Source organism: Ruoffia halotolerans (assembly GCF_014049385.1).
GTDB lineage: Bacteria > Bacillota > Bacilli > Lactobacillales > Aerococcaceae > Ruoffia > Ruoffia halotolerans.
Genome location: NZ_JACAOA010000009.1, coordinates 1 through 57,671, shown reverse-complemented (window position 1 = coordinate 57,671; position 57,671 = coordinate 1). Strand labels below are relative to the sequence as shown.

Below are 57,671 nucleotides of genomic sequence, written 5' to 3'. Positions count from 1 at the left end.
TATTATGGAAGGGAATAAATGATAAGCAACGACGGCCATAATCGCTAAACCTTTTAAGCCATCAAAACTTTGCACTCTCTTCTTTTGTCGCATTATATTACCTCCTCATTAAGAATGACCTCAATAAATTATTATATAGGAAGCATTATTATTATAAAAGGCTAAATCTACTTTTATCTTAATTAATTCAAATTTTCTCTAATGAGTAAATTTGAATTAAAAAGTTTAAAATATAAAAAAGAACAAAACACTTCAGACTATCAAGTAGTCAAAAGTATTTTGTCCTAATTTTAATTATTTTCGTTTAAAGAAAGTCGCTTTAAGTTCCATAACTATATCTCTTAAATCAGCTGCCGCTTCAAAGTTTAAATCTTTAGCGTATTGACGCATCTCCATCTCAAGTCGCTCAAGCTCTTCTTCACGTTGAAGACGAGACAGTTGTTTGAATTGAGCTAAGATATTCTCTTCTTGTTCTTCACCTTCAACTTCATGCGTAATTCGAATAAGATCACGAACTTCTTTCTTAATCGTTTTTGGCGTGATGCCATGTTCTTTGTTATAAGCAATTTGAATTTTACGACGACGCTCAGTTTCTTCAATGGCTTTTGTCATTGAGTCCGTCATTTTATCTGCATACATAATCACTTGACCATTCTCGTTACGAGCCGCACGTCCAATCGTTTGGATTAATGCACGCTCACCGCGTAAGAACCCTTCCTTATCCGCATCTAAGATGGCAACAAGCGACACTTCTGGTACGTCAATCCCCTCTCTTAGTAAATTAATACCAATAAGGACATCAAAGATACCTAACCTTAGATCACGAATAATTTCCGTTCTTTCTAAAGTTTTAATATCACTATGTAAGTATTTGACTTTAATATCGACTTCTTTAAGGTAGTCCGTTAAGTCTTCAGACATTTTCTTCGTCAAGGTCGTAATAAATACACGCTCATCACGTTCAATTCGTTTCGTAATTTCTTGAATTAAATCATCAATCTGACCTTTAATTGGTCGGACCTCAACCACTGGGTCTAATAAACCAGTTGGGCGAATAATTTGCTCAACATATTCGTCATCAGTATGTTCTAATTCATATGGACCTGGTGTAGCTGAAATATAGATGATTTGGTTGACATGCTTTTCAAACTCTTCTAACTTTAGTGGTCTATTGTCTAGAGCACTAGGTAATCTGAAACCATAATCAATTAATTGTTGCTTCCGAGCACGGTCCCCATTATACATCCCTCGAATTTGTGGCATCGTCATATGTGACTCGTCTACTACGATCAAGAAATCATCTGGGAAGAAATCAATTAACGTATAAGGCTGCTCTCCAGGCGCTCGCCCATCCATATGTCTTGAATAGTTCTCAATCCCATTACAATACCCCATCTCAAGGAGCATTTCTAAATCATAGGTCGTCCGTTGTTCTAAACGTTGTGCTTCTAAGAGTTTATTCTCAGAACGCAATTCTTCTAATCTCTCTTCTAACTCCGCTTTAATCGTATTAACAGCTTGTAATGTTTGTTCTTGGTCAGCCACAAAGTGAGTTGCGGGATAGATAGGGTAATGATCGACGTCATTTTTAATCTCGCCTGTCATTACATCTACTTCGCGAATTCTATCAATTTCGTCACCGAAAAATTCAATTCGAATCACTTCACTATCACGCGAAGCTAAGAACACTTCAACCACATCTCCACGGACTCTAAAAGTTCCCCGCTGAAAGTCAATGTCATTTCTAACAAACTGCATGTCAATTAACTGCCGCAATACTTCCTCGCGCGATACTTCTTGCCCTTTTCTAATTGATAAAACTTGGTTACGATACATCTCTGGATCCACTAACCCGTAAATACAAGAAACTGATGCGACAACAATAACATCTCGCCGCTCCAATAATGCGGATGAAGCGGAATGTCGTAGCTTATCAATTTCATCATTGACCATTGCTTCTTTTTCAATATATGAATCCGATGATGGAACATAAGCCTCAGGTTGATAGTAATCATAGTAAGACACAAAGTATTCGATTGAATTCTCTGGGAAAAACTCTAATAATTCACTATACAGTTGACCTGCTAAAGTTTTATTGTGTGCTAAAACTAAAGTAGGTTTATTTACTTCTTTAATTACATTGGCAATCGTAAACGTCTTTCCTGTTCCAGTTGCGCCTAATAGAACTTGTTCTTTTTCACCATTATTTAATCCATTAACTAACTCTTTAATTGCTTGAGGTTGATCACCGTTTGGCTCATACTGAGAAATTAATTTAAACTTATCCATTTTCTGCCTCCTCATTAACCGAACATTTATTCGCTTAATCCATAATACTCTATAATAATATAAAATTCTACTTCTTTGTTTCAATATGTTTATATATGTGTTTAAGCAATCTTCTCTTATTATCTCATTTAAAACAAACAAAAAAAGATTGCATCACTCTTCTATTTTATTGTATAATAATGTTTGTTGACTAAGTTAGCAAATGCTTATATACTAGACAAATGAAATCAGTAAGAAAGAGGTGACACCAATGGCAAACTCTAAATCAGCTATTAAACGTGCTCGTCAATCAAGTGTAAAAGAACAACGTAATACTGCACAAGTTTCGAAAATGCGTTCATTAATTAAAGATTTTCGTAATGCAGTAGAAACTGGTGAAGGTGACGTGAATGAATTATTCGCAAAAGCTTCTAAACAAATTGACCGTACTGCAGGCAAAGGATTAATCCACGCAAATAAAGCAGCACGTAACAAATCTACATTAGCAAACTTAATGAATAAATAATTAAGATACTTTATCTTGATTACAAAAAAACGAAAATGAACTTTAAAAAGTTCATTTTCGTTTTTTTTTATAAAGAAGTTAATTTTGATAATAAGATATAAAAGTGAGTCTCTTTATCCCCGACACCTGTCTTCATTCTAAAATCTACTTCTGCCATCTCAACATAAAAATTAAGTAATTCTGATAATTGCAAGGATCTTCCTGATGTTAGTGCAAGCTTCACACGATATGGATGAATGCCTAACTGTTTCGCAATGTCGGCTTGATTCATTCCTTGTCTACCTAATATCATTGACTGGACAATCACTCTAAATTGAGAAACCATTAACGCGTGTAAAGCAATCGGTTCATGACGCATTAATAATAAGTCTTGATAAATTTGAATGGCTTGAGTAATATTTTTATTCGCTACGGCATTGGTTAATTGGAATACGTCTGATTCAAGCGTACGTGGAACAAGTGATTGGACAGAATCGAGTGTGATTCTACCTTCAGTTTGTCCAAATATTTCCAGTTTATTCACTTCTGTCATTGCATTAGTTAGTTGATAGTTTACCCTAATTAACAATTCCTCAACAGCCTCACGTGTAAATGAAATATCTAAATTATTTATATAAGATTGAACATACCGCCCTACTTGACCTTCATCGAGCTCTGATATATCGACCATTTTCGTTTGTTTATTAAAACTTTTAGTCAGTTTCTTTCGCTTATCTAAGGATGGATTTTCAACATTAAAAATTAGAATAGTTGCTTGGTTTGGATTTTCTAAATAACCCAGTAATCTTTTTTGTTCAGAATCACTTAATTTATTCTTACTTTGTGAATTTAAAAACATTGCATTCGACACAATGAGCACTCGATAATCAGAGAAAAAAGAAAACATCTCTGCTTCATCCAAAACGTCATTCATCGTCACTTCTTGTAAGTCAATTCGTGAGATATCTAAAACATCGATCCCGCCTAATTGTTGAAACAAGCCTTCCATAAACTCGTTTTTGAGGTAATTCTCAGATCCGACAACCGTATAGATTGGATCAATTTGTTTCTTATTGATTTGTTGCATGACTTGTTGGAACTCCATCTTTTCCCTCCTTCATATAAAATAAAACGAACATCACCAAAAATTAATACATCAAGGTAATATCCGTTTTATTATCATAATCTTTTACTTTTGAATTTTTACTACCCAGTTATTTGCTGTATCTGAAGAATTAAGTAAAGATGGTGTATCTTCTGCTTTCTCATTACGTTCAATAACTTTTCCTTGAATAGGTGATGGTATTTCAATCGCAGCTTTAGAAGCTTCAACATTAATAACTGTATCATCAACATCAATATTTCCTAATGAAGCGATATTTGCATATGAAATATCTCCTGCTTCATCTTGTAATTCAGGAGTTAAACCAATCGTTACAATATTATCATCTTCAGTCATCCATAAATTCTTATTTAATAATTCCATTATTAATCACCCTTCTGAATTTAATAACTAAAATCATCTTCCATACCAAACATATAGCTTCGGTGATGATATTTCATTGATAGAACTAAACCAATCCCAATCATATTCCCTAGTAAAGCCGAACCACCTTGAGAAACAAATGGCAGTGGAACCCCTGTGATTGGTAATAAACCAATCGCCATTCCGATATTCTCTAGAACGTGGAATAAAATCATTGAAATAACACCTGCAGCAATATATGAATAAAACTCATTACGTGTTTTAAAGCAGATTTGTACGATTTGATAAATTAAAATGAAATAAACAAAGAGTAAAACTGAGCTTCCTAAGAATCCGAAGTTTTCAGCGATAGTCGTAAAGATAAAGTCAGATTCACGAACCGGTACGGTAACTTGTGAAACCCCAAAGCCTTTACCACTCAATTGACCCGATCCAACAGCTTTAATACTTTGCGCTAACTGATACCCACTCCCTTGTGTATTTTCAAAGGGACGTAACCAGTCTAAGATACGGTTAATTTGATATTCTTGAACAAGATTATTATCTATTAGAAATTCCGGGAAATTCTCAACGACAATAATAATTCCTCCCGCAACAACAATAACGGTTGTCGCAATTGGCGCAAGAATTTTCCAACTGATTCCTGACATGAGAATAATTCCAGCAGTAATCGACATGATAACTAAGTTTGTTCCTAAGTCGTTTTGTAACTGAATTAAAATCATCGGTGGTGCAGCGAACATCAATATTTTTCCTAATTGCATAAAGTCTGTCTTTATCGTACGATTAGGGTATTTATTATTATGCTCAGTGACAACACGTGCCATAAATACTATATAAGCAGGTTTGAAAAGCTCTGAAGGTTGAACCGATAGCGAACCGATTCTTAACCAACTTCTTGCCCCTGTAACGGCTAATTCTCTATCATAGAAGAACAGTACTAATACTAATAGTAGTAAACCGAATCCGTATAAATAAGTGGAAAGCTTCCAATATTGTTCACTATCTAATTGCATCGCCGCAATAACAGCAATCGTACCTACCCCATACCATAAGGCGTGGAATAAAGTTGGAACGAGGTTACCCCCTTCTATGAGTGTTGTTGTTGAGTATACACTTAACAATCCGATGATTGCTAAGACCATAACATTTAAGATAATGCCGTAATCGATGCGGTTCTCATTATCTCGACGTATTTGTCTAATAGATGTCATTCATTTCACCTTTCTTTATTGCTTGTTTGTAAAATTCTTGTATATCTTATTGGTCAATTCAAACTGATTTAAATTTGCTTGTCTAAAGTTATCACTATATGAGACAAATGATTGATACTTACTAGTTTCTTCAACCAATTGCCGATAACTTTTCTCTTTAAAATCATGATAAAAGACATTGATGTAAGCTCCTATGGCAATAACCATCGCATTTAAATATAACCAAATGATTGCAACCATGAATACTCCAATCGTGCCCCCACCAACATTACCTCCAGCAAATCTCATATAAACATTGAATAACTGAGATACTAAGATAAAGCCTAGTAAGGCAAATACTGTACCAGGTATTGCATATTTGATTGGCCATTTAACATTTGGCATAAATTGGTATATTCCAATTAATAGAATAAAAATACCTAGCAAACCTAAAATCCAACCCTGATTCACAAAAAAATCCAATAAGAAAAATTGAATACCAAAGACTTCCTGAATATAGTCAATAATTGTCTCGCCGAATACAAGTGCGAATGTAAATGTAACTAACGCAATGACGATGAGTAAAGTAAATACATATGCAAATAATCGTGCAATAAAAAAGTTTTTTCTAGGTACAGTTTTATATATTGTATTTAGAACACGTTGCATTGTATTAAATACATTCGAAGCTGGCCATAATGAAATGATTAAACTTAGCGAGAACAAACCTGAACTTGTACCTGTTAAATAAGTCTCCAATAAGGGAATAATCGCTACCTCGACTTCATCTGGTAAGGCTAATTGAATTGTGTCAATAATTTGCGCTTCTGAAAAAGGAAGTATAGCAATAATATTTGATAATGCAAGCATTAACGGCACTAACGCCCAAATAACATAAAATGATAATTCAGCAGCATAACTTCCAAAAGCCAACTGTTGATTATTAATTTGGAATGTCTTCATTAGCTTATTAAATACCGAAGGTTGATCCATCTCTATCAGACCTTTCAATTCATTTTTATAACTACATAAGATTATCACATATTATATCATTTTGCACTTTAAGAATCTGTAATAATCTAGACTTTTTATATTTTCCTTTAATTTCTTAGACACAAGTGTTTTCTATAGTATAATGAATTTAGAACAATTAGGAGGTAAGGCATGAGTAAAGGAGTAACATTTTATTTTGTACGCCACGGTGAAACATATTTTAATTTTTATGGTCGCATGCAAGGATGGTCAAATGCATTATTAACCGAAGATGGAATTAAAAACGTTCACCGCAGTGGTAGAGGTCTAGCCGATATTGAATTTGATGCTGTATATACGAGTGATTTAAAACGAACAATTGATACAGCTTCAATTATCTTAGAAGAAAATCATAAAAATGAGCACTTAGAAATCGAACAAATGCCAGAATTTCGTGAAGTTCACTTTGGGTCTTTTGAAGGCCTTTCTGCTGCTGAAGTTTGGCCAGAAGTTGAGCAAAGGGTAAACATCAAACACGGGTTGCCTGAAGGAACAGAGAATCAAATTCAAGATATTATGAATATGTTCAAAGAAGCGGATCCATATCACTTTGCAGAAAACTATACTGAATTTTGGAATCGTGTTGAATCTGGTTTACTAAAATTACTAAACCGTCACGCTGGAACGGACCAAAACATTTTAGTTGTGTGTCACGGTATGACAATTCGTAATTTATTGCATGGTTTAGTTGCTGATTTCGATGAAACTGAACCATTACAAAATGCATCCGTATCAATTGTTAAATATCAAAACGGACATTTCGAGATGCTAGCATATAATCAAGTTGACCACTTTAAAGATGTTGCTGATGAAGCAGCAAATGATTAGTCAAACTATTGTAAACAATTAAAAGCGCAGGACTTGGGGGTTGATTCCCTTGTCCTGCGTTATTTTTATGCCATACTTCCTTGCATTTGATACATTTGCGTATATGTGCCTCCCAGATCAAGTAACTCTCTGTGAGTGCCTCTCTCTTGGATATGTCCGTTGTCCATGACGATGATTTGATCTGCATCTTTAATGGTCGAAAGTCGGTGCGCTACAATAAAGGTCGTACGTCCTTCTTTTACAACTTTCATCGCATGTTGAATAATTTCCTCAGTCTCAGTGTCAATATGTGACGTTGCTTCGTCAAGTATCAATATTTTTGGATTATTGGCTAAGGTACGAGCAAAGGATATCAATTGTCTCTCCCCTGAAGAAAAAGCTTGTCCTTTTTCCACAACTTCCGAATGAATCCCTTTTTCTAATTTATCAATTAATGGTTGTGCTCCAACTTTGATAAGTGCATCGAGCACCATTTCATCAGTTATCTCAGGATTATTCATACTGATATTTGTCGCAACCGTACCAGAAAATAAATACGGTTCTTGCAAGACAATCCCCATGTTTTCTCGGATGCTTTCTCGATTATATTCTTTAATATTTTGACCATCTATGATTATTTGGCCTTCTTGTGGATCGTAAAAGCGAAATAGTAAGTTAATAATCGAACTTTTACCGGACCCTGTGTGTCCGACTAAACCGATGGTCTCACCTGCATTAACATGGAAATTTAATTGATGCAATACATTATTGCCTTCTTGATATGCAAAGGTCACATCATTAAACTCAACATTTCCTTGAGTAACTATTAATTGTTTGTTGGAATCTTTCTCTACCGGAGTATCTATTAACTCGAACACTCGCATTCCTGCGGATAAAGCTTGTTGCAATATTGTAATCAAACGAACAATCATAGTAATAGGATCAAATAATCGTTCAACATAATTGATAACAATATACAAGGTTCCAATCGATATTGATAATATGCCATTTGTGAACTGCGTTCCTATATACAACATCACAAGTAAGGTAACAATACTCTTAAAGAGCCCAGACAAGTTCCAAGCAAAGAACGCTTCATACTTAAGGGATTCTTTTCTAGTATTAAGCCAGGTTTGATTAACTTGCTCAAATTCTTCAGCCATGTGCTCTTGTTGATTGAATACTTGAACAATTGACACACCTTGAACAATTTCGGCAATTTTACTATTCAATTCACTAACAGATTCTCTCCATAAAGTATTGATTGGTTGAATTTTTTTAGAGAAAGCCATTTGCCAAACGACGATAATTGGTATGAGCAGTAATAACCAACTCGCAATTGTTGGACTAACAGCAAACATACCAATATATACGCCTAGAATGGTCATTGTATTAATGAGTATTTGTGTTGTGAAATTTGCGAAAAAGTTCTCTCTTAAAACCTCAGTATCATTCACGATTCTAGCCGATATCTTACCCGCTGGAATATCATCAAAATAACTTACCGGTAACTTTTGCATATGTTCATGCGCCTCATCCCGAATGACTTTACTTAGCCGATTTGATCCATTCGCTAAGAGCAAATATCCTATATAACCAAGTATCGCTGAGATAAATGTAATAATAAGATAAAAGCTAAATTGTTTCGTAATAAAGGGTAGATTAACTGTCTCTACATTCGCAATAGATTGGGACACGTAATCAATCATTTTACTTGCGATAATTGGTGTGTAGATTGAAAGGCCCGTAGAGAAAATCAACAGAATGAAGCCTGATAACAAGAGTTTCCATTCAAATCGTAAGTAACCGAGTAGTCTAATGAATGTTTTCATTCTCAGCGCCCCCTTCTGATTTTTGTTTATTGAATTGTTCGTAATACCAACCTTCGTTAGCTAATAATTCTTTCGGTGACCCAGATTCAACGATGCGTCCATCGTCTACAACTATAATCATATCCGCTTGATTGACTGCAGAAAGCCTATGAGTGACAATAATATTTGTCTTGTCACCACGGATGCTTTGAATATTCGTAATGATGGCTCTTTCAGTCTTTGCATCAACCGCTGATAGTGAATCATCTAGTATTAAAAGCTCTGGTTCTTTAATTAGAGCTCTGGCAATTGATACCCTTTGCTTTTGTCCTCCGGATATCGACACACCTTTTTCACCAATTAATGTTTTAAGCCCTTCTGACATGCGTTCTAAATCTTTCGTAAAGGCCGCATTTTCAATCGCTTGAGGTAATTGTTCTTCTTCATTGGCTTCACTATTTCCAAAAAGAATATTATATTTTACTGTTTGAGAAAAAAGTATGTGTTCTTGTGGCACATAGCCAATCATCGCTTCTAAATTTTCCCGTTGATATTCATGAATATCTCGACCATTGAGGATGATAGTTCCAGTTCCACTAATCGGATACTGTCTTAATAGTTGTCGAATAATCGTCGTTTTCCCACTCCCGGTCTTACCGACAATTCCCAACGTTTCTCCTCGTTGAAGCGTAAAATTAAGATTTTTAATCGTCTCTTTATCATCCTCTTTATATTTAAAAGAATAATCTTGAAATTCAATGCTTTCAATCGAATCTAGCGTCAGATGACCGTCTGCTTCCATGAGATCATTTGCTTTGATTAAATTATTAAGTTTCTCAAATGAAACTTTACCTTGCTGATAAATAACAACTATTTCTGTCATTCCCCAAATTGTTCCATTTAACATAGCTAAATATAATTGAAAAGATACTAATTTACCCACTGATAATTGACCTAAATTCACTAAATAACTACAATACATGAGTCCAATGGCAATACTTAGCCCACCAAACGCTTTAGCAATTTGACCAAATAATCCGTTCACAATCGCCAAATGATTCGCTTTATCGACAACTTTTTGTGTCTTTTCTTGAAATCTTTTTTGTTCCAAATCTTTCCGTCCATATGCCCGCATCACACGAACACCATCAACCACTTCTAACACTTCATTACTCAATTCAGCAACAGAATCTCTAATCGCATCATAACGCTTATCTACTTCTTTACTTAGAAAATAAATAATAACTCCAAAGATTAATAAAGGAATTAAACTCACTAAAGTGACTTGCCAAGAAATCGTAAAAATCATAACTGCAAGGAAACTAAGTAATAACGCTCCGTCTCCCAATATAATCATTAATCCATAACCTAATAACATTCCTATTGTATCGATATCGGACGTCATTCGTGTCATCAAATCTCCAGACCGAAAAGTTTCATAAAAGGAAGCACGAAAGCCAAGTAAACTTTTAAAGCCCGTTTGTCTTAATTCTTTCTGAAATTGATATGACTCTCCAAATAAAATTCTCAACCAAGTCACATCCCCCGCATAAATTAATATCATTAATATAAATAAAAAGAATAAATAACGCCCTAAGACATCTTGAGTCAATCGACTCGTCACAATATCATCGATAAAGAGTTGAATAATATAATTTGGGAAAATATATAATATACTGGTAAAAACTGCTGTCATACCTCCAAATATATACTTCCCAGGGTGTTTCTTAATGTAATTCCACATTGACTGAAGCATAGTTTCCCAACTTTCCTATTAAAATTTGCACAAAAAAAAGATATTTTATCACCACAATTAAGGACTCATAAAATATCAGCTGTAGAATTACATACTTAGACATCATTGATCTAAGTGTCTAGATGAAAACTCTAATATTATGAACGATAAAAGGTGATGTCATTTTAAATAAATTTGAACTTACTTGAACTGCTTGTTTCATTTGACATCCTCCTTTCGTGTTTTCTAAAAATAAGATTACACGATGTTTAACTAAAAGTAAAGCGATTTCTAATCTGGATTTAATATTTTTTGGATATGTATGTGCTTGTGTCCTTGAGATTGTCTCGAGGACATGAAATCGTGAATAATGTCCCTGACATTGTCTCAAGGATATGAAAATCAAAATACAAAACGAAAAACTCAGCAATTATGGCAAATCTAGCCACAATCACTGAGTCGTCAGTTTTTAATTTCTCAAAATCCATAAAATGCTTAAAATATATCATTCATTGAATAAATACCAGGCTCGGCTTGATTAATTAAAAATTCTGCCCCTGCCATAGCCCCTCTGGCGAATAACTCTTTTGATCCAGCACGGTGAGTAATTTCAAGCGTTTCTTGATTATTTGCAAAAATAATCGTGTGTTCTCCTACAATATCGCCACCACGAATCGCATGTAAGCCAACTTCTTGGTGTTCTCTTGCTTCGCCAATACCTTCACGTCCATACACTTTTGTAGCACTTTCTGACATACCTTCTTCAACTGAATCTAGCAACATCTTAGCTGTACCACTTGGTGCATCTTTTTTGTAACGATGGTGTTTTTCAATAATTTCAATATCATAACCTAACGGATACAATACTTTACTTAGATGCTTACTCACTTCCTGCATCACATTGACACCAATACTAGTATTATGAGTATCTAAGATAGCAACAGATTTACTCGCCTCTTGAATTGCTTGCGCTTGTTCTTCATTTTGCCCTGTAGTTGCAAGCATAAGTGGAAGTTTTTGCGCCACTGCAAACGCCAGTAATTCTTCCGTTAATTGAGGAGTTGAAAAATCAATCATCACTTCTGGTTTAAGATCAAGTCCTTCAACCACTTGTGTTAAATCATCAAAATTTGTCGCGATTGGAAAAGATTGTTCTGTTTCTTCAGTTGATTGTAACCCTGCGATCACTTGATGACCGAACTCTTTCGAGATCTCAGTAACAACTTTTCCCATCGCCCCATCGGATCCAATTAGTATAATATTCACTTTATCAATCCTCTATTCTTTATATTGTGTATTTTTCAATTAAGCCTAAGTACGTATCTAATAATTCAGCACTTTCCTCACTTGGTGGTACCATAGGTAAACGATATGATAAAGCACAGCGGTTCATTTTGTGAACTAAGTATTTTACTGGGATTGGATTCACTTCATCAAATAAATTACGATTGATATCTTCAAGTTTATAATTTAATTGTTGAGCTTCTTCCGTTTGTCCATCTAAAGCAAGACGACATAAATCATGAACTTCTTTAGGGAGAATATTTGCAGTTACAGAGATAGCACCTTTACCACCTAAAGCGATAATATCGTAATTTAAATCGTCGTTCCCTGAATATACAGCGAAATCATCTGGCACAATATCAAGCACTGCACGTGTGTAATCTAAATTACCTACCGCATCTTTTAATGCCACAATATTTGGATGTTCAGCTAAAATACCTACCTGTTCTGGTGTTAACGATGTACCCGTTCTAGAAGGAACATCATAAAGAATAATTGGAATGTTAACTGAATCAGCAATCGCTCGGAAGTGAGCTAACATACCATTATAAGAAGCTTTATTGTAATATGGGGTGACGATAAGTAATGCATCTGCTCCCACATGCTCAGCTTGTTGACTTAATTTAATTGCGTGACGTGTATCGTTAATACCTGTTCCTGCAATGATTGGGAGTTTACCTTCGACGTGTTTCACGGCAAATTTAATCAATTTGATTTGCTCTTCATCAGATAAAGTAGAACTCTCACCGGTTGTTCCAGTAATGACTAATGCGTCTGTGCTATTCTCTAAATGAAAGTCTAATAGGCTTTCAAACGCGCGCCAATCAATTTCCTTTGTGTTCTCGATAAATGGGGTAATCAATGCAACTGCTGAACCTTCGTAAATACTCATTATAAATATCCTCCTATAAAATATTATTTGCTATGATATCTTCAAAAGACTGACGTTTGACTGTTAAGTAACTTTTTTCTCCATCAATATGCACCATAGCTGGAATTGGGATATGATTATAATTGCTTGCCATAGAATAATTATATGAACCCGTACCATTTACTAATAATAAATCGCCTGTTTCAACTTGAGGAAGATCAATATTATTAATAACAACATCCCCACTCTCACACGCTTTACCAGCTATGGTATACGTTTCTTTGACCGGTTCGTTAATTTTATTTGGTAGGGCTGCTTCATATTCAGCCTGATATAAAGCTGGACGGATATTATCTGTCATCCCGCCATCGATAAAGGCATATTTCTTACCACCTACTGTCTGCTTTATATCACCAATCGTGTACAAAGTACTACCAGAATTGTTAACTAATGATCTACCAGGTTCAATTGTAACCTTATCTAATTGTATCCCATATTCAGTAGACTTTTCATGAACATGCTCGATAAAATTCGGCAGAAATTCGGCAATGTCAAAAGGCTTATCCTCTTCAGTATAGTAAACACCAAAACCGCCACCGAAATTAATTTCACGAATCGGAATATTTAAGTTCGTTTGAATGCGTTGAGCAAAGTGTAACATTTCATCTGCCGCTTTAATAAAAGATTCTGAATCAAATATTTGACTACCAATATGACAATGTAAACCTGCTAAGTCAATATTATCATAGTTATAGATGCTTTCTATAATGTCTTCAATCTTCTCATCGAAGACACTCTCTCCAAATTTTGAATCTAAGTTAGCTGTTTTAATGTATTCATGAGTATGCGCCTCAACTCCAGGATTTAAGCGTAATAGTGCACGTTGCTTTTTCCCTTTTTGCTCTAAAATATTATTGAGTCTATCAGCTTCCATTCGGTTATCAATGACAATTGTTCCCACTTCTTGATCGACCGCAAAAGCTAATTCCTCATCTAATTTGTTATTTCCGTGAAAGTACATCTTCGATGGCTGAACGCCACCTTTCTTCCCAGTAAAAATCTCCCCAGCACTAACAACATCTTGTCCGATTCCATACTCTGAAATCAATTTTGCAATCGCAAGTGTCAAAACAGACTTGGATGCAAATAATAACTCTGTCTCAAAGTAAGGATTTTCTAAAGCATTTTTGAAATTATAAACGCGTTCTCTAAAACTTTCTTCATCGAATATATAAAGCGGCGTTCCATATTGCTGAGCTAAATCTGAATATTTATGTAGTGAATGAACCAGCTCGTTATTCACCTTCGTTTGATACGGTTCTAAATGCATTCTTCCACTCCTTAAATAAAATTAAACAAAAAGCGACTACGAACAAAAGGTTCGTGGTCGCTTTCACTAATCAGTCCAACTTGATTTGAGTTGACGTATCCTTTTGCCCGGTAATTGATTGCACCTTATTATCACTTTGGCTCTTTGATAATAACAGTGACCAACCTCTTAAAGTCAGTCCCCAACGAAAGTCGTTTCGGCGATATCCCCTTTCCACATGTGTGTACTTTTGTCAACCGCGCCTCGCACAATACCTCTTTAACTTAAATATACTATAACAATGGTAAATTACAATGTCAACTGGATTAAGATAGGATTAAAACTTTACTGACATTTATTAAATTTTATCACTTTTAACTTGACATTCAATGTGATAATGCTTAAGTTGAATAGGTATAAATTGAAAATTAAAAAGAATATTATCTTTTTAATAATTCAATTATAAATTAACACACAATATTGAAAGGAGCCAATTATGAGTAAAAAATATCATGTTGCCGTTGTAGGTGCATCGGGCGTAGTTGGTCGTAAAGTTATACAAGTATTAGAAGAACGTCAATTCCCAGTAAGTGAATTAAGTTTATTTGCTTCAAGTCGATCTGCAGGTCAAAAAATCCCCTTCAATGGCGAAGAGATTACCATTCAAGAACTGACAGAGGATGCTTTGACAGCGCCTATTCAAATCGCAATCTTCTCTGCAGGTGGAGAAACATCTAAACATTTTGCACCGATTGCTTCAAGTAATGGCATTACTGTCATCGATAATAGTTCAGCGTGGAGAATGGATAAACATATTCCATTAGTTGTCCCAGAGGTGAATGCTGGGGTCTTATCTAAAGATGATAAACTCATCGCAAACCCTAATTGTTCAACCATCCAATCTGTTGTTCCATTGAAACCACTACAAGAAAATTACGGTATCAAACGTGTAGTTTATAGTACATATCAAGCAGTATCCGGTGCCGGACGTAAAGGGATTGAAGATTTAGAACAAGGTACAACAAGTACTTTCCCTTACGAAATTAATAAAACAGTGATTCCACAAATCGATGTTTTCTTAGATAATGGTAATACAAAAGAAGAACAAAAAATGATTGATGAAACACGAAAAATCTTAGGTGTTGAGAATTTACCTGTCTCTGCAACAGCTGTACGTGTTCCTATCAAAACGTCTCACGGTGTATCAATCAATATTGAATTAGAAAAAGAATTTGATATCAAGAAAATTCGTGAAGAAATTGGAAATATCGACGGAGTTATTCTTGCCGATAATCCAGGAACTTTAGAATACCCATTACAATCTGTCGCAGAAGATACTGATAACGTATATGTTGGCCGTATTCGCCGTGACGAATCCGTAGAAAATGGCATAAACTTATTTGTTGTAGCTGATAACCTTCGTAAAGGTGCTGCTACAAACTCAGTACAAATTGCTGAGTCATTAATTGCTCGTGGTATCATCTAATTAAAGCAAATAGACGACAAGAGATCCAAATATGGATCTCTTGCCGTCTATTTTTATGTCTATAAATATTCAACTTTACTACTGAAGAAACTCAGTCAACTGATCTTCATATGTAATAAATAGATTTTTCATAGCTCTAGAACTTGCCGTATAAAGAATTCGCTTATCACGTTGCGAATGATAATGTGCGTTTGATGCATTATAAATTAAGACGTTATCAAATTCCAACCCTTTAGATAAACTAATTGGAATAATAGTTAGATTTAATCGTTCCAAAAGTTCTTGGCCTAGAGATTGTTCCAGTTCTTCAGCCTCAACCATTGTTTTAGTGATCAATGTTAATGCTTTTCCATCTAACTCTTGATTTACCACTTCTAATAGCTTCAAATAGTCAGTTCGATTATCAACTTTGACAATTTTCGGTTCATTTCCAGCTGGTCGAATCGGAACAATCTCCCACTCATCGTTATTCGTTGCGAGTCGATTAAATAAGCGAGTGATTGATCCACTTGACCGGTAACTATTCACTAATTGGTATAACTCAACATTCTCTGAGCGGGCTGAGAAATTATTGATAATATCTTGGAATTTGATATTCGCATTAAATATCGCTTGGTTCTCATCCCCTACCATGGTAAACGCTGATTTAGGGAATAAGCTCACTAATAATCGAATTTGTGCTTCTGTATAGTCTTGTACTTCGTCTACTAGAACAAATCGCATATTTGTTAGTGATAACTTTTCAATGAAACGATTATAAATATAAATAAATGCAACAGCTTCGTCTATACTTAATATACCCTCTGGATTGAATTGATAAACTTCTTGTGTGTATGCAAAATAAATCTTTTCAAAAATCCCTTGTAAATTAATCCAAGCTAAACCACGAACATCACGGGTTACTTGACTATATTGAATTTGGACATATCTTTTGGCATATTTACTAATCGTTTGGGGGGAATCATCCGTAATCAGTTCATTAAAGAACTTTTGTTGTAAGGATTCAGGTAATGACATCACTCGGTCAATCACTTTAGATTTTTGAGCTAATTTAGTCATTCGTCTCTCCCAATTACTTGATAATAATTGTCGCGTTGCTTGAATACGAGCAATTAAGGGAGAACTATCAGGTGTCTGTTCAAAAGCTTTGATGATTTTTTCAGTCGAAACAATTTCTTTGTCTTTACGTAATACCGGATTAAAGAAATCCATATGATGTAAAATCAGCTCTTCTGAATCATTAATAAAATCAATAAATGAAGCACTTCGAATAATCTCTGTTTGTTTTGGAACGTCTTGGCTACTTATTCGATTAAAATACGTTTGTTCATCTTCTAACTCCATTGATAAGTGTCTTCCTACAAATTGTAAAAGAGTCATATTCAATGGCGTTTTCTCACCAAGTGACGGGAGCACATTAGATATATACGATACAAAATGCTCATTCGGAGATAATATTAAAATATTATCTGAGGTGATCTCTTTACGGTATGAATAGAGTAAATACGCAATTCTTTGCATAATCGTAGAAGTTTTTCCACTCCCAGCTACTCCATTGACTAAAATAATCGGATGTTTCGTATCTCGAATAATCACATTCTGCTCACTTTGAATGGTAGATGTAATATCTTGCATTAAACTCGAGCTATCTTGTTCTAGGGCTTCTAGTAAGACATCATCTTGAATCGAGACCGATGTGTCGAAAAACTTCACTAAAGTATCTTTGTCGATAACGAATTGTCTACGTTTATCAATTTCCACATCAATTGTAATACCATTCACTTCATAAGCAGATTCTCCTGTTGTATTATTGTAGAATAACTCTGCGATTGGAGAACGCCAGTCATAGACAAACTTTGCGTAATTATCATCATCAAAACTATTAATGCCTATATAGAAAGATTCTGCTTCTTCATCATCTAGAAAATCAACGTCCACTTTACCAAAATAGGGAGCATCTAATGATCGTTTGACTTTTTCTAATAATTTTTCTGCTGAGATAATGCGTGAATTCATTTGGTCAATCTCGCGGTTCTTCATCTCAATTGTTGAAAAAGTGTCCATATTATCAGAAAAACTACTAAAATCTACCCGAACATCTTCGGACATCTTTTGTACAAAAGTAAGCCCCTCTTCACGAGCTTCTTTAACAAATGCATCGAGACTATCTCTACTTTGTAACATTTTCTTATATACAAAGTCCAGATATTCCGCTTCTTTAGCAAATTCTTTCTCGTAATCATGCGAATTGTTCTGAGTCATCAACTGCATCCCCCTTTTCTTTACTGCATCTTGTTGAAAAAATTGCCGAATAGCTATCTTATACCGACTAGACGTATTATGCAACAACAAAATAGCTACCATTAGCAATTTTTTGCTAACGATAGCTATAAATTTTATTTAATAGTTTGGACCTAGTTTAAATCCACACCGTCTTTACGGTAAATATATTTTGGTTCATTCAATTCATCATTAAAAGAAACAACTAAGTCATGCTCTTTAAAGAACCACTCATCGTCTTTCTCAATAAAGAATAATAAGCCATTCTCAGAAGTAAATGTAACAATTGGTGAATGCGGCTCTGTAGGTTCAACTTGTAAAGCGAATGAATCTTGTACTGGGCTACTTCCGTAGATCATTGTTTTAAAGCGAATTCCTGCACCTTCAGCTCTTCCAACTTCTTCTTCAAACCATTTGACTGCTTTATCTTCAACAATTAATTCCATATATATGTGCGTGGCATAAATAGCCACTTCCTCCTTTTATTATCACTACGTTTTGAGTATAAATGATTTTTATTATAATAACCAGTATTCTGCTTGAATAAATTGAATTGCTTATACGAGCTCATGCTGGTAAGCATAGATAGTTGCTTGTGTGCGGTCATTTACTTCAAGTTTAGATAAGATATTCGAAACATGTGTTTTTACTGTTTTTAGCGTGATGTATAACTCATCTGCAATTTCTTGATTTGTATACCCTTTTGAAACTAATAATAATACTTCTAATTCACGATTGGTTAAATCATCGTGTGCTTGTTTTTGTCTGGATTTATCTTCATATTCTAACAACTTACTTGTTACTTCAGGTCCCATTACCGTGTCACCTTCGTAAGTCGCACGGATAGCATCCGCAATTTCACTGGCTGAAGATGTTTTTAATAAATAACTCTTAGCGCCAGCTTCAATCGCAGGATAGACTTTTTCGTCGTCGATGAAAGATGTCACAATAATAATTTTGGCTTCTGGCCACTCTTCCATAATTTTTTGAGTCGCTTCTACTCCATCCATGACTTCCATCACCAAATCCATCAAGATGATGTCTGGTTTATATTCTAATGCTTTGTGATAACCCATAAGACCATTTTCAGCCTCCCCGACCACTTTGATGTCGGGTTGGACATCCAAGTAGGATGACACCCCTAAACGTACCATCTCATGATCATCGACTAATAATACTTTAATCATACATTTACCTCTCTTCTCGAAATGGGAATTTGAATATCGATGGATGTTCCTTTACCAATTGAACTAATTATATTCAATATTCCGCCTAAACTCTTCACACGCTCTTCCATATTTCGAAGCCCGTAATTACCTTTTTGTTTAGCTGTGCTCACATCAAATCCTTGCCCATCATCAATAATTTTTAATTGAATTGAATGTTTGTCTTGAGTTAAATAAATTTCAACTTTATTCGCTTTCGCATGCCGCATCGTATTAGATATAGCTTCTTGTACGATTCGGAATAAGTGATCTTCAATCCCACTATCAACTTTTACGGGTTCAAGATTCCAATGAATTTCCATTGGGATCTTCGTATCTAATTCTTCTAACAAGTGTTTAATACCTTGATCGAGACGTTGATCCACTAAGTCAATCGGTCTTAAGTGAAGGAGTAAAGCCCGCATCTCAGTTTGGGCATTTCCAATAATCTCTTCAACTTTTTTCACAGAGTTTGTTACCGACAGCTCTTCTCTCTCAGCAACTTCACTAATAGCTGAAATCATCATCGTCGCAGCGAATAATTGCTGACTGACAGAATCATGCAACTCACGTGCAATCCGATTACGTTCATTCTCAATAATCTCTTCTTTAGTATCTTCACCTACAAACACTGGCGCTGCCGTATATTCTTGAAGATCAGCCGAAAGATCAACAATCTTATCCCGTAGTCGATTGATATCTTTCGCCGTTTGTCTTGAAGCATCAAACCAATTTCCGCCTTGTAATTCTTTGCGGAATATTTCATTTTGATACTTTCCTAATAATAACCAATTAATTCGTGCTCTAATTTGTTCAAAAGGTGAACTTAGAGCAACTGTTAGTATAATCGCTAACACGATACTCAAAGTTAAGATAAAAGCGATAATAATCAAATACACTGGAATATTAAAAAACGCAACGGTAAACACCTCTGATAGTGTCATCACATTTAATTCAAAAATTAGAATTCCAAAAATAATGACGACAACGGCTGAAAAACTAAAAAATTGAAAGAAGAATAAATGAGTCCATAAACGAAAATTCATAAAATAATCACCTCAACATCTCCAAATGTCACTGATACAATGACATTCACTTTTCGATTTGAGTCCCCATAATCTGGACTCATCCAACGAAAATTATCAGCTGTCAATGAATAACGTTGGGATTCAAATACGACTCCTCCTGAAATTGTACTGATATTTAACTTCACACCAATATCATTAGGAATAATTAATCGCGTTCGACCGAACAACTTTCTAATAACAATCGTCGTCTCTCCTTGAGGTAAGATGGTATTACCAAAATCTAAGATATGATTACCTCCGAACAGAACAATATTCACATCATCCCATTCAAATTCAACTTTCTTCTCTCTGTATGAATCAAAAAGCGATTCTTGATCCAGAACCGTTCGCTGTTCACTTTGGGGTTCAATCAGTTTTACCCCTAAGTAATTACTTTCAGACTTCTTAGGTAAGATTAACGCACTTTTAAAATGAATTAACTCATTGCCATCTTTACTTCTGAATAAAATTAAAAACAAGATGATCACTAATAATAATACCCAAACTGATTGAATCATAAGCAAACTTAAGATGAGTAAAAATAAAGCTGCGACAAAAATTATTAAACGAAGGATACGATTTCCAATAAATAACCCGACGATAAATAGTATAAAAGATACTCCGATAAGACCTATAATTTTCCAGTCTAAAAAGATGTCAAATAATATAAGCACTAGACTAATCGCAAATACAATAAAAATGTTTTGTCTTAAAAAATTTTGCATAAAACACCTCTGTTCCATAAAATTAGTATAACAGATTCTGAAGTAGAAAATGAATTTCACTTCACATTTTCCAATAAAAATAAGTCTGCCTTATAAAAAGACAGACTTATTAATACTTAACTATTCAAGATTATTCATCAGCTGCTTCAATTTTGATGATTTTAACATCAAAAGATCCGCCTGGAGTTTGAATCGAAACAACATCATTTAATTTTTTACCTAAAATTGCTTGGGCAATCGGTGAATCATTAGAAATTTTATATTCTAATGGGTCGGCTTCTGCACTACCAACAATTGTATACGTTTCTTCGTCGCCATCTGGTACTTCAACAAAAGTAACTTTACGACCTAATGAAACTTCATCTTTAGCAACGTCTTTATCATCAATAATTTCTGCGAAACGAATCATATTTTCAATACTTGAAATACGACCTTCCACAAAAGCTTGCTCATCTTTAGCTGATTCATACTCAGAGTTCTCTGATAAATCCCCAAAACTTCTTGCGATTTTAATACGTTCAATAATTTCTTTACGTTTATTGACTTTTAAATCTTCTAATTCTTGTTCTAATTTTTCTTTACCTGATAAAGTCATTGGATAGACTTTTTGATCCATGTTATTCTCTCCTTCTTGAAACGATAGAAATAAGATAGCACGTTATTTACTATTTTTCAATCTAAATTTTTACTTTTTTATATAAAAGAATAATAAACAATCGTATTTTACCGCTAATCACGATCGTTTATGTAATTATTTTTGATTCAAGATTGTTCCAATCTTCGTTGTTAATAAGTCAATCGCAACTTGATTGTAGCCACCTTCTGGCACGATGATATCAGCATAACGTTTCGTAGGTTCGATGAATTGGTGGAACATCGGTTTCACAACCTCTACGTATTGTTTAATCACTGACTCAACCGTTCTACCTCGTTCATTAATATCACGAAGTATTCGTCTAGCTAAGCGAATGTCGTCGTCAGTATCTACATACACTTTAATATCCATTAAGTCTCGGATACGTTTATCATCTAATATTAAAATTCCTTCAACGATAATAACATCACGGGAAACTTCATATTTCGTTTCATTACTTCGTGTATGATTTGTAAAATCATAAATTGGTTTCTCAATTGAACCACCTTCAATTAATGTCACCAGATGATTGTAAAATAAATCATTATCAAACGCTAATGGATGATCATAATTTGTCTTCAATCTCTCTTCTAGTGGAAGGTCACTTTGATTTTTATAATAATAATCTTGTTGTAACAACATTACTGATAGTCCTTCGAAAGTTTCTAATATTCGACTACTTACACTCGATTTTCCACTTCCTGAACCACCGGAAACGCCAATTACTACTGGTTTCGTCCCCATAAACAATCTCGCTTTCTATGTTTAATTATAACTGTAAAATTGAGTTTCAATCTTACTCAACCGATTCGTCAACAACTTCCTCAGTTTCCTCAATTTCTGCAACTTCTTCATCTGTTGTAGTTTCATCTTCGCCAGCTTCTTCTTCAATGGAAGCTTGTCGACTATTTACAAATTCTTCAACTAACGCGTCGTGTTCTTCAATTGTGCTTGAATAATATATTTCCTGCGTATCAATATCAGCCACGAAGTAATAATAATCATTCCATGTAGGATAGATTGCAGCAACAATCGCTTGGTAACTTGGTGTTCCAATCGGACCAGGTGTTAATCCTTCATACATGTATAAGTTATACGGTGAATCTACTTCTAAATCTGTATAAGTTACAAATTCTCGATGCTCACCTAAAGCATATAAGACCGTTACATCCGATTGAAGTGGCATACCTACTTCTAGACGATTATAGAACACACCTGAAACAAGACCACGATCTTCTTCCGTAATTGCTTCGCGTTCAATAATTGAGGCAAGTGATAATACTTCATGATAAGAAAGGTACGTATTCGTTAAATCATCCACTAAACGTTGATAATTTAAATTCGAGGCACTGACCATTTCTGTAATTAATTCTTGCGCCGTCATTCCAGCAAAGTAATCATAAGTTGCTGGGAATAAGTAACCCTCTAAAGTATAATTTAAGCCTTCTAATTGCGTTACTTCTTCTAAAAGTGAAGGGAATTGGCTTTGAAGATTTGTTATGAATTCCTCATCTTGAACAGTATCCATAAACTCTTCTTCTGTAATCGCTGTATTCTCGTTAACGAGGGTAGCAATTTCGTCAATAGTTGTCCCTTCAATCACTGTGATAGTTGTATCTGCATCAACAAAGATTGGTTCCCCACCCGCTTGAATTGTTGTTAGAACTTGTTGTGCATCCATCGATGGTGAAAACTCATAATGGCCCGCTTGAAGTGCTTCTTCATTATTGGCCTTCATATAAATTCCAAAGATATCCGCATGACGGACAATCCCATTCTCTTCAAGTATATTCGCAACATCATCTGAAGTACTATCAAAAGGTATCGTCACTTCTACTAGTTGATCATTATTCGAATTAACTGGACTTAATGCTCTCGTTACATAGAAATAACCAAATATAGCCGTGCCCACTACAATTAATATAATTAGTAAAATAATAATGCGAACGATTCGGTTGGTCCACAATCGCTCTTTCACGCGTTCCGTCTCGGTTTCCTTGGCACGTTGTTTAATATCTTCCCAAGATTCTTTTGACATAGTTTCTCCTTTAGTTTGAACATTTTATTGAAAGATTATAACAGAGAAGTAGTACTATTACCATAATACTTCTATTACAAAAACATCACACATCTACCGATAGGTAAAGGTGTGACGTATTGTAAATCATTCTGTTATCTTAAACTACTCATCTTCATCTAACAAGAATGTATTAAGTACTTCCTCAACCATGTCCCATTCTTCTTCAGTTTGGATAGGTTGTAAAGCTCCTGTTGTTCCATCTTCAGCTTCAGTGTATGAAAATGCTTGTAATTCAACATCTTCTTCTTCATTTGTTCCAGCTGGATAAACTAAAACATAGCTTTTTTGGAAATCTTCTGAATCAAAAGTAAATAAAATTTCGTGTAGCGTTTCATTTCCCTCTTCGTCAAAGATGGTAATATATTCATGTTCGTTGTGGTGTTCATGATTGTGTTCGTTTTCCATATTAAGTAATCTCCTTAAATCATAGTTGTGGTTTTGAATCTAAATAGTTTTGTAAAATGATGACAGCTGCGACTTTATCAATAACTTTTTTGCGTTTCTTACGGGAAACATTCCCCTCGTTAATTAACATCTTTTCTGCTTGAGAAGTTGTTAATCGCTCATCTTGATACACGACTTCTACGTCTGGATGATGCTCTTTAATAAGATCACCATATCTCATGGAAGCCTCTGCTCTTGGACCAATGGAGTTATTCATATTCTTTGGAAATCCAATGACGACTGTATTAACATCCTCTGATTTTATAATTTCACTCAGACGTTCAATTCCAAATTCGTTCGCATCTTCATCAATTCTAATCGTTTCTAACCCTTGGGCCGTCCAGCCAAGTAAATCACTGAGTGCGACTCCGACTGTCTTTGAACCAACATCTAGACCCATAGCTCTTTGATATTTGCTCATTAACTCTCTTCTTGTGTTAGATAGAATTCTACTAACTTCTCCAGAATTTCATCTCGTTCATGACGACGTATTAAGTTACGTGCATCGCGGTGACGAGGGATATATGCAGGATCTCCTGAAAGTAAATAACCAACTATTTGATTAATTGGATCATACCCTTTTTCTTCAAGTGCGCTATAGACTATCTCCAATGTTTCTCTTACTGTGTGTTTATTAATATCGTCCAGTTTGAATAGTATTGTTTCATCTAATGATTGCATCGCTTTCACCAAACCTTTCATATCTGTAAAGCCATCGATCTTAGATCTTTTGCGATGTACTTCGAGTTAACAACATTCTAACATACTTTGCGTATAATTACTTAGTAAATTCCTTCGCAAGCTATCATTTGTAATGGAATTGTCACAATCAATGCTAAAAAGCACAAGGAAAGAACAAATAGCATTGGAAACGATTTATTCAATCCAATCTGTCTGTTCTTTCTCAAGTAAACTTATGCTTCTTTAATTGTTGCTTTTATTGCCTCAGGGATTGCATTAATCATGTCTTGAATTCCTGCAGGTTTTTTCCCTCCAGCTTGAGCCATTTGTGGTCGTCCACCACCGCCACCGCCAATTAATTTAGCTAATGGTTTAATAATATCTCCCGCTTTTGTTCCTTTTGCGACAGTTTCATCATCAACAAAGACTAATAAAGTCGCTTTATCATCTTGGTTAGATACTGCCACTAGGATATTTGATGCTTGTTTTTCACGCCAAACATCTCCTAATTGGCGTAAGCCATCTGCTGATTGGTTTTCTTGAACGACACTTACAAAAGTGATGCCTTCAACTTCTTCAGTCTCTTTGAATAAATTACCAGATTCTTCTTGTAATAATTTTGCAGATAGAGATTCCACTTTAGAGTGCGCTTCTTTCAATTCTTCTTGTAATTGGTGAATGCGAGGTAGAAGCTGTTGCGTTTGTTGGACTTTTAATTCAGCTTGAACAGCTTGTAACATTGCTTCTTTCTCTTGGTAGTATTCAATCGCAGCTTGCCCTGTAAGAGCTTCGATACGGCGAATTCCCGCTCCAATCCCTGATTCACTCACTAATTTGAAGGTACCAATATCATTAGTATTTGATACGTGTGTTCCTCCACAAAGTTCAATCGACTCATTCCCAATGTTTACAACACGAACGACATCACCATATTTCTCACCGAATAATGCCATTGCGCCTAATGCTTTCGCTTCATCAATTGGCATTTCGTTAATATCAACGTTCACAGCATTTTCAATGAAGTCATTTACATATTGTTCAATCTGTTTTAACTCTTCATCTGTCACTTTACCAAAGTGCGAGAAGTCAAAGCGTAAGCGATCTGGCCCAACATAAGAACCTGATTGATTCGCATGCTCTCCTAAGATTGTCTTAAGAGCTTGGTGTAATAAGTGAGTTGCAGTATGATTTTGGTTTGTCTTCAGGCGAGTTTTACCATTTACGACTAGCGTATAAGATTGACCTTCGTTTAGACGCATGCTTAAGGGTTTTACTTTATGCATATATTGGCCGTTAGGTGCTTTTTGGACATCATTAACTTCTGCGATTAATTCACTTCCGTCGTAAATTCCACCTGAATCCGCTACTTGACCACCCATTTCAGCATAGAATGGACTGCGATTGAAGAATACCCACGCTTCTTCATTAATTAGAAGATGGTCTAAACTCTCTTCATCTTTAATGATCGCTTTGATTGTCGCATTGCTTGATAATTGGCTATGTCCAACGAATTCAAATTCAGATGTGACAGCTTGTAATGCTTCTGATTGTACTGACATACTTTCTTCATTCGATCTTGCAGCTCTCGCACGCTCACGTTGTTTCTCCATCTCTACTTCGAAGCCATCATTATCTACTGTAAAGTTGTTTTCTAATGCCATCTCTTCAGTTAATTCTAATGGGAATCCAAATGTGTCGTATAATTGGAAAGCTTGCGCTCCAGATACAACGGTCTTTCCTTCCTCTGTTAATTGGGCCAAGGTGTTTTCTAATTGCAACTCTCCATCGCCAATTGTTTCATGGAATCGTTCTTCTTCGTTTTTAATAATTGATTGAACGAAATCTAATTTCTCACTAAGTCCAGCGTAGTAGTCACCCATGATTTCAATGATAGTTGGAACTAAATCACTTAAGAATAAAGTTGTAATTCCTAAACGACGTCCATGCATAACACTTCGTCGGATTAAACGACGAATAATATAGCCACGGCCTTCATTCGATGGTAATGCACCATCACTAATCGCAAATGCAACGGCACGAATATGGTCAGCAATAACTTTGAAGCTGACTTTCCCTTCATTACTTTCGCTATATTTAATGCCATCCGATAGCGTTTCAATTTTTTCAATAATTGGCATAAATAAATCAGTTTCAAAGTTCGTTGGTGTATCTTGAATAACTGATACTAAACGCTCTAAGCCCATCCCTGTATCGACGTTTTTATGTGGAAGTGGTACATAAGTATCATCTGGCATATGGTTAAATTCAGAAAACACTAAGTTCCAAATTTCTAGCCAACGCTCATTTTCTCCACCAGGATAGTTTTCTGGATCATCTTCGGCAAGATTATTATACGATTCACCGCGGTCATAGAAAATTTCTGTGTCCGGCCCACAAGGTCCAGCACCAATATCCCAAAAGTTATCTTCAACTGGGACTAGGTGTGAGTTATCAAAGTTTGGAATAGCCTCCCATAACTCTTTTGTTTCAGTATCCTTTGGATAATAAGTGACAAATAATTTTTCTGGATCGAATGCTAACCATTTTTCTCCAGTTAAGAATTCCCAAGCCCATTCAATCGCTTCTTCTTTGAAATAATCTCCGATTGAAAAGTTTCCTAACATCTCAAATAAAGTATGGTGTCTTGCTGTGACACCTACGTTTCCAATGTCATTTGTACGAATACTCTTTTGAGAATTTGTAATTCTCGGATTTTCTGGCGTTTCCGTTCCATCAAAATATTTCTTAAGCGTTGCAACACCTGAGTTAATCCATAGTAAAGTTGGATCATTAATTGGTATTAGCGATGCACTCGGACGGACGTCATGACCTTTATCTTTATAAAATGTTAAAAATAAATCTCTAATTTCTGCACTTGTTAATTGTTTCATCCAAACACCCCTTTAAAATAATAAAAGAGCCGTTATATGCAAGGGCGACAATCGCGGTACCACCTCGCTTATAACAACTCAAGTTCTTATATCTCAATTGCCGTTAACGCCGACTTACGCTAAATTTTCACTTAGTTATACATGAGGAGCATCATCCTTATCGTTCCTTTCACCTAATGAAACGTCTCTGTAATTAAGTCTGATATGGTCTCAAATCATTAATATTATATATAATTAGCCTGATTAATGTCAACTATAAATAGACAAGTATAGATTGAATCTTAATAAAAATATTTGTCTAGAACTTGAACAACACCATCTTCATCATTTGTTCCTGTCACATCATCTGCAATCCCTTTCAGATAATCAGAAGCATTTCCCATCGCGACACCTACTCCTGCTACTTCGATCATTGGCGCATCATTATTCCCATCACCAACCGCCACAACTTCACTGATATCAATACCGATATGATTACATAGTCTTTGTAAACTCAGACCTTTAGAAACATCTCGGTGCATAAATTCCAGGAAGTAGTCTTTTGACGTCGTTGCATTTGTTGCTTTACCAAATTTTCCTTGGAGTTTTCCATTATGTTGTGCGACAATCTCTGGATCACCAACCGCGATGAACTTTAATTCTTCTGACTCTAAGTTATTCGCATAGTCACTGTCATAAATTGTTTCTAACCCAGTTAATTCACCTTCAATATGACTGTAATCATTCTCGCGACTTAAATAAACTTCATTATCACCATAAGCAATTAATGCTAAGCCTGAATCATGAATATATTGAACCAATTCTTTTTGTTCGTCCAAGTTCATTCGTTGGCTAAATAGCTCTTGCGCATTCTCCATACTTGTAACGACAGCTCCGTTAAAAGAAATCGCATGTGATTTATGATGGTCTAGCAATAATTCTTCGGCTTTTTGAACCGCTGATTTCGTTGGGCGTCCAGTTGCTAACACCAAGATAAAGCCATCCTCTTGGAATTGTATTAATCTTTCTTTAGTCACCGAACTAATTTCGTGATTACTATTTAATAAAGTATCATCAATATCCAAAACAAGCATTTTGTAAGACATATATACACTCCTAATCTTTTCAATATTAAGTCCGCTATATTGTATCATATTTTATGAGAAACTATGAGAATAGAATCACTTTTTTTCATTTAACTCTTATTAAAAACCTATTGTCAAATCCATAACAAAATATGACAATAGAAGTAATTCTTTATTAAAGATATAAATTTGAGTATAATTGGTCTTAGTGTTTAAACTCAAATTGATAAAGAAATAACGAGGTGCTTTATGACAAATCGCGTACATATAATATGTCATCCTGAAGCGGGTAGCGGAGATGGAAACACCATCTTAAAAAAAGTTCATAGTGAATTGGATAGTTTCCAAATGGAATACATTACTTACCTAACTGACTATTCGACCCATGCTGAAGTTTTAACTGAACAGCTAGTTAACCGTGGTCACAAAAAATATCAGGATTATTTAATGGTTGTTGGTGGGGATGGTACATTACATGAAGTGGTTCAAACTTTACACAAGAACCAAGCTGATATCCCAGTTACTTATGTTCCTGCTGGAACTGGAAATGATTTTTATCGAAGCTGGCAAAATGGCTTATCTGTCAGAGGTATCATTGAAATAATGTTATTCTCAGAAAAGCCCGTTTCAATTCCAATATTCACTTACAATGACCACATTACTAAACGACAAGGTGTCGTCTTAAATAATATGGGCTTTGGCTTCGATGCTGAGGTCAATTTTCGAGCTCAAAATCTTATTGAAAATTCTTTTTTATCAAAAATGGGTCTTGGAAAACTTTCGTATTTATTGGCTGTACTGCTTAGCTTAAATAGCGTGCGTCATTTTTCCGTATCGGGAAGTATTGATAATCATCAGTTTCATTATGATGATGTAAGTTTAGCTGGAATATTAAATTCCCCTACTTTAGGTGGTGGAATTAATATAGACCAATTAACAAGACCACATAATAATGAAATTGCTCTTGTCATCTACCGCGATATAAAATTATCGGTAATTTTTGATTTATTTATAAAAGTGTTAATTACAAAGAAAACAAACGAATCTGATAATATAGATCGATATACGGGTCAAAAATTACAGTTAAAAATCACTGATCCGATTAGAGGTCAGCTTGATGGAGAAGACATACCTCAAAAGCCAGTAAACATTGATTTGGCTTTATCATCTTATCCATTTTATTTACCTAATTAGAAGGAGTTGCGTTTTAAAGTTATGAATGAAATTTTACATAAAGAATACTTAGAAACTGATTTATTCAAAAAAATCCAATCAGCCCAACCTATTTTTTGGGAGAATAATTTAAAAATACCGTTTGTTGAAGCAACCGAGAAAGTTCCTTATTCAAAAAATGATGTTGATGATGCAGAGGCAAGGTTAAAACGCTTTGCCCCATTCATTATCAAGGCTTTCCCTGAAACAGCCATCAATAATGGCTTAATTGAATCTGAATTTACTGAAATTAATACAATGAAAGAATATCTAGAAGATACATATCAAACAACAATCTCTGGAAAACTTTTATTAAAACGTGATGATACCCTACCCATTGCTGGAACAATCAAAGCCCGGGGTGCAATCTACGAAGTATTAAAACATGCTGAAACACTTGCTTTAGAAAATGGTTTACTTGAATCAACGGATGATAATTATGAAAAATTCTTAAATGACGAATTCAATGAATTCTTCGCTCAACATAAAATTATGGTTGGAACAACTGGTAATTTAGGCATTAGTGTTGGTGTGATGGGAGCTAAATTAGGCTTTAATGTTACAGTTCATATGTCTACTGAAGCGAAGCAATGGAAAAAAGATTTATTGCGTTCAAGAGGTGTAAATGTCGTTGAGCACCAAACAAACTTTACGGAAGCTGTTAACCAAGGGAGAGCGGAATCTTTAAGCGATCCAACGTCTTACTTTGTTGATGATGAGCATTCGATTGAATTGTTTTTCGGTTATACGGTTGCTGCCAATCGTTTAGCAAGGCAATTAGAAGAAGCCAACATCAAAGTTGATGCTGAACATCCTTTATTTGTCTACTTACCTTGTGGTATCGGTGGAAGTCCAGGTGGAATTAGTTTTGGTTTAAAACAAATTTATGGTGACAATGTTCATTGTATCTTTGCTGAACCAACTCAGATGCCTTCAATGCTTTTAGGCTTAGCTACAAAAGAATTTGACGGTGTCACAGTAGATGATTTCGGGATAGAATCTCGTACTATTATGGATGGTTTGGCTGTCCCACGTACATCTGGTCTTATTTCACGCATCATGCAATATTACTTCGATGCTGGCTACACCCTTACAGAGGAAGAATCAATGCGTTTACTAGGCAAAATGATTGATTTAGAGGCTATTTCACTTGAGCCTGCTGCCCTAGCTGGTGTGGTAGGTGTGGTTCGTATGCTAACAACCGATTCAGGTCAAGATTTCTTAGCAAATCATCACCTTCAATCGAAACTAGATAAAGCCACTCATATCGTTTGGGCGACAGGTGGAAGTATGGTTCCTGAAGAAGATATGCAAGCATTTTACTTACAAGGAAAAGCAGTCGATAAAGACTAAATAAAAAAAGAGAGAGTCAACGTATTCGTTCATGAACGAGCACGTTGACTCTCTTTTGTATTTTAATTCGTTGAAGACATAAAATCATAAGGTGTGACACCGTCCATATTAATCATTGGATCAATTTGATTGATTGTCGCTTCCTTCAGTTCTAAAGATTCTTCAATTTGTTCTTCTAATTCCATTTGAATCGCTTCCGATTCAGGGTTTTGGTGACTGGCTTCGTCTTCTACTTTGGAGTTTTCTTCCGATTCATCTTCCTCATCTTCAGATGCTTCTTTGTCAAATTGAACCATCAATAAATCCCTTAAGAAGGTCTTACGAGGTTCTTTTTCACTTGTCACCGCTTTGTAGAAGCTATCAGGATTTCCAAGCATAATTAAGCTAGATTGTGCCCGTGTAATAGCTGTATATAAGATATCCTTTTGAAGTAATCGAGAGTACATATCGACCAAGGGCAGTATAACGAGAGGGTACTCACTCCCCTGCGCTTTATGAATCGAAGTACAGTACGCTAATGTAAGTTGATCTAAATCAGACTTCTTATAAATAAGCTCAACATTATCAAATGAGACGGTGATCTCTTCAACTTTTGAAGCCGTCTCTTTCTTAAAGTGTATTGCCTCAATGCGTCCAATATCTCCGTTATAAACACCGTCTTCAGAATTATTTACTAGTTGTAATACTTTATCTCCAACTCTAAACACAGAATCGAAGTGATTTATTTCTCGTTTTTTCGGTTTGGGTGGGTTTAATAATTCTTGTAATAAAGTATTGAGAGCGTTAATACCTGCCGGTCCTTTATACATGGGTGCAAGCACTTGTAAGTTTGTCGCATCAAAGCCTTTTTTCTTAGCCGCTACAATAATTTGTTGTACCACATGACCAATTTGTTGTGCTGGTGCTTGAATAAATGACCGATCATGTTGCTTCATTAAGAAATCTTCTGGTAAAAAACCTTGTCGAATCTTATGTGCCAAATCAATTATGGTACTATTTTGTGCTTGACGGTAGATTTTTTCTAAACGAAGTACGGGTAAAACATCTGATTCAATCAAATCACTAAAGACTTTTCCTGGTCCTACTGAAGGCAACTGGTCCTTATCCCCTACTAATACAACTTGTAAATGATACGGAATTGCTTGGACAAGCCAATTCATCAGCCAAGTATCAACCATCGACATTTCATCCACAATTAGCAGTGAACCATCTAATTCGGCTGCATAAAATTCATCAACCTGAGAATCACGATTATAGCCAATCAGTCGGTGAATGGTAGAGGCTGGTAAGCCGGTTGTTTCCTGCATTCGTTTAGCTGCTCGCCCTGTAGGTGCTGCAAGTAACACAGGATTTTCATCCACTTTTTTTGTTGCTTGTTCTAAATCATAGTCATGTAAGATTGAATGCAACAAGATAATCCCTTTTATTAAAGTCGTTTTCCCAGTCCCAGGTCCACCAGTTATCACTGAAATTGGAGATTGAATGGATGTTTTCAGAGCTTGTCGTTGACTCTCATCATAATTAATTCCACTGATTTTAACGACCTCTTCAATTGCCTCATCGATTTCATCTTCTTCAAAGCGTTCAATTTGTTCATACTGATAGTAATTATCGATTTTCTTAACGATATTTAATTCAGCATAATATAAGCTTGGTATCATTAAATTATCAACTAAACGCATTAACTGTTCATTTTGTACGGCTAATTCTACTGCTCGCTCCAATAACTCATCAGAAATTAAGTATCTTCGACTCGACTCTAATAATTTCCGTCCATTTTTCTTAGCCACTTCCTCAGGAACATATGTATCGCCATCGCTATTTGATAACTCTAATACAGATACATATATCCCTGCGACAATCCGGTTAATATCTTCAGCATCAAAATCTAATTGTTCTGCTAACTCGTCTGCTTTATTAAAGCCGATACCATCAACATCTTCAATTAATTTATATGGATTCTCTTTAATTAAAGTAATCGTTTCGCTTTCATATGCTCGGTATATTTTATCTGATAAGGCTGGACCAAAGCCCCATTCGCTTAATTGCATAAATATACGCTCAGTCCCTTGATGGCGTAGTAGCCCTTCGCGTAAGTCTTCGGCTTTTGCTTTTGATAAGCCAGTGACGTCTTTCAAGGCATTCGAGTCCGATATAATCGTATCGATAGCATCCTGGCCTAATTCATCAACAATGCGTTCCGCTAATACTTTCCCGATACCTTTAAAGCGGCTACTTGATAAATAGTCAACGAGCCCTTCGTAAGATGTCGGCGCTTTTTGTTGATACCTTGTTACAGCAAACTGTTCTCCATATTTGGGATGATTCGTTAATTTCCCAAAAAATTGATATTCCGTATCGAGATGAAGTGAAGCAAACATACCCGTAATGACTAATTCTTCATCTAACAATAAGTCAGTTTCATCTTGATCAACGCTAATACGGACAACTTTATAGAAGTTCGATGGATTCTCAAAAAAAATTGCTTCTACGACACCGACAACTAACTCTTCTCCTTGAGACATTTACTTCACCTCCTTATAATTTTTCTAACTCATGTATCATATCATAATCCGTACATGATTTTAAATCTGATTAAGGTGTGGAAGATGGAATTTTGTGAGGGAATTGGTGGTTAACTGGAGGAAATTTTTTGATTCTTCTAGTTAACGTATGACTAAAGATGCAGTAATGATGGTGTCCAGTACATTGCATATATCCAAACCATTATCTCTAGAGCGACTCATCCAATGGAGGCAGCTGTCTTAACTGTCGGTAAAGTAGAGGCTGGTGAGCCTTTTATCATCATTGCCGAGAATGCTAAGCTTGAGAAAAACGTACGAACCTTTGATGCTAAAACTCGTGATATCGTAGAAACAGAAATGAAGCGCTACCTTGAAAGAACCGCAGCGATGTATGGTGGTACAGTTAAATTTGAGTATCATCGATTATTAGCTTCCGTAATTAATGAAACACAAAGCTCTCAGTTAGTTGAATCGATTGCGAGAAATTCATTCGGTGAAGATGCAGTCGGAGACTTCCCACCAACAATGGGAGGCAAAGATTTTGGTGAGTACACGAACTATATTAATGGTGCCTTTGCGACAGTCGGAACACGCAACGTCTCTAAAGTCTCAGACTGCCCTCACCACCAGGCTCGTTTCAATGTGGACGAGAAATCTTTAAAAGTTGGCGCAGAATTGTATGTCCAATATGACCTATCTTATTTATATCAAGTTGAATTTTAATTAAAGAATAGTTAAAAAAGCACTCAAAGTTGTTCTCACACGAACTTCTTTGAGTGCTATTTGTCTTATAAAGGTTGTGTTCACTTAAATATTTTGAGCATGTGATTCAAAATCATTTGAATATCGGCGATAAAATTCTTATTAACACTCTTTTCGAATAAAATTAAAACTGCTTAACCTTTAATTGTCGAATATTTTATGGTATTAAAGAAGGTCAGAGTGACGAATCACTCTGACCTTCTTCAGTCTATTACTTATACGTATTGTCTTTTTTGGCTGTTAGAGAATGCAGCATCAATCGTTCCGCCACCTAAACATTCGTCTCCATCATAGAAGACTACCGCTTGACCTGGTGTAATTGCACGAACAGGTTCTTTAAAGTAAACAGTAGCAAAATCTGCTTCAGCATCCATCTCAACTTTAACTTCAACGTCTTGTTGACGGTATCTGAATTTCGCTGTACATTCAAATGTTCCGTCCACTGGTAAAGGACTAGTGAAACTTAAATCTGAGGCTTCTAAGTAATCAGAGTATAGGTTTTCATGGTGATATCCTTGACCAACATATAAAGTTTGTGTTTCAGTATCTTTACCAATGACAAACCATGGCTCGTTAGAATCTCCGCCCCCACCAATTCCTAAACCTTGGCGTTGACCGATAGTATAGTACATTAAACCTGAATGATCACCTTTAACTTCTCCGTCAAGCGTCATCATTCTACCCGGTTTGTTCGGTAAGTAATTTGATAAGAATTCTTTAAAGTTACGTTCTCCAATGAAACAAACTCCGGTAGAATCTTTTTTCTTAGCTGTTGCTAAGCCTGCTTTTTCAGCAATTTCACGTACTTCTGATTTTTGTAAATGCCCTAATGGGAATAAACTTCTTTGTAATTGTTCTTGTGATAATTGGTTTAAGAAGTATGTTTGGTCTTTATTATTATCTGCCCCACGTAATAAATGAACGGTTCCATCTAAATCACGTCTCACCTGTGCGTAGTGCCCCATCGCAACATAATCTGCACCTAAATCTAAAGCATAATCTAAGAATGCTTTAAATTTCACTTCTTTATTACACATAACATCTGGATTAGGTGTGCGTCCTTTTTTGTATTCCGATAAGAAGTACTCAAACACACGGTCCCAATATTCTTTTTCAAAGTTTACAGAATAGTAAGGAATTCCAATCTGTTCAGCTACTAAAGCCACGTCCTTATAGTCTTCTGTTGCAGTACAGACTCCGAATTCATCCGTGTCATCCCAATTCTTCATAAATAACCCAATTACATCATAACCTTGTTCTTTTAATAGCAATGCTGTGACGGATGAATCCACACCGCCACTCATTCCTACAACAACTCTAGTATTGCTGTTATCTGACATTGTCATTTCCTTTCTATAACTTTTATTTTTGTTTTTATTTTTCGTTTAATACATTACGGTCAACAAAGCCATCAAAGATAAAATTCACTTTTTCAACGACCATGCTATTATTATCTAATTTTGAAATATCTACGGCAGTTAGACCTTTTTCGTTCACTGTTGATATTTTAAGTCCTTTTAGATCTTTATCAACAGTTACTTTTAATACAAGACCTTGTTTATGTGTAGAGTCTAGTGCTCTTTTATAAATAAAGTTCCCACTTTTAGTGTCAGTAAAGCCATTATCACGTAAAGTGTAAGGACGTGCCTCTGGGCTCACACTAAATGTACGGTTGAATCCTTTTAATTCTGCAGTTTCTTTGAATGCCATAAATCGATCTTCCCCTCTGATATTTTCTTTAAACTTTGGATAAATTGATCGATGTCTTCTCGTGTAGTTTGATAACCGAATGAAATTCGTAAACTTTGGCTCCACCGTTCTGGTTGATCGGGGTAATAAGCTTTTAAAATGTCACTCTCAGTGAGACTCCCTGCGGAACATGCACTTCCCGCTGAGATATAAACATCATCTAAATCCATTTTTATTAGCATTTGGCTTGCTATATTACCATTAAACCACAAATTATTGATATATGGTACTCGATTATTCATATCGCCATTAATTTCAAATTCAATATCAAGTTCATTCAGCGCATCAAGTAAATAATGATGTAACTTTTCATATTTATTAAATGTTTCTTCTTGCTCAGCGAAAGTCAATTCGAGTGCTTTTACCATCCCTAAAATATAAGGGACATTCTCAGTACCTGATCGCATCTTATTTTCTTGACCGCCACCATAAAGTAAGGGTCCAAGATGGTTATGTTCCTGGAAAGAACGATATATTAAGAAGCCAATCCCTTTTGGACCATTAAACTTATGGGCAGAACCAACAAAGGTCGTGCATTTCAACTGTGAATAGTCATAAGCCATTGGCCCTACTGCTTGAACAGAATCAACGTGAAACCATAGATTGCGCTCATTCGCTTCTTCACCTAACTCAAAGATGGGCAGAATTGAACCAACTTCATTGTTAACTGCCATCGCAATCCAACCAATTGTTTGATTAGTTGTAACGTCTATGAACTGCTGGACTGTTATCTCACCTCTTTCATTCGGTTGAATATATGTTACTTCAAAGCCTTGTGTCTCAAGATATTTCGTTACGTTTGTAACGGACGGATGTTCAATTGCGGTAGTCACAATATGATTTCCTTGCCCTAATTCTTTTGACTTCTCGGCTTGAGAGCGAATTGCCCAATTGTTTGCTTCAGTCGCACCACTTGTAAAGTAAACTTCTGATTCGGCCACATTCAATAGCTCTGCGAGCTGTTTACGTGCTTGAATCATTGAGTGCCTTACTTTTTTTCCAATTCGATATGTGCTTGATGGATTCCCATAATCATTCAGTAATGAATCATGGATCACTTTCAGAACTTCTGGTCGCACTGCTGTCGTCGCAGCATTATCTAAATAAACCATTTAAACCCTCCTTTCAACATGTCTATTAATACAACTTTAACATTATAACATAAGTTTGAATAACTGCAATATCAAAGTTTATCAATATATAAAATAATAACTTTAATCTAGAAATTATCAATTAATTCAAATATCATATATAATACATTAGATAATTATTATTTAGTTTACATATATAAACAATGAATACAACTTATTGCGAAAGGAGTAGCTTATGCAACAACCATTAGCATACCGTATGCGTCCTAAACATATTGACGAAGTTTTGGGACAGAAACATCTTGTTGGCGAAGGAAAAATTATACGACGGATGGTGATTTCAGAACGTCTATCGTCGATGATTCTTTACGGGCCTCCTGGTACAGGTAAAACAAGTATCGCCAGTGCCATTGCGGGTAGTACGAAATATGCTTTTCGGATCTTAAATGCTGCCACAGATTCTAAAAAAGACATGGAAGTAGTCGTTGAAGAAGCGAAGATGTCGGGAACTGTTATTATGTTACTTGATGAAATTCATCGCTTAAATAAAGTGAAGCAAGACTATTTACTACCTCATCTAGAAAATGGTCGGGTCATACTCATTGGAGCTACTACTGAAAATCCATACATCACCATTAATCCAGCGATTCGAAGTCGATTACAAATATTTGAAGTAAAACCTTTGGCTCCCGAAGATATTAAATTAGGTCTTCAAAGAGCCCTAGAAGATAATGACATTGGCTTAGGTGAATATAATGTAGAGATTCCAGATGATATATTAAATCATTTCTCTAATGTGACCAATGGTGATATTCGCTCTGCCTTAAATGCCCTAGAATTGGCTGTCTTATCAACCAAACCTGATGAAGATAATGTCATTAAAATTACACAAGACGTCGCTGAAGAATGTTTGCAACATAAACGAATGACGCATGATAAAGATGGAGATGCTCATTACGACGCCATCTCTGCCCTTCAAAAATCAATTCGAGGGAGCGATGTCGATGCAGCAATGTATTACTTAGCAGTCTTATTAGAAGCAGGCGAATTAACTATTGCTTGTAGGCGGTTATTGATTATTGCTTATGAAGATATTGGTTTAGGAAATCCTGGAGCTACTTCACGGACAGTTTCGGCTGTGACAGCAGCAGAAAAAGTTGGGTTGCCTGAAGCGCGGATCCCATTAGCTTTTGCGGTCGCCGATTTAGCTTTAAGTCCTAAATCAAACACAACTTATCGTGCCTTAAACAGTGCAATGGCAGATATTTCAGCGGGTAATGTCGGACAAGTGCCCGATCATATTCGTGACGCTCACTACTCCGGTGCTGAAAAATTAGGTCGTGGTGTTGAATATAAATACCCGCATGATTTTCCGCACCATTATGTTGAGCAACAATATTTGCCTGATAATTTGAAGCGTCGTCAATACTTCGAACCTGATCCTACAGGTAAATATGAAGAAGCTCTCGCTCAAATATATAAGCAAATTAAACAAAAATAACGATCCCCACCTGTGTCAGTAACCCTTTACAAGCTTGTCAGGTCAAAACATCTTGTTTTGTTGCAATTTATTATATTAGTGCTATAATGTATTTAACAAAGGTTCTCTGAGGTGTACGTTGTATATATATTGTGTGGACCGAACATTTCTTTTTATCTTGGGATCCTATGATCTTGTTTCTATGACAAGCCTTTTACACTTGGAAGTCAGAAAAAGCAAGTGTGGAGCCCACCTGTAATTACTTGCAGGTTCAATAACATATATATACGGAAACGGCACCACCGGATGCCTTTTAGTCGGCTTTACAGCCGACTTTTTTTTGTGCACATAAATATAAGCCTCAAGTGTTATCTATTCAACACTTGAGGCTTACTTCAATTTAATCTGTTGTTAGTTCGATACGATTCCCGTCTGGATCTAGAACAACCGCTTCATAATAGCCATCTCCTGTCGTTCTTGGCCCGTCTAATAAATAATATCCATCATCAGTTAAACGCTTTGTAAATTGATCGACATCATCTTTGTCCCCTACACTGATGGCTAAATGGGCATAACCAAATAATTCCCCTGCTGCTTCAGTTATATCATCACAATGCATAATTTCTAATCGTGCCCCACTTGCGAATGTTAAAAAGTATGATTCAAACCCTTTTTTCTCATTTCGATATAAATTGTTTGCCGTAACATCAAAATAAGTTTCATAAAATCGACGTGTCTCTTCAATATCTTTAACCCACATACCGATATGTTCAATCTTCATATTACTCCTCCTTCATCGATTCAATTTCATTATACATTTTATTAGTAACGTCACCAAACATGGGGTCTTCTTATAAACTTAATGGCATATAACAGTCAAATTAAATGTAATTTAAGATGAAATTAGGTATAATAAAACATATAAAGATAGGAGGAATGAACATGCGTAATTGGCCATGGTTAAAAATTATTTGGTATGTCATTTTAATCGTTTTAGCTATCAAAAAATCTAGCGATCAAGCGGAAAAAGCTAGCTAATTTATATAAGCAATTATTCTAATTTTGCTTAATTTTAGTCGAGTACCAGAGATGATTCACTTCATCTCTGGTATTTTTGTAATCTTCCGTGACAATCATTGTAAATTCAACTACAATTAAAGAAACATGATAAAAGGGGTGAACACGTTGACAACTGTAATGATTATTGATGATGATCCAATAGTAGTAGAATCATTGAGTTTAATTATTGAGAATGGTGGCTACGAAGTAATAATAACCGGCTATTCTGCTGAAGAAGCCATTTCTAATTACTCAATTTACAAGCCAGACATCACATTGTTAGATATTCGAATGCAAGAGAAATCCGGTATCGAGGCTGCTTCGACCATTTTGAGTAAATTTCCGCAAGCAAAAATTCTACTCGTAACAACTTTTGAAGACTCAGATTTCATCCAAGCTGCCCTTCAATTAGGGTGTAAAGGCTATATTTTAAAGCAAAATATTAAAAGTATCTTGCCAGCCATTGAAGCTGTTCTTAATAATCAGACCGTTCTCGATAATACTATCGTGAATAACGTTGCTCAATCAGTCTCTCAATCAAATCAAGAAATATTGAGTGAACTCACACCGCGTGAATTAGATATTTATCAAGCTGTCGCAGAAGGCTTGAACAATAAAGAAATTGCCGAAAAGTTTTACTTGAGCGAAGGAACAATTCGAAACTATATATCTCAACTGTTACTTAAGTTGGAATTGCGTGATCGGACCCAGCTTGCGATCAGTTATTATAAGGGCAATGAATTCAAAGAAAATTAGTCAAAGGAAGGTTTACAAATGATATTTAATATTTTAATTTATGCATTTCCTGCTATGTTTATGATTTTAGGTGCATATTTATTAATTTATAGACGTACATTACTTGAGGTATTCGGCGACTATTCTAATAAAGTTATTATTATTTTTAGTGTATTGCTATCATTAGTGGGGATTCTCGGCTTTATTTTAGTCGTAAATAATCTGATTGACTTGATGTTAATTTGGATGTTAGCAGCACTCTTCGTCGTCTTCTTTATGGTCTTTGTCTTTTATTGGTTATTTAAAGCCAATAATGGGAAAAAATAACACAAAAAATATAGGGAACAAACTCTTAAAATTGAGTCTGATCCCCACTTTTTTTAATCTAATACACTGACTAAATCTTTCCCGTCCACTTCTTCGACTTCTACTTTGACTCTCTCTTGCTTAGATGTCGGAATATTCTTTCCAACATAGTCTGGTCGAATGGGTAATTCTCGGTGTCCGCGATCAACAAGAACAGCCAATTGAATGTGAGATGGGCGCGCATTTTCTAAGATGGCATCCATGGCTGCACGAACGGTTCTTCCGGTATAAAGAACATCATCCACTACTACTACTTTTTTTCCAGTTAAATCATGTTCAAAAGAAACGGCTTTTACTTCAGGACTGACAGATTTTTTAGATAAATCATCGCGATAAAAAGTAATATCTAAGATTTCCAGTGGTAATTTTACACCTTCAATTTCTTCGATCTTTTTCTGTAGATGTTTTGCTAAAAACTCGCCTCTTGTTTTAATTCCAAGAATCACCAGTTTTTCTGTCGATTTATTCTTCTCTAAGATTTCATGGGCAATACGTTTTAATGTTCTTTGCATACCGCTTTGATCTATTAATTCTCTTTCACTCATTGTCATAACCTCCTTTTAAAAATAGACCGCTCACCCAATTAGGTTTGCGGTCTGATTATGTTAATTATTATTTGAAGCGTTCAACGTCACGTGCAATCGCTACTTCTTCATTTGTAGGAATGTTGTAGATTGCGAATTTTGAGTCGTCAGTTGAAATTAATGCTTCTTTACGAGTGTCGTTACGCTCGTCATCAATTTCTCCACCAAAGAACGTAATTCCGTCCATGATTAATTTTCGTGTAATTCCAGAGTTTTCACCAATACCTGCTGTGAATACTACTGCGTCAACACCGTTCATAACTGCGATGTATTGAGCGATGTATTTTTGAACACGATTCATGAAGATATCTAACGTTAATTGTGCACGTTCGTTACCTTCTGCTGCAGCATCTTCAACGTCACGCATATCACTTGATACACCTGATAAACCTAGTAAACCAGATTTTTTGTTAAAGATTGTGATCACATCGTTCACATCAGTGATGTTTAATTTGTCCATTAAGAATGGAATGATTGATGCATCGATATCACCTGTACGAGTACCCATTGTTACACCAGCTAAAGGAGTGAATCCCATTGATGTATCTACAGATTTACCACCGTCAACGGCTGTAATTGATGCACCGTTACCTAAGTGACACGTAATGATTTTTAAGTCTTCGATAGGTTTGCCCATTAATTCAGCTGCACGTTTACTTACGAAATCATGACTCGTTCCGTGAGCACCGTACTTACGGATTTGGAAGTCTTCGTAGTATTCGTAAGGTAAGCTGTATAAGTAGTTAACTTCTGGCATTGATGTATGGAAAGATGTATCAAATACTGCTACGGCAGTTGCGTGTGGTAAACGCTCTTCAAACACATGCATAACTTCTGCTTCTGCTGGGTTATGTAAAGGTGCGAATTCACCTAAGTCTTCAACTTGTTTAATTACTTCTGGAGTAACTAAAGTTGATTCTTTAAAGATTTCTCCACCTGCTACTACACGGTGCCCTACACCTGTAATTTCAGTTAGATCGGTGATAATTTGGAATTCTTCTAATTTATCAAATAACATATCCACCGCTTGGGCATGAGTTGCGATATCTTCTGTTACAGTAAACTCTTGATCATCACCATATTCGATTGTAAATACTGAATTGTTGATACCAATTCTTTCTACTAACCCTTTAGCAATAACTGATTCTTCTGGCATATTGTATAACTGGAATTTTAAGCTTGAGCTCCCAGCATTAATTGCAAATGTTTTAGACATTAATTAATTCTCTCCTCTTCAATATAAGTCATAATACTATTATACATTTATTATAACAGATTGCATTAGAAGTTCTCTACTAAATTATAATGTTTTTTAATATAAACAATAACTTAAAATACTAAGCTTATTTTATGACTCGTAATGAGCAATTACATCCATTTTTACTTTTGCTCCCATTGGCAAACTACTTACTGCAAATGAACTTCTAGCTGGATACGGCTTGTGAAAATTCATGGCATAAATTTCATTAAATATTGATGAATCTCCGATGTCATTCATATAAAGAACCACTTTTACTACACTTGTTAAATTGAGTCCTACACTGTCTAAAATATGGGCAATATTTTTGAAAACTTGCTTCATTTCTTCTTCAGCATTCCCTTTAACTAATTTATTAGTTTCTGAATCAATGCCTATTTGGCCTGATACATATAACATATCTCCTACACGAACGGCTTGCGAATATGGGTCCATCGGCTTTGGTGCTTTATTAGAATAATAAACTTTTTTCATACTTAGCCACCCTTTCTATGAATCTATTTAAATTATAATAAATTAGAAAACAATGTATAGGAAAGTGACTATTTCGCGTTTCTAATTAATTTTTCATTTTATGTAGGGAAAATGCTTGGGGTGTGCTATAATTTACAAAATAAATCAAAAGGTGGTTAACACAATGCAAGCTGTAATTACTGTAATTGGGAAAGACAAGGTAGGGATTCTCGCAGAAGTTGCGACACAATGCGCTAAATATAATGTAAACGTCGTGGATGTTGAACAAACGATTATGCAAGATTACTTTACGATGGTGATGTTAGTGAATATTGATAAGCTTTCAATTGAATTTGAAGAATTTCAACAGAACACGAAGGAAAGTATCCCTGAGATGGAAATACACGTGATGCATGAGGATATTTTTAATTCTATGCACCGAATTTAAGGAGTTAAACCATGTTAGAAATGCAAAATGTTATTGAAACTGTTTCTATGATTAAAGAAGATAACTTAGATATTCGTACTATTACGATGGGTATATCCTTAGTTGATTGTGCGGATGGGGATATTGATCGTTCGTGTGAGAAGATTTATAACAAAATTTATACTTCTGCCAAAGACTTAGTTAAAACTGGTGAACTGATTGAAGGTAAATTTGGTATTCCGATTGTAAACAAACGGATTGCTGTCACTCCTATCTCTCAACTGCTTGCTGCCTCAGGTGGCGATCCTTTAAAATACGCGCGAGTTTTAGATAAAGTCGCTCAAGATATTGGTGTAAACTATATCGGTGGTTACTCTGCTTTAGTCCACAAAGGCTTTAGTAAAGGTGATTTGGAATTAATTCAATCCATACCACAAGCCATGGCTGAGACAAATCATGTGTGTTCTTCAGTGAATATCGGATCAACCCGAGCCGGTATTAATATGGATGCTGTGGCGATGATGGGTAATATCGTTCGTGAAGCTGCTGAATTGACTCAAGATAATGAGTGTATGGGTGCTTCTAAGATTGTCGTTTTCTGTAATGCTGTTGAGGATAACCCTTTTATGGCAGGCGCTTTTCATGGATCTGGAGAGCCAGATGTTGTTATTAATGTCGGCGTTTCTGGTCCTGGTGTGGTGCGTACTGCTTTAGCAAAATTAGATAAATCGACTTCATTAGAAGTTGTCGCTGATACCATTAAACAAACAGCATTCAAAATCACTCGTATGGGCCAATTAGTTGGGACGCAAGCCTCTGAAATGTTAGGAGTTCCATTTGGAATTGTTGATTTATCATTAGCTCCAACACCAGCAGTAGGTGATTCTGTGGCGCATATCTTAGAAGAAATCGGTTTAGACCAAGTAGGTGCGCATGGATCAATTGCGACTCTTGCCATGTTAAATGATGCGGTTAAAAAAGGTGGCGTGATGGCTTCATCTCACGTAGGTGGGCTATCTGGTGCTTTCATTCCTGTGACTGAAGATGCGGGGATGATTGCCGCGGCTGCCAATGGCACTTTAAACATTGAGACTTTAATGTCGATGACAGCTGTTTGTTCTGTTGGATTAGATATGATTGTTATTCCAGGTACAACACCGCCAGAAGTTATATCTGCCTTGATTGCTGATGAAGCTGCTATTGGAATGATTAACTCTAAAACTACCGCAGTTCGTGTAATCCCTGCGATTGGTCGCTCAGATGACGAGTCACTTGATTTCGGTGGACTCTTCGGTTCTGGTACAGTCATGCCATTAAACCAAACTTCTCCAAAAGTATTCGTTGATCGTGGTGGGCGTATTCCAGCACCAATTCAAAGTTTAAAAAATTAATGTCTTTCTCTAGCCCCTATTTTATAGGAGTTTTTACTTTATCTGTAAGCACTTTGTATAGTGAGTTTTGCTAATGGTAATACAATATGAGTTAGGATTGGTTTAATGAAACAAGTTAAAAATTTAATTATAGGCTTTGGTAAAGTAGGTAAAACGCTCGCGGGTGAATTCGCAAGTCGTGGTGAGGATGTTATTCAGGTTGAGAAATCTAAGAAAATGTACGGCGGGACTTGTATAAAAGTAGCTTGTATTCCAACGAAGAAATTAAAATCCTTAGCTTTCTAACGTGAAGAATTGGGCTATTCAATGGGTGTGAACGCTAAGAATGATTTAATCAGCAAACTAAATAATGGGAATTACCATAAAGTTGCTGATTTAGAAAACGCTGAAGTTCTGGATGGAACGACTTCATTTATTAAGGAAAATACCGTTGAAGTTTAAACTGAAGACGGCGTTGAAGAAATTCAAGCTGAGCGTATCTTTAATAATACGAGTGCGCGTCCATTTATTACTAATATCGATGGTTTAGAAATAAGCGACCGTATTTTAACTTCTGAATCTTTAATTAAGCTAACTGATTTGCCAAAAGATTTAGCTATTATTGGTGCAATTGAAGCTCAAGGTATTAATATTGTAACAAATGCGAATACGCAATCTGTGAAAGAGAATGCTGCTTCGGTTTATATTTTTAAAAATATAAATGGTGAGCAACGAGAAATTCAAGCCACTCACCTATTGGTTGCTACCGGTCGTAAACCGAACATTGAAGACTTGAATTTAGATAAGGTTGGTATTAAAGTTTCAGATAAAGGTGCAGTAGAAGTGAATGAGTATTTACAAACTAATCTTCCAAATTTCTTTGCACTTGGCGATATTAATGGGGGTCCTCAACAGACTTATATTTCACTTGATAACTATCGCATCATTCGTGACTTTATTTATGGGGACAAGACGTATAGTACAGATCGTCGCGAAAATGTAACTGCAATGACATTTATCGAGCCTCCTTTATCACAAGCCGGCATATCAGAAAATACTGCGCGTGAGCAAGGTCTTGATATTTAAGTTGCCAGTCTAGATGTGAGTGCTATCCCTAAAGCAAAAATATTAGATAACCAAACTGGTTTATATAAAGCAATGATTGATAGCAAAACGAATAAGATTTTGGGTGCTACCCTATTCGGTGAAGAATCACATGAAGTTATTAATATTATTTCAACACCAATGATTGTAGATATGGATTACACTCAACTTAGAGACCAAATTTTCACTCACCCAACGATGGCTGAAGCCTTAAATGATTTATTTAAAATATAAAAGTATAATTAAATAAAAACCCGCTCCGAATCTTAACGATTTTGGGGTGGGCTTTTTTGTTTTGATTGGAAATTGGGATGAAAGCGCCACTTTGGATTATCATAGCATCACTTTGAACTTTCATAGTGTCGCTTTTCGAATAAAGGTCTCGTTTCATATTTTTACATTACAATTTACAAATACCTTTTATAGTAATACTTATTAATCCCTCCTACTTTATCATAATGCTTATTCATGATTTTCTTGATTGAGGTAATGCCCATCATTCCAACCATAAAATCATAAATATTTCTTGGTGTCAGCATTTGTGGATAGTCAAAGTATAGGATTCTTATGTGATAGGCAGCTCTTAGAATTACTTTTGTCTTCGTTTCTCTCACACCACATTTTCTACATTCAATTTCTAGATACACTAATTCTTTGTTTTTCTTCATAAAATTCATCCCTAAATATACAAGAAAAATGGTGAATTCAATTTTATAAAATGAAAAAAAGTCCAAGAGTTTCCTCAAGGACTTAAAATTTATCACTTACCTGTACGCTTTTGTTGTGAAATTGCGACACCTAATAAGGTAAAGACGACGGCGAAGGCTAAAAGTAAGCCCCACTCGGTTAATAAATCTGAGTACGAATTGATGTCTTTCATCACACTTTGTCTAAAGTAGAACAAAGGTGAGAAATGTGCAATACGTTGAATGGTTGAACCCATAATCTCATACGGGATGAATAATCCTGACAAGAACGCGAGACTCAAACTCACGATGGTGGTGAGTGCACTAATGATATTGCGATTGTTCGTAATTGCTGTCATTAAAAATGCCATCGATAAGGCGGTTAAGACGAACAAGGCAAGTGAAATAATGATTCGAACGTAATCAATCTGAATAGAAATCGGGATATAGACCCACAGTACTAAGAGTGTAATGAGTAGAATTACCCCACCATAGGTTACTTGTCCTAAAACAACTTGGGTATTATATCTTAGATTTGAAATTCCACTCAAATTAATGCGGTCTTGAATTTTTTTAGATTTAATTTCTGACATAGCCATACCAACAGTTCCAAGAATAATTTGAAGGACAAAGTAACCCACTAATGCAATTCCGGTTGTATAAGCCAAGAGAACGTTTTGATGATCTAAGCCACCAATCAATTCTACTTCGGCTGTTTCATTCAGCGTAAAATCGAGTTGATCTGTTAACTCTGAAACAACGCTGACTCCAGATGCGACCCAAGCATTGGCCAATCGTAAGTATTTGTCGACCTCCGTATTCAGCTGTGCACTACTCATATCACGTTCATTCAGTAGTAATTCAACCTGGTCTGCTTGCCCATTTAAAACCAATTCTTCAAAATTCTCAGGAATATATAGCATCCCCTGATAAGTTCCAGAGAAAACTTCATTTTCAACATCTTCTATAGTGACATTGGATAGCGTTTCCACGTCATGCGATTCATTCAAGTAATCCACTAAATGTTCACCCAATGGATCGTCACTTTGATTCACTACTGCAATATCTAAGTTCACACTTGAGAATGCTTGATTTTCATCGACTTCTGGTTGCCCTATGGCTACAAATACAAAACCAAGGAAAATTAGAAAGTAAATTAGCAGTTCTTTCCAATACTTTGAGAAGATGCGGATAATCATTTTATAGATGATCATAACGTTTCCCCCTTAAGTAATAGACTGAAAATGCAAACATTAGTATGATATACACGGCCATGATCAAGATACCTTGTGAAAGAATCGTCGTATCCTTCAGTAAATTAATACGATAGAAATTCTCAGTAATAATGTTTACAGGATTGACTGTGTTAAACCATGGAATCGTGTTGTTTACAAATTGCTTCACACCCGGTACCATTCCCCCTGCAATAAAGGTTAAAATTAGCGTTGATGCGACAACAATTTGAGTTTTCCCATCGATCTTTAACTTTGGAATGAGTCCGACAACAATTCCCAACATAATCCCGAAGATATTTCCAAGGAATATAAGTAGCAAACTATAACCGAAATGATTCACGACTTGAATTCCGAGCACATATTGAATATAAATAATTAAGATGATGTTCGCAGCAAAGTTTACAAGAACCGCATTTAAAGCATTTAACCCAATATAGCGATAGCGTTTTAACGGTGTGCTACTCAACCGAGAAGCGAGTGAACTTAAGGGGGCTAGAATTTCAGTCGAAATTTGCACCCCATAAAATCCCCCGTATAAACTTACCATGGCGATTAAACCGAAGAACATAATCACGATATAGGAACTGGGTGTCGATTCCATTTTGACAAACTCCGTTGTGTAATCCATATTCAATGCATCTAATCCCATCGCTGTGGTTTGTTTCACTTGATCCATGATACTTTTGACGATGGAAGTATTTACATTGCTTTCATTCATTAATAAGTTTCCATCTTGCTTTACATAGGCTTCTATCTCTTCAGCTTCCAACCGTTCTCTTCCCTCTTCTTCACTCATCATCGTTACATCGAGAACGTCTATGTTAGATAATATTTCACCGTAACTATAAAAGGGAGTGGATTCGGTTGTCACTCCTATCGGAACAGCTTCAATGTCACCTTCAATTAAGCCTGATGATGCGAAGAAATAAAGAGAAGCAAGAATCAGCGGCAATCCAAAAGTATAAAATAAAGTATCTGGTGTTCGAATAAATCTCAGAAAATAATATTTCAGTTGCGTTAGTGCTGCTCTCATTGGTCACGCAGCTCCTTACCAGTCAGTTCTAAGAAGATAGAATTTAAATCTGGCATTTGACTATATAATTGAGTATAAGACAATTCATGTTCTTCAATGAATTTTACTAATTGAACGACATGATTATTCCCTTCGTCAAAGACGAGACGCCATTTGTTCTTACCTGTCTTCTCAATCGTATTGAGATTCGGTAATTCTCTCATTTCTTCGATCAGTTCTGGACTGATATCAAACAATTCGATATTAATTATCTCACCTTGATTCACTTTTTGTTGTAATTGTTCTAAAGTTCCATCAGCAATGTTTTGCCCTGAGTCCATGATTACAACGCGATCACTAATTTGCTCTGCTTCGTCCAAATAATGCGTCGTGTACACGATTGTTGAACCGTTTTCGTTCAAACGTTTAATTCCTTCTAAGATAAAATTCCGACTTTGAGCATCAACCGCAACGGTTGGCTCGTCCATAAAAATCAAATCGGGTTGGTGAGCGATCCCACAGGCGATATTTAAGCGACGTTTCAATCCTCCACTTAATTTCTTAGGAATAAATTTGCTGTATTTATCTAATTCAACAAACTTAATTGCTTCATTAACTAAACGTCGTCGTTCAGCTTTATCTTCAATATATAAACCACAGAAGAAATCAATATTCTCAAATACAGTTAATTCTTCGAACAAAGCAACGTCCTGAGGCACTACACCGATTCTTTGCTTAATTTTATAGGTGTCAGGTTTTAATTCTTCTCCAAATACATCAATCTCACCTTTATCATAAGTGAGTAAGCCGAGGATTGAATTAATTAAAGTTGTCTTACCACACCCATTTGGACCAAGTAAGCCAAGGATTTCTCCTTTATACACCGATAAATTAAAATGATCTAAGGCTACCAGTTTGCCATAGCGTTTTACGAGTTGTTTTACTTCTACTGCAATATTACCTGTCATTTTTTTCACTCCTTACTTGATTTGTTAATTTAAGTATAAAGGTAAAAGCTTTCATGCAGTAGTGTCATTGTGCTAATTTTGATATGACATTTGTCATAAGTTTGGTAAAATAAAAGAAGTAACCAACAAAGGAGGCTGCGATGAGAAGCAAAACATTTATTATAGAAGCTTTGTGGATGCTCTTAATCACACTCATTTTACGATTAATGACGACGCACGATAATATCATAGCGATTGTTTTAGAATCGCTAGTATCCATTTGCTTCATCGCATTAAATGGAATCATTGTTAATAAACGATTTCGGATGATGTTTGATATAGTCATTAGTCTCTTAAGTCTACTCGTTGCTCCATCATATATTGTGTTATTACCGCTTGTCTACTTACTGACTTTTGATATTGGTTTTTACAGCTTATTGGTACTTTTAGTGGCTTTTGTTATTAATCCGGGAAGTTATTATATGTTATTGATCGGGGTTTTAGGGGTATATATCGCTGATCAAAGTCAACAAATCATTCAACAACAAGCCACATTAAATGAAGTGAGAGATACGTTAACAGAAGAACAATTACGGATGAAAAATCAAATGAAGGATTTGATTCAATCTATCCAAAAAGACGTCGATATTAGCATCTTGTCAGAGCGTAATCGGATTTCGAATGAGCTACATGATGCGATTGGTCACTCACTCGCCCGAAGTATTATTCAAATTGAAGCGATCATCATTGCGAATGATAATGTCAAAATTGAAAAGCAACTCAATCAATTGCAAATTAATTTACGACACGGAATGGATGACATTCGCCAAACCATTCATCATATCCACCATGAAAGTCTAGACTTTGAAGTCAGTATCGACAATATGCGTGAGGAATTCGCGCCACTAATGATTAATTTTGATCTGTATACTGTAACTGAATTTAAATATAATCAGAAGAAAGATATCTTGTCGATTATTCGTGAAACGATCATTAATAGTATTAAGCATTCCAATAGCACGCAAATAAATATCATCCTCCAAGAATTTCCAGAGCATAATAAATTACTGATTAAAGATAATGGTACGGATTACGATAAGAATCAAGTTCATGCTGAGGGCATGGGCAAGACAATCATTCGTCAGATTGCTAATAAATATAATGCTCCCATCCTCTTCTACTATCAAAATGGGTATATCGTTCAAATGAACTTGCCCAAATAAAAAATCTGATAAATTCCATAATAGGAATCTATCAGATTTTTTATTAGCTTTCATATAACTACTCCTCTAACACAAAGTTATAGGAATTATATTCAAGTGTACTATCTTCACCACGAGTGAACTCAATGAGGTCTTCATTAAACAGTTTTACACGAATCGTCTCAACAGACTCATCAATTTCTGGATTAGAAATGGTGAAAAGAATATTCCCCATGGGGTCAATCGATGAATATATTCCGGATGACGCGTCTTGCATTTGTTGAATCACATTAAAAACTGTCGGATTATTTTCTAATTCAAGTTGATCTTCAATCGCGTTAAAGCTAATTCCTAACTCAGCTTGTAAGGCTTGTAAATCATCAGACTCGGAATTTGGATCCACTTGAGCATGCAAGGCCTCATCTGTATGCTTAGATAATAATAGTATAATTTCCCTTGCCTCAGCTGCTTCATTATTTATTGTTAATTGAACACTATTGGGTGTAAAGACAATGTGACTGATCGGACTTTCTTCATTATCACTGACATAACTTTGATTATCGTTGGCAGAGACGGGTGTTTGAGTGATAAATAATAGTGACACAACTAGCATCACGTACTTAACTATTTTTTTCATTAGGATATCCAACTCCTCTATAATTAGTATAAAAAACTAAACCTTCGTATCAAGTATCTTAACAGATGCCTATCGCAACCAAAGAATAAGGTTAATATTGTTATGTTAATTATACACTATATAATTTTTATAGACTTTATGAATATTTATCCAAAAAAAGTATCAGCAAGAATGATCTCGCTGATACCAAAAGTAAATACCATTAAATTAGTTTACTTTTTCAATCTTATTAAACTCTTCGTTAATCTCTGCCAGTAGTTCTGGTTTTGTAATCACATCAAAACCTGTTCTAGCTAGAATCTCAACCGTACGCATCATCGCTTTGTAACCAAATTCAGTACGAGTTGCTTCACGGAATTCAACGGTATGACCCGCAGTTGGTACACCATCTGTAATTTCGTAGTATGAATGAATAGATGGGACAACTTGGCTGACATTCCCCATATCGATCGAACCTGATAAGTCTTCACCCGCATCGATCATTTCAATTCCTAAATCTGCAGCGTTAGCATTATATGTGTCACTTAATTTTTGGTTCGTGATCATGTTGTAGTATGTTTTTTCGAAATTTCTAAATTTCATTGTCGTACCTGCTGCACTTGATGCTGCTTCAGCGCTTCGGATAACCATATCTTTAACTTTTTGTAAGTAATTAATATCTAGAGAACGAACATAGAATTGAACACGAGTGTATTCAGGAATAATATTGGCTGCGACACCACCCTCAACGATAATTCCGTGAACACGTGCATCTGGACGTAATTGTTGACGACCTGCATTCACCATGTTGAACATATTAATAGCCGCATCTAAAGCGTTAATTCCTTCCCAAGGAGCACCAGCCGCGTGAGCTGTTTTTCCAAAGAATTCAAATTCTAAAGCTTCCATCGCAAGCGATACATTACTCATTAAGTTTTGATCAGAGGGGTGGGTACATAAAGCGACATCCACATCGTCAAATGTATCGACATTAGCCATATCAACTTTAACACCATCGGTTTCTTCAGCCGGCGTTCCTAGAACCACGACACGACCACCTACTTCGCCAACCACTTTAGATAAGGCAATCCCTGCCCCTGTATCTACTGTCCCAAGCATATTGTGACCACAACCGTGACCAATCCCTGGAAGTGCATCATATTCTGATAAGTAGGCAACGGTCGGCCCTTCTTTTCCTGAATCAAAGGTTGCTTTAAACGCAGTATCAAAACCTAAGTAAGGATACTCAACGTCAAAGCCATGTTTTCTTAATAAATCAACGTGGGCTTGTGATGATTTATATTCGTTCAATCCTAGTTCAGGATTTTCATAAATATAATCACTTAAACCTTGTAATTCCTCACGCATTTCTGAAACGATTTCGTGTAATTGTTCTTTTGACATATAATATTTCCCCTTTCAAAATTTCTAAAATGGTCCGTAGCCGACTAATTGTGCAAAGATTATAAAGACAAGACCAATCGCTAACCAAATACCCATTAATGGCATGGCGAATTTAACCCATTTTTTGTAAGGAATATCTGCAATCGCTAATTGAGCCATTAAGATTCCTGACATCGGCATAATTGAATCTAGGAAGCCGTTCCCTAATTGGTAACTTAATACAGCCGTTTGGCGCGTGACATCTAAAGCGTCTGCTAATGGTATCATGATTGGCATTGTAACGGCCGCTTGTCCACTACCTGAACTGATAAAGAAGTTAATAATAATTTGAACAACGTACATACCAGCCGCTGATAAAACTGATGGTAAGTTTGAAATTGCACCCGTTAAACCATTAATCAATGTATCTAAGATCATCGCGTCTTCCATAATAATCACTAAACTTTGTGCCAATCCAACAATCAATGCTGCATACATCATATCTTTAGCACCTTCAATGAAGTTATCTGCTAAATCTCCCGGCCTCATTCCATAGATTAAACCACTAATTAAGCCCATTCCTAAGAATACTGCTCCAATTTCTGTAATAAACCAGCCTAAACTCATCACACCGTAAGCAATAATCACAAAGCCTCCGACGAAAACAGCTGCGATTATTTTTTGTTTAGTTGTAAACTCAATATTATCTGCTGAGTTTAAGTCTTGATAATCTGAATGACTTCTAGCTGCCATTTCTTCATCATAGACGATACTATTCGATAAGTCTGCTTTCACTCGTTTACCATATAGAATTAAGTATAATGACGTTACAATCCATAAGACTACAAACAGTACTAATCTTAATTCAATCCCTGAAAATAGGGGTAATTCAGCAATAGATTGTGCAACCCCAACAGAGAATGGATTCATAAAACCAGAGGTGAATCCAACCCCCGCTCCAAGTCCAATCATTCCTACCCCGATTAATGAGTCATAACCAATGGCTCTCGCTAATGACACACCTAAAGCAATAAAGACAATTGTCTCTTCACTTAAACCAATCGTTGAACCCGCTAATCCCATAATTAGAACCACAACTGGAATGACTAAAGCTTCTTTCCCTTTTAATGAACTAACAATTCGACTTAAAGCCGATTCAATCATTCCGGTCTTATTAATAATTAAAAATGACCCACCTGTGACAAATAAGAAGTAAGAGATATCTTGTGTTCGAGCGAAACCTCTTGGAATACTCTTCAATACTTCAAAGATGCCTTGAGGATTACTTGTAACATATGCAAATGAATCTGGATTAATAATTTCACGTTCTCCAACCATTACTCGCTCAAATTCCCCTGCTGGGACAATCCAAGAAAGGATGGCAGCAATAATAATAAAACTAAACAATAATACATAGGTATGTGGCATCCGGATTCTTCCTAATGCCTTGAATATATTTTTCACTTTGTTCCTCCGTTTATTTTGAACACCTTACAGCCGGATGAGCGGATTTCTACATCACACTTATAAAAATGTATATAAAAAGGCTGCGAGCAAAAGCTCACAGCCACAATTTGACAGGTTCTTTTGCCCACAACACAGCACGCTCACCTACGTAGAGTTTGGGCAACCCTACAAGACAGTGATAGACTTATTCAATCTATCCCCAACATCAATTTGACATTTCGGCTAGCAATCCTTTCATCATTTCTGATTACTGATATTACAAGCGGCCTCAATACTGTATTGTTCTCTTATTTAATTTACTTGAGATAGAGTAACGCAAATCTCTGCCTTTGTCAAATTAATATTCAAAGATTAAGAATTAGAATCAATTACTTTGATACCTGAATTTTATTTCATAAAATATACTTATAGAGTCATGAGCATCGCTTGCTTCTTTCATTTTAAAATTATTTAAGGAGGAATAATATGATAAACCAACATTTTTTACAATTTTTTAAAAAGTAAGTCATCGGTTCACGATCGGCGTGATCATTTTACTACTAGTCATTATTGGTATTATACGCAATTTGTCAAAACGAAAAACTTCCTTTTCAATGCGGATGTTGGTTGCTTTAGTTTTAGGACTAGCCTTAGTAGTGGCTGTTGACCTGGTCGGAACAAACTTAGGGACTATCTATACTGACTTTGTCCAAAGTGAAATTATCGCTTGGTTTGGCTTACTCGAGACCGGTTTTTTATGTTTTCTTCGAATGTTGGAGTATTAATGGTTCAAGTATTTAATTTGGATACAAATTCGTTCGCAGGGACTCTTGACCCAGCTAAGATTGAAAGTATGGAAGGTATTGCTGCTGAGAGTTTTCCACTATTCTTCTTAGAGTTATTTCCTAATAATCTGTTCTTAGTGATGACAATAAATAGTAGTATCGTATCTGTAGTAATTATAGGAGCATTCTTTGCGACTTCTATTCGCTTCATGAGAAATAAAAAACCTGATGCGATTAAAGCCTTCAAAGAATTTCGGCAAACTGCGCAAGTTGTCGTGAAAAGTGTGTTAACGAACGTGAATAAATTAATGCCTTACGGGTTTCAGCGCTTGTAGCAAATACGATTTTATCTCACGGGATGGAGATTATTAGTATATGATTAACTTTATCTCAGCACTCTACTCTGCTGTCGTAATTATGTTACTCGTCTACGTTGTTATTCTCTTATTAGTTGGAGTGAATCCAATTAAATTCTATCGAAAAGCATTTCCTACAATGGTCCTAGGTTTCTCGAATCGTTCAAGTGTTGCTACATTACATATACAATTACATATTTAGATGAAAACATCGGTGGGTGTCGATTGATGGGAAGATAACTTCGATATGGAACCATTCAACACACCTACAAAGTCCGATTTAGAAGATATCGATTAATGATGATTTAACATACCGAGCAGTTACTTGGTAAGTTTTTTAATTGCTAATTGAAAGCGATGTCTTGTACAATAAAAATAACACAACATACAAATGGAGGTTTATTATATGCGAGCATTTAATTACGATATTCCAACTAAAGTTTACTTTGGTGAAGGTAAAATTAAACACTTACCTGATTTAATAAAACAATTCGGAAACAAAGTTTTACTCACTTATGGTGGCGGGAGTATTAAGCGAAATGGTATCTATGACGAGGTACAAGATTTACTTAAAGGTTGTAAGATTTTTGAACTCAGTGGCATTGATCCTAATCCTCGGATTGAAACGGTTCGTGAAGGTGCAAAAATCTGTAAAGAGAATGATATCGATGTCATCTTAGCCGTAGGTGGTGGTTCAACCATCGATTGTTCTAAAGTTATTGCCGCAGCTGCAAAATACGATGGCGATGCCTGGGACTTAGTTATGGATGGCAGTTTAATTACAGATGCGCTCCCTTTAGTAGATATTTTGACACTTTCAGCAACAGGGACTGAGATGAATTTTAACGCTGTTATTACAAACTTCGATGTAAAGATGAAGCAAGGAACAGCCAGCAAACATCTATATCCCTATGCTTCTATCCTGGATCCAACTTATACTTATACTGTGCCTGCGAATCAAACAGCTGCTGGTACGGCAGACATTATGTCTCATACAATTGAGAACTACTTTCAAGCAGAAGACAATGCCTTTATTACAGATGGCTTAAGTGAGTCCATATTACGAGCAACTATTAAATACTTACCAATAGCGTTAGAAGATCCTGAGAACTATGAAGCTCGTTCGAATTTAATGTGGGCGTCAACCGTAGCATTAAACGGCTTAACATCGATGGGTAAAGGTGGCGGTTGGACAACTCACCCGATTGAACATTACTTATCTGCTTACTACGATATTACACATGCAGTCGGATTAGCCATTCTAACACCGCGCTGGATGCGATATATCTTAAGTAACAAAACCGTGGATCGTTTTGCGAGATATGCAAACAAAGTATGGGATATTGAAGAAACCGATGATAAGTTCGCAATGGCTGAAGAAGCGATTGAAAAGACTTATCAATTCTTCGTCGATAATGGTTTACCTATGACTCTTCCAGAAGTAGGTATTGAAACGGATGAACATTTCGAAGAAATGGCCAAAGGACCGGCCGAACGCTTGTCACGGGCTTACGTTCCTTTAAATCCAGAAGATGTTGTTGAAATCTTAAATCGTTGTATGACTGAAGGTTCCGAATAATAACTATAAATACCCTCCTTCGTTTACTAAAAAGTATA

59 protein-coding genes, 1 other RNA gene and 2 riboswitches (1 of these 62 running past the window's edge) are annotated in these 57,671 nt (G+C 35.7%); of the genes, 21 read left to right on the top strand and 39 right to left on the bottom strand.

Annotated features, from left to right (window positions below; genetic code table 11):
* Together HW423_RS04855 and uvrB are read right to left on the bottom strand one after the other, a co-directional pair.
* Positions 1 to 93: the 5' end (the start) of an acyltransferase family protein gene (locus HW423_RS04855; RefSeq protein WP_218930813.1), read on the bottom strand. 1,962 nt of this gene lie to the left of the window's left edge; the window shows 93 of its 2,055 coding nt (coding positions 1–93); it begins with the start codon at positions 91 to 93; its stop codon lies beyond the left edge, outside the window.
* A 201-nt stretch (positions 94 to 294) separates the two neighbouring features.
* The gene (gene uvrB / locus HW423_RS04850) at positions 295 to 2,289 is read right to left on the bottom strand and encodes an excinuclease ABC subunit UvrB (protein ID WP_328803123.1); all 1,995 of its coding nucleotides are present in this window, start codon (positions 2,287 to 2,289) and stop codon (positions 295 to 297) included.
* A gap of 250 nt (positions 2,290 to 2,539) precedes the next feature.
* Between uvrB and rpsT the strand changes: the two genes are divergently transcribed.
* A complete protein-coding gene (rpsT, locus tag HW423_RS04845) occupies positions 2,540 to 2,794 on the top strand; it encodes a 30S ribosomal protein S20 (protein ID WP_138405307.1) in 255 nt (84 codons plus the stop codon).
* 67 nt (positions 2,795 to 2,861) lie between these two features.
* Here the strand turns inward: rpsT and holA are convergent, their stop codons facing one another.
* The 4 genes from holA to HW423_RS04825 all read right to left on the bottom strand — a co-directional run bounded on the left by holA (position 2,862) and on the right by HW423_RS04825 (position 6,445).
* Complete coding sequence (gene holA / locus HW423_RS04840; RefSeq protein ID WP_218930811.1) at positions 2,862 to 3,878, bottom strand: DNA polymerase III subunit delta; 1,017 nt, start codon at positions 3,876 to 3,878, stop codon at positions 2,862 to 2,864.
* An 84-nt stretch (positions 3,879 to 3,962) separates the two neighbouring features.
* Positions 3,963 to 4,259 (bottom strand): glycine cleavage system protein H, encoded by a 297-nt coding sequence (locus HW423_RS04835; protein ID WP_218930810.1) that lies wholly within the window; start codon positions 4,257 to 4,259, stop codon positions 3,963 to 3,965.
* A gap of 20 nt (positions 4,260 to 4,279) precedes the next feature.
* On the bottom strand, positions 4,280 to 5,473 hold the full coding sequence (locus HW423_RS04830; protein WP_218930809.1) for an FtsW/RodA/SpoVE family cell cycle protein: 1,194 nt from the start codon (positions 5,471 to 5,473) through the stop codon (positions 4,280 to 4,282).
* Between the two features lie 15 nt (positions 5,474 to 5,488).
* Entirely contained in the window at positions 5,489 to 6,445 is a 957-nt protein-coding gene (locus HW423_RS04825) for a YihY/virulence factor BrkB family protein (protein WP_218930808.1), read from the bottom strand.
* A 171-nt stretch (positions 6,446 to 6,616) separates the two neighbouring features.
* Between HW423_RS04825 and HW423_RS04820 the strand changes: the two genes are divergently transcribed.
* Positions 6,617 to 7,312, top strand: coding sequence for a histidine phosphatase family protein (locus HW423_RS04820; RefSeq protein WP_218930807.1), 696 nt, complete (start codon positions 6,617 to 6,619; stop codon positions 7,310 to 7,312).
* Positions 7,313 to 7,377: 65 nt separating this feature from the next.
* Here HW423_RS04820 and HW423_RS04815 read toward each other — a convergent pair whose 3' ends face one another.
* The 5 genes from HW423_RS04815 to lysA form a co-directional block, all read right to left on the bottom strand.
* Complete coding sequence (locus tag HW423_RS04815; RefSeq protein WP_218930806.1) at positions 7,378 to 9,123, bottom strand: ABC transporter ATP-binding protein; 1,746 nt, start codon at positions 9,121 to 9,123, stop codon at positions 7,378 to 7,380.
* Positions 9,107 to 10,798: an ABC transporter ATP-binding protein gene (locus tag HW423_RS04810; RefSeq protein WP_235956306.1), complete on the bottom strand. Its 1,692-nt coding sequence runs from the start codon at positions 10,796 to 10,798 to the stop codon at positions 9,107 to 9,109. The genes HW423_RS04815 and HW423_RS04810 overlap by 17 nt, the downstream gene beginning before the upstream one ends.
* Before the next feature lie 534 nt (positions 10,799 to 11,332).
* Positions 11,333 to 12,103, bottom strand: a complete 771-nt coding sequence (gene dapB / locus HW423_RS04805) for a 4-hydroxy-tetrahydrodipicolinate reductase (RefSeq protein ID WP_218930804.1) — start codon at positions 12,101 to 12,103, stop codon at positions 11,333 to 11,335.
* A gap of 19 nt (positions 12,104 to 12,122) precedes the next feature.
* On the bottom strand, positions 12,123 to 13,013 hold the full coding sequence (dapA, locus tag HW423_RS04800; RefSeq protein WP_218930803.1) for a 4-hydroxy-tetrahydrodipicolinate synthase: 891 nt from the start codon (positions 13,011 to 13,013) through the stop codon (positions 12,123 to 12,125).
* 13 nt (positions 13,014 to 13,026) lie between these two features.
* Positions 13,027 to 14,322, bottom strand: coding sequence for a diaminopimelate decarboxylase (gene lysA / locus HW423_RS04795; protein WP_218930802.1), 1,296 nt, complete (start codon positions 14,320 to 14,322; stop codon positions 13,027 to 13,029).
* Between the two features lie 110 nt (positions 14,323 to 14,432).
* A riboswitch (Lysine riboswitch) is annotated at positions 14,433 to 14,577 on the bottom strand.
* Positions 14,578 to 14,797: 220 nt separating this feature from the next.
* On the opposite strand from lysA, the gene HW423_RS04790 reads away from it, so the two are divergent.
* A complete protein-coding gene (locus HW423_RS04790) occupies positions 14,798 to 15,787 on the top strand; it encodes an aspartate-semialdehyde dehydrogenase (RefSeq protein ID WP_218930801.1) in 990 nt (329 codons plus the stop codon).
* Positions 15,788 to 15,865: 78 nt separating this feature from the next.
* Here the strand turns inward: HW423_RS04790 and helD are convergent, their stop codons facing one another.
* From helD to HW423_RS04725, 13 genes are all read right to left on the bottom strand, one after another.
* Positions 15,866 to 18,049 carry an RNA polymerase recycling motor HelD gene (gene helD, locus HW423_RS04785; RefSeq protein ID WP_218930800.1) on the bottom strand — a complete coding sequence of 728 codons (2,184 nt, stop codon included), beginning with the start codon at positions 18,047 to 18,049 and terminating at the stop codon, positions 15,866 to 15,868.
* Positions 18,050 to 18,201: 152 nt separating this feature from the next.
* Positions 18,202 to 18,540, bottom strand: coding sequence for a HesB/YadR/YfhF family protein (locus tag HW423_RS04780; protein WP_328803120.1), 339 nt, complete (start codon positions 18,538 to 18,540; stop codon positions 18,202 to 18,204).
* 84 nt (positions 18,541 to 18,624) lie between these two features.
* Complete coding sequence (locus HW423_RS04775; protein WP_218930799.1) at positions 18,625 to 19,254, bottom strand: response regulator transcription factor; 630 nt, start codon at positions 19,252 to 19,254, stop codon at positions 18,625 to 18,627.
* Positions 19,251 to 20,318 carry a sensor histidine kinase gene (locus HW423_RS04770; protein WP_218930798.1) on the bottom strand — a complete coding sequence of 356 codons (1,068 nt, stop codon included), beginning with the start codon at positions 20,316 to 20,318 and terminating at the stop codon, positions 19,251 to 19,253. The genes HW423_RS04775 and HW423_RS04770 overlap by 4 nt, the downstream gene beginning before the upstream one ends.
* Positions 20,315 to 21,064: a cell wall-active antibiotics response protein LiaF gene (liaF, locus tag HW423_RS04765; protein WP_218930797.1), complete on the bottom strand. Its 750-nt coding sequence runs from the start codon at positions 21,062 to 21,064 to the stop codon at positions 20,315 to 20,317. Before liaF ends, HW423_RS04770 begins: the two co-directional genes overlap by 4 nt.
* 130 nt (positions 21,065 to 21,194) lie before the next feature.
* Positions 21,195 to 21,680 (bottom strand): transcription elongation factor GreA, encoded by a 486-nt coding sequence (gene greA, locus HW423_RS04760; protein ID WP_138404648.1) that lies wholly within the window; start codon positions 21,678 to 21,680, stop codon positions 21,195 to 21,197.
* A 135-nt stretch (positions 21,681 to 21,815) separates the two neighbouring features.
* Positions 21,816 to 22,442: a uridine kinase gene (gene udk / locus HW423_RS04755; protein WP_218930796.1), complete on the bottom strand. Its 627-nt coding sequence runs from the start codon at positions 22,440 to 22,442 to the stop codon at positions 21,816 to 21,818.
* 52 nt (positions 22,443 to 22,494) lie between these two features.
* Complete coding sequence (gene mltG / locus HW423_RS04750) at positions 22,495 to 23,736, bottom strand: endolytic transglycosylase MltG (RefSeq protein ID WP_218930795.1); 1,242 nt, start codon at positions 23,734 to 23,736, stop codon at positions 22,495 to 22,497.
* Between the two features lie 144 nt (positions 23,737 to 23,880).
* Positions 23,881 to 24,183, bottom strand: a complete 303-nt coding sequence (locus HW423_RS04745) for a DUF1292 domain-containing protein (protein WP_218930794.1) — start codon at positions 24,181 to 24,183, stop codon at positions 23,881 to 23,883.
* 19 nt (positions 24,184 to 24,202) lie between these two features.
* Positions 24,203 to 24,643, bottom strand: coding sequence for a Holliday junction resolvase RuvX (gene ruvX, locus HW423_RS04740; protein WP_235956305.1), 441 nt, complete (start codon positions 24,641 to 24,643; stop codon positions 24,203 to 24,205).
* Positions 24,643 to 24,903 carry an IreB family regulatory phosphoprotein gene (locus HW423_RS04735; protein WP_218930793.1) on the bottom strand — a complete coding sequence of 87 codons (261 nt, stop codon included), beginning with the start codon at positions 24,901 to 24,903 and terminating at the stop codon, positions 24,643 to 24,645. The genes ruvX and HW423_RS04735 overlap by 1 nt, the downstream gene beginning before the upstream one ends.
* Before the next feature lie 233 nt (positions 24,904 to 25,136).
* The gene (gene alaS, locus HW423_RS04730) at positions 25,137 to 27,794 is read right to left on the bottom strand and encodes an alanine--tRNA ligase (protein ID WP_218930792.1); all 2,658 of its coding nucleotides are present in this window, start codon (positions 27,792 to 27,794) and stop codon (positions 25,137 to 25,139) included.
* Between the two features lie 281 nt (positions 27,795 to 28,075).
* Positions 28,076 to 28,879 (bottom strand): Cof-type HAD-IIB family hydrolase, encoded by an 804-nt coding sequence (locus tag HW423_RS04725; RefSeq protein WP_218930791.1) that lies wholly within the window; start codon positions 28,877 to 28,879, stop codon positions 28,076 to 28,078.
* A gap of 228 nt (positions 28,880 to 29,107) precedes the next feature.
* Between HW423_RS04725 and HW423_RS04720 the strand changes: the two genes are divergently transcribed.
* Together HW423_RS04720 and HW423_RS04715 are read left to right on the top strand one after the other, a co-directional pair.
* Entirely contained in the window at positions 29,108 to 30,052 is a 945-nt protein-coding gene (locus HW423_RS04720; protein WP_218930790.1) for a diacylglycerol/lipid kinase family protein, read from the top strand.
* 21 nt (positions 30,053 to 30,073) lie between these two features.
* Positions 30,074 to 31,423, top strand: coding sequence for a D-serine ammonia-lyase (locus HW423_RS04715; protein ID WP_218930789.1), 1,350 nt, complete (start codon positions 30,074 to 30,076; stop codon positions 31,421 to 31,423).
* Positions 31,424 to 31,485: 62 nt separating this feature from the next.
* Here the strand turns inward: HW423_RS04715 and recD2 are convergent, their stop codons facing one another.
* Positions 31,486 to 33,948: an SF1B family DNA helicase RecD2 gene (recD2, locus tag HW423_RS04710; protein ID WP_218930788.1), complete on the bottom strand. Its 2,463-nt coding sequence runs from the start codon at positions 33,946 to 33,948 to the stop codon at positions 31,486 to 31,488.
* 225 nt (positions 33,949 to 34,173) lie between these two features.
* On the opposite strand from recD2, the gene HW423_RS04705 reads away from it, so the two are divergent.
* Positions 34,174 to 34,671 (top strand): M20/M25/M40 family metallo-hydrolase, encoded by a 498-nt coding sequence (locus HW423_RS04705; protein ID WP_218930787.1) that lies wholly within the window; start codon positions 34,174 to 34,176, stop codon positions 34,669 to 34,671.
* Positions 34,672 to 34,925: 254 nt separating this feature from the next.
* On the opposite strand, the gene mnmA is transcribed toward HW423_RS04705, so the two are convergent.
* Genes mnmA through HW423_RS04690 form a run of 3 tightly spaced genes read right to left on the bottom strand, consistent with a single transcriptional unit; the run spans position 34,926 to position 37,571 of the window.
* On the bottom strand, positions 34,926 to 36,050 hold the full coding sequence (gene mnmA / locus HW423_RS04700; RefSeq protein ID WP_218930786.1) for a tRNA 2-thiouridine(34) synthase MnmA: 1,125 nt from the start codon (positions 36,048 to 36,050) through the stop codon (positions 34,926 to 34,928).
* A gap of 34 nt (positions 36,051 to 36,084) precedes the next feature.
* Positions 36,085 to 36,420 (bottom strand): DUF1831 domain-containing protein, encoded by a 336-nt coding sequence (locus HW423_RS04695; RefSeq protein ID WP_218930785.1) that lies wholly within the window; start codon positions 36,418 to 36,420, stop codon positions 36,085 to 36,087.
* Positions 36,393 to 37,571: a cysteine desulfurase family protein gene (locus HW423_RS04690; RefSeq protein ID WP_218930784.1), complete on the bottom strand. Its 1,179-nt coding sequence runs from the start codon at positions 37,569 to 37,571 to the stop codon at positions 36,393 to 36,395. The genes HW423_RS04695 and HW423_RS04690 overlap by 28 nt, the downstream gene beginning before the upstream one ends.
* 214 nt (positions 37,572 to 37,785) lie before the next feature.
* On the opposite strand from HW423_RS04690, the gene HW423_RS04685 reads away from it, so the two are divergent.
* Entirely contained in the window at positions 37,786 to 39,051 is a 1,266-nt protein-coding gene (locus HW423_RS04685; RefSeq protein ID WP_218930783.1) for a replication-associated recombination protein A, read from the top strand.
* Positions 39,052 to 39,151: 100 nt separating this feature from the next.
* A non-coding RNA gene (ssrS, locus tag HW423_RS04680) (6S RNA) lies at positions 39,152 to 39,343 on the top strand.
* 87 nt (positions 39,344 to 39,430) lie between these two features.
* Here the strand turns inward: ssrS and HW423_RS04675 are convergent.
* A complete protein-coding gene (locus HW423_RS04675; protein WP_218930782.1) occupies positions 39,431 to 39,811 on the bottom strand; it encodes a VOC family protein in 381 nt (126 codons plus the stop codon).
* A 404-nt stretch (positions 39,812 to 40,215) separates the two neighbouring features.
* Between HW423_RS04675 and HW423_RS04670 the strand changes: the two genes are divergently transcribed.
* Complete coding sequence (locus HW423_RS04670) at positions 40,216 to 40,845, top strand: response regulator transcription factor (RefSeq protein ID WP_218930781.1); 630 nt, start codon at positions 40,216 to 40,218, stop codon at positions 40,843 to 40,845.
* Positions 40,846 to 40,863: 18 nt separating this feature from the next.
* On the top strand, positions 40,864 to 41,151 hold the full coding sequence (locus HW423_RS04665; protein WP_218930780.1) for a hypothetical protein: 288 nt from the start codon (positions 40,864 to 40,866) through the stop codon (positions 41,149 to 41,151).
* Positions 41,152 to 41,204: 53 nt separating this feature from the next.
* On the opposite strand, the gene pyrR is transcribed toward HW423_RS04665, so the two are convergent.
* The 3 genes from pyrR to HW423_RS04650 form a co-directional block, all read right to left on the bottom strand.
* Positions 41,205 to 41,735: a bifunctional pyr operon transcriptional regulator/uracil phosphoribosyltransferase PyrR gene (gene pyrR, locus HW423_RS04660; protein WP_218930779.1), complete on the bottom strand. Its 531-nt coding sequence runs from the start codon at positions 41,733 to 41,735 to the stop codon at positions 41,205 to 41,207.
* Between the two features lie 67 nt (positions 41,736 to 41,802).
* A complete protein-coding gene (locus HW423_RS04655; protein ID WP_218930778.1) occupies positions 41,803 to 42,990 on the bottom strand; it encodes an acetate/propionate family kinase in 1,188 nt (395 codons plus the stop codon).
* Between the two features lie 132 nt (positions 42,991 to 43,122).
* Positions 43,123 to 43,506 (bottom strand): Rid family detoxifying hydrolase, encoded by a 384-nt coding sequence (locus HW423_RS04650; RefSeq protein WP_218930777.1) that lies wholly within the window; start codon positions 43,504 to 43,506, stop codon positions 43,123 to 43,125.
* A 163-nt stretch (positions 43,507 to 43,669) separates the two neighbouring features.
* On the opposite strand from HW423_RS04650, the gene HW423_RS04645 reads away from it, so the two are divergent.
* From HW423_RS04645 to HW423_RS11105, 6 genes are all read left to right on the top strand, one after another.
* Positions 43,670 to 43,933, top strand: a complete 264-nt coding sequence (locus HW423_RS04645) for an ACT domain-containing protein (RefSeq protein WP_138404626.1) — start codon at positions 43,670 to 43,672, stop codon at positions 43,931 to 43,933.
* Positions 43,934 to 43,944: 11 nt separating this feature from the next.
* The gene (locus HW423_RS04640; protein WP_218930776.1) at positions 43,945 to 45,303 is read left to right on the top strand and encodes a PFL family protein; all 1,359 of its coding nucleotides are present in this window, start codon (positions 43,945 to 43,947) and stop codon (positions 45,301 to 45,303) included.
* A gap of 105 nt (positions 45,304 to 45,408) precedes the next feature.
* Complete coding sequence (locus HW423_RS11120; RefSeq protein WP_235956302.1) at positions 45,409 to 45,588, top strand: hypothetical protein; 180 nt, start codon at positions 45,409 to 45,411, stop codon at positions 45,586 to 45,588.
* 9 nt (positions 45,589 to 45,597) lie between these two features.
* The gene (locus tag HW423_RS11115; protein ID WP_235956301.1) at positions 45,598 to 45,744 is read left to right on the top strand and encodes a hypothetical protein; all 147 of its coding nucleotides are present in this window, start codon (positions 45,598 to 45,600) and stop codon (positions 45,742 to 45,744) included.
* Positions 45,745 to 45,882: 138 nt separating this feature from the next.
* A complete protein-coding gene (locus HW423_RS11110) occupies positions 45,883 to 46,368 on the top strand; it encodes an FAD-dependent oxidoreductase (RefSeq protein ID WP_235956299.1) in 486 nt (161 codons plus the stop codon).
* A gap of 15 nt (positions 46,369 to 46,383) precedes the next feature.
* The gene (locus HW423_RS11105; protein ID WP_328803119.1) at positions 46,384 to 46,620 is read left to right on the top strand and encodes a hypothetical protein; all 237 of its coding nucleotides are present in this window, start codon (positions 46,384 to 46,386) and stop codon (positions 46,618 to 46,620) included.
* 173 nt (positions 46,621 to 46,793) lie between these two features.
* Here the strand turns inward: HW423_RS11105 and HW423_RS04630 are convergent, their stop codons facing one another.
* From HW423_RS04630 to HW423_RS04615, 4 genes are all read right to left on the bottom strand, one after another.
* Positions 46,794 to 47,054, bottom strand: coding sequence for a hypothetical protein (locus tag HW423_RS04630; RefSeq protein WP_218930775.1), 261 nt, complete (start codon positions 47,052 to 47,054; stop codon positions 46,794 to 46,796).
* 92 nt (positions 47,055 to 47,146) lie between these two features.
* Positions 47,147 to 48,286 carry an ABC transporter permease gene (locus HW423_RS04625; protein ID WP_218930774.1) on the bottom strand — a complete coding sequence of 380 codons (1,140 nt, stop codon included), beginning with the start codon at positions 48,284 to 48,286 and terminating at the stop codon, positions 47,147 to 47,149.
* Positions 48,273 to 49,340 (bottom strand): ABC transporter permease, encoded by a 1,068-nt coding sequence (locus HW423_RS04620; protein WP_218930773.1) that lies wholly within the window; start codon positions 49,338 to 49,340, stop codon positions 48,273 to 48,275. The genes HW423_RS04625 and HW423_RS04620 overlap by 14 nt, the downstream gene beginning before the upstream one ends.
* Positions 49,337 to 50,287, bottom strand: coding sequence for an ABC transporter ATP-binding protein (locus tag HW423_RS04615; protein WP_235956297.1), 951 nt, complete (start codon positions 50,285 to 50,287; stop codon positions 49,337 to 49,339). The genes HW423_RS04620 and HW423_RS04615 overlap by 4 nt, the downstream gene beginning before the upstream one ends.
* Before the next feature lie 140 nt (positions 50,288 to 50,427).
* On the opposite strand from HW423_RS04615, the gene HW423_RS04610 reads away from it, so the two are divergent.
* Positions 50,428 to 51,489, top strand: a complete 1,062-nt coding sequence (locus HW423_RS04610; RefSeq protein WP_218930772.1) for a sensor histidine kinase — start codon at positions 50,428 to 50,430, stop codon at positions 51,487 to 51,489.
* A gap of 58 nt (positions 51,490 to 51,547) precedes the next feature.
* Here HW423_RS04610 and HW423_RS04605 read toward each other — a convergent pair whose 3' ends face one another.
* From HW423_RS04605 to HW423_RS04595, 3 genes are all read right to left on the bottom strand, one after another.
* Positions 51,548 to 52,105 carry a hypothetical protein gene (locus tag HW423_RS04605; protein ID WP_218930771.1) on the bottom strand — a complete coding sequence of 186 codons (558 nt, stop codon included), beginning with the start codon at positions 52,103 to 52,105 and terminating at the stop codon, positions 51,548 to 51,550.
* Between the two features lie 207 nt (positions 52,106 to 52,312).
* A complete protein-coding gene (locus HW423_RS04600; RefSeq protein WP_218930770.1) occupies positions 52,313 to 53,488 on the bottom strand; it encodes a M20 family metallopeptidase in 1,176 nt (391 codons plus the stop codon).
* A gap of 24 nt (positions 53,489 to 53,512) precedes the next feature.
* A complete protein-coding gene (locus tag HW423_RS04595) occupies positions 53,513 to 54,895 on the bottom strand; it encodes a YfcC family protein (RefSeq protein WP_218930769.1) in 1,383 nt (460 codons plus the stop codon).
* Positions 54,896 to 55,061: 166 nt separating this feature from the next.
* Positions 55,062 to 55,216, bottom strand: a riboswitch (Lysine riboswitch).
* 284 nt (positions 55,217 to 55,500) lie between these two features.
* On the opposite strand from HW423_RS04595, the gene HW423_RS04590 reads away from it, so the two are divergent.
* From HW423_RS04590 to HW423_RS04575, 4 genes are all read left to right on the top strand, one after another.
* Positions 55,501 to 55,698 (top strand): hypothetical protein, encoded by a 198-nt coding sequence (locus HW423_RS04590; RefSeq protein ID WP_218930768.1) that lies wholly within the window; start codon positions 55,501 to 55,503, stop codon positions 55,696 to 55,698.
* Positions 55,698 to 56,033, top strand: coding sequence for a cation:dicarboxylate symporter family transporter (locus HW423_RS11305; RefSeq protein WP_218930767.1), 336 nt, complete (start codon positions 55,698 to 55,700; stop codon positions 56,031 to 56,033). The genes HW423_RS04590 and HW423_RS11305 overlap by 1 nt, the downstream gene beginning before the upstream one ends.
* 40 nt (positions 56,034 to 56,073) lie before the next feature.
* Positions 56,074 to 56,256 (top strand): cation:dicarboxylate symporter family transporter, encoded by a 183-nt coding sequence (locus HW423_RS11300; protein ID WP_218930766.1) that lies wholly within the window; start codon positions 56,074 to 56,076, stop codon positions 56,254 to 56,256.
* A gap of 204 nt (positions 56,257 to 56,460) precedes the next feature.
* Positions 56,461 to 57,633: an iron-containing alcohol dehydrogenase gene (locus tag HW423_RS04575; RefSeq protein WP_218930765.1), complete on the top strand. Its 1,173-nt coding sequence runs from the start codon at positions 56,461 to 56,463 to the stop codon at positions 57,631 to 57,633.
* The last annotated feature ends 38 nt before the right edge of the window (positions 57,634 to 57,671 follow it).

Excerpts from the sequence above, each read along its gene's own strand:
- uvrB (WP_328803123.1), bottom strand. The coding sequence starts at position 2,289 with ATGGATAAGTTTAAATTAATTTCTCAGTATGAGCCAAACGGTGATCAA.
- rpsT (WP_138405307.1), top strand. The coding sequence starts at position 2,540 with ATGGCAAACTCTAAATCAGCTATTAAACGTGCTCGTCAATCAAGTGTA.
- holA (WP_218930811.1), bottom strand. The coding sequence starts at position 3,878 with ATGGAGTTCCAACAAGTCATGCAACAAATCAATAAGAAACAAATTGAT.
- HW423_RS04835 (WP_218930810.1), bottom strand. The coding sequence starts at position 4,259 with ATGGAATTATTAAATAAGAATTTATGGATGACTGAAGATGATAATATT.
- HW423_RS04830 (WP_218930809.1), bottom strand. The coding sequence starts at position 5,473 with ATGACATCTATTAGACAAATACGTCGAGATAATGAGAACCGCATCGAT.
- HW423_RS04825 (WP_218930808.1), bottom strand. The coding sequence starts at position 6,445 with ATGGATCAACCTTCGGTATTTAATAAGCTAATGAAGACATTCCAAATT.
- HW423_RS04820 (WP_218930807.1), top strand. The coding sequence starts at position 6,617 with ATGAGTAAAGGAGTAACATTTTATTTTGTACGCCACGGTGAAACATAT.
- HW423_RS04815 (WP_218930806.1), bottom strand. The coding sequence starts at position 9,123 with ATGAAAACATTCATTAGACTACTCGGTTACTTACGATTTGAATGGAAA.
- HW423_RS04810 (WP_235956306.1), bottom strand. The coding sequence starts at position 10,798 with ATGACAGCAGTTTTTACCAGTATATTATATATTTTCCCAAATTATATT.
- dapA (WP_218930803.1), bottom strand. The coding sequence starts at position 13,013 with ATGAGTATTTACGAAGGTTCAGCAGTTGCATTGATTACCCCATTTATC.
- lysA (WP_218930802.1), bottom strand. The coding sequence starts at position 14,322 with ATGCATTTAGAACCGTATCAAACGAAGGTGAATAACGAGCTGGTTCAT.
- HW423_RS04790 (WP_218930801.1), top strand. The coding sequence starts at position 14,798 with ATGAGTAAAAAATATCATGTTGCCGTTGTAGGTGCATCGGGCGTAGTT.
- helD (WP_218930800.1), bottom strand. The coding sequence starts at position 18,049 with ATGACTCAGAACAATTCGCATGATTACGAGAAAGAATTTGCTAAAGAA.
- HW423_RS04775 (WP_218930799.1), bottom strand. The coding sequence starts at position 19,254 with ATGATTAAAGTATTATTAGTCGATGATCATGAGATGGTACGTTTAGGG.
- HW423_RS04770 (WP_218930798.1), bottom strand. The coding sequence starts at position 20,318 with ATGAATTTTCGTTTATGGACTCATTTATTCTTCTTTCAATTTTTTAGT.
- liaF (WP_218930797.1), bottom strand. The coding sequence starts at position 21,064 with ATGCAAAATTTTTTAAGACAAAACATTTTTATTGTATTTGCGATTAGT.
- greA (WP_138404648.1), bottom strand. The coding sequence starts at position 21,680 with ATGGATCAAAAAGTCTATCCAATGACTTTATCAGGTAAAGAAAAATTA.
- udk (WP_218930796.1), bottom strand. The coding sequence starts at position 22,442 with ATGGGGACGAAACCAGTAGTAATTGGCGTTTCCGGTGGTTCAGGAAGT.
- mltG (WP_218930795.1), bottom strand. The coding sequence starts at position 23,736 with ATGTCAAAAGAATCTTGGGAAGATATTAAACAACGTGCCAAGGAAACC.
- HW423_RS04745 (WP_218930794.1), bottom strand. The coding sequence starts at position 24,183 with ATGGAAAACGAACACAATCATGAACACCACAACGAACATGAATATATT.
- ruvX (WP_235956305.1), bottom strand. The coding sequence starts at position 24,643 with ATGAGCAAATATCAAAGAGCTATGGGTCTAGATGTTGGTTCAAAGACA.
- HW423_RS04735 (WP_218930793.1), bottom strand. The coding sequence starts at position 24,903 with ATGCAATCATTAGATGAAACAATACTATTCAAACTGGACGATATTAAT.
- alaS (WP_218930792.1), bottom strand. The coding sequence starts at position 27,794 with ATGAAACAATTAACAAGTGCAGAAATTAGAGATTTATTTTTAACATTT.
- HW423_RS04725 (WP_218930791.1), bottom strand. The coding sequence starts at position 28,879 with ATGTCTTACAAAATGCTTGTTTTGGATATTGATGATACTTTATTAAAT.
- HW423_RS04720 (WP_218930790.1), top strand. The coding sequence starts at position 29,108 with ATGACAAATCGCGTACATATAATATGTCATCCTGAAGCGGGTAGCGGA.
- HW423_RS04715 (WP_218930789.1), top strand. The coding sequence starts at position 30,074 with ATGAATGAAATTTTACATAAAGAATACTTAGAAACTGATTTATTCAAA.
- recD2 (WP_218930788.1), bottom strand. The coding sequence starts at position 33,948 with ATGTCTCAAGGAGAAGAGTTAGTTGTCGGTGTCGTAGAAGCAATTTTT.
- HW423_RS04705 (WP_218930787.1), top strand. The coding sequence starts at position 34,174 with ATGGAGGCAGCTGTCTTAACTGTCGGTAAAGTAGAGGCTGGTGAGCCT.
- mnmA (WP_218930786.1), bottom strand. The coding sequence starts at position 36,050 with ATGTCAGATAACAGCAATACTAGAGTTGTTGTAGGAATGAGTGGCGGT.
- HW423_RS04695 (WP_218930785.1), bottom strand. The coding sequence starts at position 36,420 with ATGGCATTCAAAGAAACTGCAGAATTAAAAGGATTCAACCGTACATTT.
- HW423_RS04690 (WP_218930784.1), bottom strand. The coding sequence starts at position 37,571 with ATGGTTTATTTAGATAATGCTGCGACGACAGCAGTGCGACCAGAAGTT.
- HW423_RS04685 (WP_218930783.1), top strand. The coding sequence starts at position 37,786 with ATGCAACAACCATTAGCATACCGTATGCGTCCTAAACATATTGACGAA.
- HW423_RS04675 (WP_218930782.1), bottom strand. The coding sequence starts at position 39,811 with ATGAAGATTGAACATATCGGTATGTGGGTTAAAGATATTGAAGAGACA.
- HW423_RS04665 (WP_218930780.1), top strand. The coding sequence starts at position 40,864 with ATGATATTTAATATTTTAATTTATGCATTTCCTGCTATGTTTATGATT.
- pyrR (WP_218930779.1), bottom strand. The coding sequence starts at position 41,735 with ATGAGTGAAAGAGAATTAATAGATCAAAGCGGTATGCAAAGAACATTA.
- HW423_RS04655 (WP_218930778.1), bottom strand. The coding sequence starts at position 42,990 with ATGTCTAAAACATTTGCAATTAATGCTGGGAGCTCAAGCTTAAAATTC.
- HW423_RS04650 (WP_218930777.1), bottom strand. The coding sequence starts at position 43,506 with ATGAAAAAAGTTTATTATTCTAATAAAGCACCAAAGCCGATGGACCCA.
- HW423_RS04645 (WP_138404626.1), top strand. The coding sequence starts at position 43,670 with ATGCAAGCTGTAATTACTGTAATTGGGAAAGACAAGGTAGGGATTCTC.
- HW423_RS04640 (WP_218930776.1), top strand. The coding sequence starts at position 43,945 with ATGTTAGAAATGCAAAATGTTATTGAAACTGTTTCTATGATTAAAGAA.
- HW423_RS11120 (WP_235956302.1), top strand. The coding sequence starts at position 45,409 with ATGAAACAAGTTAAAAATTTAATTATAGGCTTTGGTAAAGTAGGTAAA.
- HW423_RS04630 (WP_218930775.1), bottom strand. The coding sequence starts at position 47,054 with ATGAAGAAAAACAAAGAATTAGTGTATCTAGAAATTGAATGTAGAAAA.
- HW423_RS04625 (WP_218930774.1), bottom strand. The coding sequence starts at position 48,286 with ATGATCATCTATAAAATGATTATCCGCATCTTCTCAAAGTATTGGAAA.
- HW423_RS04620 (WP_218930773.1), bottom strand. The coding sequence starts at position 49,340 with ATGAGAGCAGCACTAACGCAACTGAAATATTATTTTCTGAGATTTATT.
- HW423_RS04615 (WP_235956297.1), bottom strand. The coding sequence starts at position 50,287 with ATGACAGGTAATATTGCAGTAGAAGTAAAACAACTCGTAAAACGCTAT.
- HW423_RS04610 (WP_218930772.1), top strand. The coding sequence starts at position 50,428 with ATGAGAAGCAAAACATTTATTATAGAAGCTTTGTGGATGCTCTTAATC.
- HW423_RS04605 (WP_218930771.1), bottom strand. The coding sequence starts at position 52,105 with ATGAAAAAAATAGTTAAGTACGTGATGCTAGTTGTGTCACTATTATTT.
- HW423_RS04600 (WP_218930770.1), bottom strand. The coding sequence starts at position 53,488 with ATGTCAAAAGAACAATTACACGAAATCGTTTCAGAAATGCGTGAGGAA.
- HW423_RS04595 (WP_218930769.1), bottom strand. The coding sequence starts at position 54,895 with ATGCCACATACCTATGTATTATTGTTTAGTTTTATTATTATTGCTGCC.
- HW423_RS11305 (WP_218930767.1), top strand. The coding sequence starts at position 55,698 with ATGGTTCAAGTATTTAATTTGGATACAAATTCGTTCGCAGGGACTCTT.
- HW423_RS11300 (WP_218930766.1), top strand. The coding sequence starts at position 56,074 with ATGATTAACTTTATCTCAGCACTCTACTCTGCTGTCGTAATTATGTTA.
- HW423_RS04575 (WP_218930765.1), top strand. The coding sequence starts at position 56,461 with ATGCGAGCATTTAATTACGATATTCCAACTAAAGTTTACTTTGGTGAA.